The sequence below is a fragment of the Arthrobacter sp. A5 genome (assembly GCF_051131705.1).
In the GTDB taxonomy this organism is placed as follows: domain Bacteria; phylum Actinomycetota; class Actinomycetes; order Actinomycetales; family Micrococcaceae; genus Arthrobacter_M.
The window spans coordinates 3928743-3986413 of the sequence record NZ_CP180316.1 but is presented as its reverse complement, the minus strand read 5'-3'; the positions used below and the strand labels follow the sequence as shown (position 1 = coordinate 3986413).

Here is a 57671-nt window from a genome sequence, read left to right as displayed (position 1 = left end):
TGATTCACTCACGCCGACGCCAGTGAAATCGTCCGTGGCGCAGCTGCGTTCCATCGTGCTGAACGAGGGCATCCCGCAGCTGTTCGATCAGCTCGGCCCGGTGACGCCGATGAATCCGCCGAACACCAGTACCGACACCCCAGCGCTGAATTCGGCCGCGCAGTCCATCTTGAAGATCACCGGGACGGCGTTCCAGTGCGGTCAGAATCAGACGGGCTCGGGCTTTGTGGTCTCGCCCGGCCGGGTGGTGACGAACGCGCACGTGGTGGCCGGGGTGAGCCGCCCCGTGGTGGAGCTTCCCGGCGGTGGCTCGCTTCCAGGCCGTGTGGTGTCCTTTGATCCACAGCAGGATCTGGCGGTGATCGCCGTCGACGGGCTGCAGACGGCCACGCTGCCGCTGGGCAGCCAGCTGCAGGCAGGGGACGGGGCCGCTTTTGCCGGCTACCCGCACGGCGGTCCGTTCACCTCGGAACCGGCAACGGTCCAGACCGTCTCCAACGTGCTGGTGCCGGATATCTATGGGCAGAATCCCGCCGCCGAAGAGGTGTACCAGTTGGCCGCCGATGTGCAGCCCGGTAACTCCGGCGGTCCATTGCTGAACAACTCCGGCCAAGTGGTGGGCGTCGTTTTTGCACGGGCGACGGCGGCGGCGCAGGTCGGTTACGCGTTCACGCTCACGGAGCTGGCTCCGGTGGTGCATGCGGCGCCGGGGCTGGACCAGCAGGTTTCCGCCGGGCAGTGTACGAAGAAGTAGCCGTATGCACCGGTGGCGCCGGGGCCGGTGGTGTGGGACCGCCGTCCCTTACCGTGCGAGGGCTTTAGCCAGATAGCTGATGGCGAGTTCGTAGCCGTGCATGCCCGCGCCCACGATCACCGCGTCCACCACTGCGGAGAGGTAGGAGAAGTGCCGGAATTCTTCGCGCCGGTGCACATTTGAAATATGCACCTCCACGGCCGGCAGCCCGACGCCGGCCAGCGCGTCACGGATGGCGATCGAGGTGTGCGTATACGCGCCGGCGTTGATCACGATGCCCACCGCCGAATCCCTGGCCGCATGGATCGCGTCCACCAGGGCGCCCTCGTGATTGGACTGGATGAAGTCCGAGTCGAACCCATGCCCGCGGGCAGCGACCGCCACGAGATCCTGCAGATTGACTAGGGTTGCATGGCCGTAGATGCCTGGCTCGCGGGTTCCCAGCAGGTTGAGGTTGGGCCCGTTCACGATCAGGATGGTGCCACGGCCGGTCGAAGACGCTTCAGAGGTCATATCCCACTATCCCATTTTGTCCCGTGTGAGGTGCCCGTAGTGAGGGCAATCGGGTGACGCTGCCGCAACACGGGCAGCTCAAATCGGATCAAGGGGCGGAGAAGTGCAGGAGTATGGCGTGCTCCGGGTTCAGAATCGGCATCGGAAGGCCGACCTCCGCCAGGAACTGTCCGGACGCCCTCACCCCGTCGGCCACCCAGGCGGGCGGAGCTGCCTGGGTGAAGGTCCCGCCCCGCATGGGGTATATCAGGTCAACCCGGTAGTTCCGTTCCGCCGCCAGGCCGGGGACGCAGACGCGGCCCGTCTGCTCTGCGTACGACGTCGAGACGGCCACGAGCGCGAACAGCGCCTCTGTCGCGTCCCCGGCAACGACGCCGTGCAGCAGCAGCGATGGATCGGGCAGATCTGCGCGGACCATTCGTCCGCCGTGGATCAGTGGGCGGAACCGCTTATAAAGGGCGATGAAGCCTCGCAGCTCGTCTCGTTCGGCACCGGCGACGGTACGGATGTCCCATTCCAAGCCGAAGTGGCCAAACAGCGCGGTGATGGCGCGGAACGACAGTTCGTGGGTGCGGGCCGTGGTGTGCGAGGTGGTGGGGCCGATGTGGGATCCGACAAGTTCCGGCGGGACTACGATGCCGGTCCAGCGCTGAATGGTCTGCCGTTCCAGCGCATCGTTGCAGTCCGAGGCCCAAATCCGGTCCGTCCGTTCCAGGATCCCCAGGTCAACCCGGGCTCCACCGGAGGAGCAGCTTTCAATTTCCACCGTCGGATGCGCAGCCCGGAGTGCGTCGAAGAGCCGGTAAGCGGCCAGCGTCTGTTCGTGCACGGAGGGCCGGTCCGCGTGGCCCATCTCGAGCAGATCCCGGTTCTGGTCCCACTTGAGGTAGGCGATGGGATGCGCGGTCAGCAGCGCGTCCATTCGGTCGTAGATGTACTGCCATGCCTCCGGGTTGACGAGATCCAGCACCTGCTGATGTCGCCACTCCAGCGGCAGCCGGTGGGTCTGTTCCGGACGCGACCAAGCAGCGGTTTCGACTCCATCGGCCGGTTCGGCTTGACCGGCGGGTTCGGCCCGGGCGGCGGCGGGGCCGGCTATCCAATCAGGATGGGCACGTGCGGTGTCGGAGTCGGAGTTGATCATTTCCGGCTCCACCCACAGGCCGAACTCCATGCCCCTGCTGGTGACCGCCTCGATCAGCGGACCCAAACCGTCGGGCCAGATGTCAGCGTCGACGTACCAGTCACCTAAACCCGCGTGATCGTCGCGGCGGTGCCGGAACCAGCCGTCGTCGAGCACGAAGCGCTCCGCACCCAGTTCCGCTGCAGACGCGGCCAGTTCCGTCAGGACGTCCAGATCGTGATTGAAGTAGACCGCTTCCCAGGTATTCACGACAACCGGCCGCGGTGAGGAGGGGTGGTGTCCGCGGGCGCGGAACCAAGCATAAAAGGCCTCGGAGATTCCGTCCAGACCGCGGTCGGAGTACGCCGCAAAGAGCGGCGGCGTGGCGTAGCTCTGTCCCGGTGTCAGGAGCACCTCGCCGGATCCCAGGAGCTCCGCGGCACCGATCACGGTGCGACCGTCCGCCAACCCCTCCACATAGGCCTGATGGTTCCCGCTCCAGGCAAAATGCGCCGCCCAGACCTTTCCTTGGCGGTTGCCGAAACCGGCGGATCCGACGGCCAGCAGCAGCGCGGAATCATGGCCGGTGCGGCCGTGCCGGCCGCTGCGCAGCCAGGTTCCCTGCTGGACCGGTCGTCGCTGCGGATGGCGTTCCCGGCACCAGCGGCCCGTCAGATCCAGGATCTCGGTCCCGTCCGGGCCTATCGGGAGCACAGCGGCGAGTTCCTCCAGCGCGTAATCCGTCGTGCCATCGTTGGTCAGCGTGTGCCGTATCTCCAGCAGACCGCCGTCGTGCAGGTTAAGTTCACTGACAACCGTCAGGCCCAGTTCCGCATCCTCCTGCGTGAGGATGGCCGAGGTGCCGGTGGCCCGCATCCCGGTCAAGCTCAGCCGGGCGGAGAAGCCCGTTCCCGCCGCGCCCTGTGTCCCGGCGCTCCCGCGCAGCCCAGGGCGGCCGCGCCATCCTGAGGACGCCTGCGGCAACAGGCCCAGCACCACCGGAGTGTCCAGCGCGGAATGCGGTACCGGCATGCCACCTGACCCCAGGGCGGACAGATCCGGCAGTGTTGCACCCAAATCCGCACCCCAGTGCAGCACGGAGGGCTCACCGGAGCTGACGTCGATCAGTACGCTCGCGCTGTCGACGCGCAGGTATATCGGGTCCATCAGGCACCTCTTCGGGAAGTCTGGAACAGTCGGTCAGGCGGATTGCTGCTGCGGGACAGGGACCAGCCGCAGCCGGCCCACGCGCTGGCGCAGTACCCGCTGCGCGTCCTGGCCGAGGCCCGCGTCGCTGATCACTTCGTCCACATCCTCCAGGGCCGCGATGGTGCTGATGCCCTGCATGCCCCATTTGCTGTGATCTGCCAGGACCACCACCTTGCGTGACGCCGCAATCAGGGCCCGGTCCATTTCTGCTTCGAGCAGGTTGGGCGTGGTGAAGCCCGCGTCCGCGTCCACCCCGTGGACCCCGAGGAAGAGCAGATCCAGGTGCAGCTGACGCACCGACGAGGTGGCAATCGGGCCCACCAGTGCATCTGAGGGTGTCCGTTCGCCGCCCGTGAGAATGACGGTCAGCTTGGCGGCGGAGGCATGGAAAACATCCGCGATCCGCACCGAATTGGTCACCACGGTGAGACCCCTCTTCTGGCAGAGCAGTTTCGCCAGCGCAAAGGTGGTGGTGCCGGCGCTGAGCCCGATCGCCATTCCTTCCTGTGCCAGTGAGGCGGCTTCGGCGGCAATCGCTTCCTTTTCGTCTTGGGCTTGGGTGGATTTGAGCTCAAAGCCGGGCTCGTGCGTGCTGGCACCGCCCCGGATCTTGGCACCGCCGTGGATTTTCTCCAGCAGGCCCGCTTCATCAAGCACATCGATGTCACGGCGCACCGTCATCAGGGAAACCCCGAACATTTCGGCCAGATCCGAGACACGGACCACCCCCTCGCGCGCAACGGCGGCAGCGGTGGCGGAGCGGCGGGCATCGGCTAGCATCTGGGTTCCTCACGTAGGGTTGGGAGCTCACACTTGAGTGGGCGGATCGGCCAGCTAGTCGGGCTGATCGGCTGGTTGGGCTAGTCGGGCTGCTCGTCTAAACGGACGACGGCGGTCCGGCCGGCCTGCACAGTGAGCAGTGGCCCGACGCTCTCGCCGCTGAGCAGCTCCGTGCCGGAGACCTGCAGGCCGGCGGCCCGATCGCTGTGGTTCATGACAAAGAGCCAGCTGCGGCCATCCCGCGAACGCTTCACCACCTCGACATCCTCCGGAACATCCGCCACTACGGGACGGACGCCGGCCACCGTGGCGATGTCCGCGAGCAGTGCGGACATCCCTGCGGACGTGAGCGACGTCGCGAGATAATAGGCCAACCCGCTGCCGTGCGTGTTGCGGGTAACCGCCGGCGAGCCGGCCACTGCGCCACCGGTGAATGTCGCCATGGTTTCCGCCGTCGTCGTCCGCCCCAGTTCGCTCCACACGCTTCCTTCACCGAAGCCGCTCAGCGGGACCGTCGCGCCGGCCCGCAGCGGGAAGAATTCTTCGATCCGCACGCCCAGCAGGTCGTGGAAGGCGCCGGGATATCCGTGTCCATGGATCGGGTCCATTCGGATGTGGTCATTTTCGTCCACGATGCCCGAGAAGTAACCGACCATCAGGTGCCCGCCGTCCTCCACGAACCGTGCGATGTTGGCCGTGCCCTCGTCGGTGAGCAGGTAGAGCATTGGCGCCACCACCAGCCGGTAGCCGGACAGGTCATCGGTGCTGCGCCGGATATCGGTGGTGATGCCGGCGCGGAAGAAGGCATCGTGCCAGCGACGGGTCTCGGCGATGCAGTCCGCGTCCACGCTGGGCTGCGAATCCAGTTCCGCGGCCCAGCGCGCATCCGTATCGTGCAGGATGGCGACCTGCACATCGGCCACGGTGGAACCCGCCACTTCGGAAATGGACCGCAGCGCCTGCCCCAGGTCCACCACCTCACGCCAGACTTTGCTGTCCGTCCCGGCGTGCGGCAACATGGCCGAGTGGAATTTCTCCGCACCCGCCCGGGAAGCGCGCCACTGGAAGAACAGCGCACCGTCGGACCCGCGCGCCACATGCGACAGCGAGTTGCGGAGCATCTCACCGGGCATCTTGGCGACATTGCGTGGCTGCCAATTCACCGCCGACGTGGAGTGTTCCATCAGCAGCCACGGTAGGCCGCCGGACCAGCCGCGTGACAGATCCGCCGTCATGGCCAGTTCCTGGAAGTTCCGCTCGTCGGCCGCTATCAGGTAATGATCATTGGAAACGATGTCCATGTGCCCGGCCCACCGCCAGTAGTCCACGGGCCGCTCCAGGGTCATGCTGAAGCCCATGAAATTGGTGGTGACCGGGTGCTGTGATCCCGCGCGGATGATCTCCGCCTCCGCGCGGAAGCACTCCAGCAGGGCATCTGAGGAGAAACGCGCGAAGTCCAGCTGCTGGGACGGATTGAGCCAGGTGCCGGACGCGCGCGGTGGCAGGATCTCTTCCCAGCTGTAGTAATGCTGGGACCAAAAGGCCGTTCCCCAGGCGGCGTTGAGGCCATCCAGGCTCCCGTACCGATGCTGCAGCCACGTCCGGAAGGCCGCGGCCGCGTTGTCGCCGTAATCTGGCTGGTTGTGACAGCCGTACTCGTTGTGGACATGCCACATAACGACGGCGGGATGGCGTGCGTAGCGCTCGACGATCGCCTTGGTGAGCGCGGCGGCGGCGCGGCGGTAGTCCGGGCTGCTGGCGCTGAAGGCTTGCCGGGAACCGTAACTGTGCCGGACGCCGTCGGCCGTCACCGGCAGGGACTGCGGGTACTTGTGGCTGAACCACGGTGGGGGAGATGCGGTCGCATTCGCCAGATCGACGCTGATGCCCTTGGCATGCAGCAGGTCGAGGACGCGATCCAGCCAATCGAATTCGTAGACCCCCTCCGCCGGTTCCAGCAGGGCCCAGCTGAAGATTCCCACACTGACGAGGTTGACGCCGGCTTCGCGCATCAGCGCCATGTCTTCGGCCCAGACGTCCTCCGGCCACTGCTCCGGATTGTAGTCGCCGCCGAAGGCCAGCCGCGGTCCGGAATCCGCATCTCCGGCGCCGATCCGTGAGGTCACGTAGTCCATGCTCATATCTTTTTCTATCCCTTACTTGAACCGAGAGTCAGGCCGGCAACAAAGTGCCGCTGCAGCAGCACGTACACAACGAGTGTGGGGACCACTGTGATCATGGCGCCGGCGGCCAGCAGATTGTAGTTGGACAGGAACTCGCCCTGCAGATTGTTGATCGCTGTGGTCACCGGGAGGCGGTCACCGGATTGAATGAACAACAGCGGCCAGAAGAAGTCGTTGTAGATAAAGATCAGCTCCAGGGTGGCCAGCGCGGCAATCGCGGGGCGGCACAGGGGGATGATTATTTCCCAATACTGGCGCCAGATGCCCGCGCCGTCCACCAGGGCTGCCTCGGTCAGATCCGAGGAGAGCGCCTTCATGTAATTCGACAGCACGAAGGTGCAGAAACCGATCTGGAACGCCGTGTTGACGGCAATGACGCTGATGTAGGTATTGAGCAGGTTTCCCGAATCGCTGAACCAATACGGCAGGCCAAAGTGTTTAAACATGGAGAACAGCGGGGCCGCCAGGACCTGCGGGGGCAGCAGATTGCCGGCTGTGAACATGATCAGCAAGGTGATGTTGAATTTCCAGCTCACTCGGCTGACGGCGAACGCCATCATCGAGGAAAAAAGCAGCACCAGGATAATCGTGGGGACCGTGATGATTATGGAGTTGAGGAAATATTTAGGAAATCCGCCCTGATTCCAGGCGGTGACAAAGTTATCGAAATTGAAGACCCCGCCAAGACTGAAATACCCGAACTTGTCCGTATCAGCCTTGGGCCGGAGGGCGGTGTACAGGGACCAGCCCAGCGGGATGAGCCACATGACGGCCATCACGGTCAGGAAGATGTGGGTCCCGTAATGGCGCTTGTGGGCACGGCGGCCGGCCTGGACGCCGGCGCTGCCGGATTTTGCCTGGAGGGAGCTGACTGAGGTGCTCATTCGGATTTTTCCTTCCCGAAGGCGCGGGACAAGTAGAAGACGATGGGAACCAGGGAAATGACCAGCAGAATCACGGCGAGCGCCGAACCGACGCCGATGACCTGGCCCTCGCCCACGAGGTTTTGGATCACCAGGGCACTGATGAGTTCCAGACCGTTGGTGCCGCGGTTGATGACATACACAATGTCGAAGGCGCGCAGTGATTCGATGATGGTGATGACGACAATTACGATGTTGATCGGACGCATGGCAGGCAGGACCACGCGGAAGAACGTCTGGTAGGCGTTGGCCCCGTCCAGCGCTGCGGCTTCCTTCAGCGAAGCATCCACGCCCTTGAGGCCGGCCAGGTACAGGATCATGACGTAGCCGGCATGCCGCCAGGTTGCGGCGATCAGCGCGGCCCAGATATTGACGTCCGAATTGCCGAACCAGTCCACCGCCTGCGGCGTCCCGGCGGTGCCCAGCAGGAAGTTCAACAGGCCGTTGTCCTTTTGGTAGAACAGTTGCCAGATTATGCCGATCAGGGCCAGCGAGAGCATCACCGGCATGAAGAAAATACTCTGGTAGATCTTGCTGCCGCGGATATTCTGATCCAGCAGCACAGCAAGCAACAGTCCCAGCGGAGTGGCGATGATCGCCAAAAACACCAGCCAGAGAATGTTGTGCTGCACCGCCGGCCAGAACGGCGGGTAATCATTGAAAACGTAGTTGTAGTTGTCCGCTCCGGCGGCCTTGATATCGGACAGGTCCAGTCCGTTCCAGCGCACAAACGACAGTCCGATGGACAGCACCGTCGGTATCCAGATCAGCACCAGCTGGATCAGGGTCGGGATGCCGACCATGATGCTGAGGACGATCTTGTCCGTGCGGGACATCCGCCGGACCTTGCGGTTCCGACGGCGTCCGCCCGGGGCTTCGGCAGAAACCAGGGCCACCGGTGATTGGGTTGACGAACTCATAGCAACTCGTTTTCTCGGGAGCGGATGAAACCGGTGAAGGCGCCGCGGTCAGGATCGGGCCCAGGATCGGGCCGTGCCGCTACTGGGCGGCGTATAGCTGCTTTGCCTGGGCTTCAAGGTTTTTGACGTCCACGGAGCCATCCTTAATGAATGCCTGCAGCGCAGGAATCATCACGTTGTTCGCCATCGCGGGAAGAGCATCCCGGTCAAAGAACTGGCTGATGCTCTTGGCGTTGGCAATAACGTCCGCACACTTCTTGTTCAGCGGACTGAATTTGGACAGGTCCGCACCCTTCACGGTGGCGATGTTGGACGGGTCCACCGAGGCATACGCCTCCTGGCCCTCAGCGGTGCCCATGAACGCCATGAAATCGTGTGCGGCCTGATTCTGGCCGCCCTTCTTGGACAGCAGCAGCCCGTCGATGGGGGCCTCCACCGCATCCATCCCTTCCATCGCAATCTCCGGGAACGGGAAGAAGTCGACGTCCGCCAGAAGAGCCGGGTCCGTGAACTGCTGGGTGACAAAGGAGCCCAGCAGGTACATGCCGGATTTTTTGTCGCCCAGGGATTTGGCGGAGTCCTGCCACGTCATGCCCAAGGCACCGGGGTTCTGGTACGGCAGCAGCGCCTTCCAGGTGTCGAAGACGTCGCTGACCTTCTTCTGGTCCCAGGACTCCTTGTGAGCGGTGAGGTCCATGTGGAACTGGTAGCCGTTGAGGCGCATGTTGATGTAATCGAAGGTGCCGAACGCGGGCCAGCCGTCTTTGTCGGCGAATTCGATGGGGATGAGGCCATCAGTCTGCATCTTGGCGCACAGGGTCTTGAGCGCGTCGAAGGTCGCGGGCACCTCGTAGCCCTTCTCCGCCCAGAAGCTTTTCAGGTAGAAGAACCCCCAGGGGTAGTTGTAGTTCGGCACGAAATATTTTTTACCATCCGGACCCGTGGAGGCCTTCTTCATGGCGTCGGAGAAGTTGGTGCCGATCTTGTCCCAGACGTCATCGACGGGCGTGAGCAGTCCCTTACCGGCGTAGTACTGCATCCGGTAGCCGGCAAACCAGGTGAAAGTATCGTCCGGGCTGCCCTGCAGGTAGGTGTTGATTTTGTTCTGGAAGTCGTTGTGCGGCACCACATTCGTTGCCACGGTGATGCCCGACTTCTTGGTGAAGGCGTCCGTCACGGCCTTGTAGGCGGCCTTGGGAACATCATCGGATGAGCCGGAACCAAAGGTCAGCGACTTCGAGGCGGTGGCGGCGGCGCCGGGTCCGCTGCCACCGGTGCAGGCGGAGATGAGGGGAATGCCGGCCAGGCCGACAGCGCCGACGCCGAAGGTCTTGAGCAAGGTGCGGCGGCCCATGCCCGTGCGGTTGATATCGGCGGCGGAGCGCTCTTCATTTGGTGACATGATTTCTCCTTGAAAGACATGCAGCTGTGAAGCAGATCACATACCAGCAAGCATAAAAGGATCAAAATCGAACGTCAAGACCCAAAAGATATAATTTTCGATCATTTCGTCACGTTTGCGTTACGGTGTTAAACAGCTGAGGCACGCGCGATGGGGCGAAGATGCCCGGACGGCCCATCGTGCGCACCTCAGATTGGGAGGGTGCTGCGGTTACTGCTGCTGCGGCTACTTTTTGAGTGAATCGGCGATCTGCTGCATCACCGAGTTGTCCGCCAAAGTGGACGCATCGCCCACGTCGCGGCCCTCCGCGACGTCCTTGAGCAGCCGCCGCATGATCTTCCCGGAGCGGGTCTTGGGCAGCTCGGGCACCACCAGGATGGTCTTGGGCTTGGCGATCGGGCCGATCTCCTTGCCCACATGGTTGCGCAGCGTCGTAACAATATCGGGATCATCAACGGCGCTGCCGCGCAGAATCACAAACGCCACAACCGTCTGGCCGGTGGTCTCGTCCGCTGCCCCCACGACGGCTGCCTCCGCCACCGAGGGGTGGCTGACCAACGCTGATTCGATCTCGGTGGTGGAGAGCCGGTGCCCGGAGACGTTCATGACGTCGTCGACCCGCCCGAGCAACCAGACGTCGCCGTCGTCGTCGAACTTGGCACCATCACCGGCAAAGTACATCGAGTCGAAACGGGACCAGTAGGTGTCCTTGTAGCGCTGCTCGTCGCCCCAGATGCCGCGCAGCATGGCCGGCCAGGGCTCGCGGATCACCAGATACCCGCCGCTGCCGTTCGGTACCGATTCACCCATCTCATCCACCACATCCACCGCAATGCCCGGCAGCGGTGTCTGCGCCGAACCCGGCTTGGTGGCGGTGACGCCGGGGAGCGGGGCGATCATCTGCGCGCCGGTCTCGGTCTGCCACCAGGTGTCCACGATGGGCGCCGGGTTCTCCTTCTTTTCGCCGTTCCTGCCCGCGTTGGCGCCGATCACGTCCCGGTACCACATCCAGGCCTCGGGGTTGATCGGCTCGCCCACGGAACCGAGCACCCGGATGGAGGACAGGTCGTACTTGGTCGGGATCTCGCGTCCCCACTTCATGCAGGTCCGGATCGCGGTGGGCGCAGTGTAGAGGATGGAAACCTTGTACTTTTCGATCAGTTCCCACCAGCGGCCCTGATGCGGCGAATCCGGGGTGCCCTCGTAGATGAGCTGGGTGGCGCCGTTGATCAGCGGCGCATAGGCCACGTAGGTGTGTCCGGTGACCCAGCCGACGTCGGCCGTGCACCAGTAGACGTCCGTTTCCGGGTGCAGGTCAAAGACGGCCTTGTGTGTGTAGGCCGCCTGCGTCAGGTAACCGCCGGTGGTGTGCAGAATGCCCTTGGGCCTGCCGGTGGTGCCCGAGGTGTAGAGGATGAACAGCGGATGTTCGGCATCATGGCCGACGGCGGTGTGCTCGGCGGACGCAGCGCCGACCGAATCGTCCCACCACAGATCGCGGCCCTCGGTCCAGTCAACGTTCTCACCGTTGCGCTTGACGACGACGACGTGCCCGACGGTGTGCCCGGGTGCGGTGAGGGCCGCGTCAACGGCCGGTTTGAGGGCGCTGGGTTTGCCGCGGCGGTAGGTGCCGTCCGCGGTGACGACGAGTTTCGCCTCGGCATCGTCGATGCGTGATCGCAGGGCGTCCGCGGAGAAGCCGCCGAACACGACGGAGTGCACTGCACCGATCCGGGCGCACGCCAGCAACGTGATGACGGCCTCCGGAATCATCGGAAGGTACACCGCGACGCGGTCGCCCTTGACCACGCCAAGGGATTCAAAGGCGTTGGCGGCCTTCTTGACCTCCTCGGTCAGCTGGGCGTAGGTGTAGGTGCGGGTGTCGCCGGGCTCACCTTCGAAGTAGATGGCGACCCGCTCGCCCAGGCCGTTTTCAACGTGCCGGTCGAGGGCGTTGTAGGCCGCATTGAGCTGGCCGTCGCCGAACCACTTGGCGAACGGCGGGTTTGACCAGTCGAGAGTCTCGGTGAAGTCCTTGTGCCAGGACAGCAGCCCACGGGCCTGTTTGGCCCAGAAAGCCGGTCGGTCCGCTGCAGCCTCCTCATATTCGCCGGCCTGGATGACCGCATGGGCGGCGAAGTCGGCGCTCGGCGGGAACCTGCGGTTTTCGTGCAGCAGGTTTTCCAGCGCATCGCCGGTATTGCTGGTGGCAGCCGAAGCCGCGGTCGTGTCCTGGGACATCTCTAACCCTCTATTCCCTACGGGTGCCGGCGAACGGTGGCATGGTTGCCTTCCGTCTGTATCTGCTGCTGGATCTGCACCTGCCGGCACGAAGATTGGTTCCGTCTTAAACCTTAGCGCGGAAGAAGTCACGCGTGTCCGCGGTCACATGGTCCGGCCGCGAATGGGCCGGATCTGCGCCCAAGTGCGCCCGGAATCGCCTCGGACAGCCGCGGCGACGGGCCGCGGTGGGGGATCCTGCTGGAGATGTCAGGTTTGTGTCATTAGGCTGTAATGGAACCGTGATTTGGCGACGACACCCGCGGGCCGTCGTCGACAAGTTCCCAACTGATGAACGTTCCCAACAGACACACCGGCCGGCTGCTGGACCGCCGTTCGGCTAGGAGCAGCTAATGACAGAGCAGCATTTCGGCGCAGGACACAGGGCCGCAGAGAGCTCCGGAAGCACCGGGCCCGGCAACGAGGAGGCGCACGCTGAGGCGCAGACCGCATCCGGCATTGCAGCGGGCGCCCACGCGGTGCCCGCCCGTGCGGATGCAGCCGGTACGAGTGCGAATACCGGGCCGGGCACTGGCGCGGCATCCGCGGACCAGCAGGCCGCGGGACACGGATCACCTCCGGCGGCCAGGGCTGCTGCGGCCCGGAGCCAGGCACTGCTGGGTCCGCTGACCCTGCGCGATCTGGTGGCGCTGGGATCTGTCGTGGTGATCTTCATCGCCTCCCTGCTTCCGCTTTTCCAGACCGATTATTACGTCAATGTGTGGAACGGCTTCTCGCTGTACTTCCTTGTCATCGGCATTCTGCTGCCGCTGCTGGTCGGCGCGTTGTTCCTGGCCCGCCGGCTGGTGCCCACCGCCAAAATCCGGGTCGGTTCGCTTTCCGCGGACCAGTTCGGCTCCGTGGTGGCCTCTTTCGCTGCCGGCTTCTTCTTCCTCTACACGGTGACCGATTTCCGGCTGGCCTTCCTGATCGGTCTGATCGGTTCCCTCGGCCTGCTCGCGTCTACAGTCGCAGCGCCTTGGCTGCCCTTCTTTGTCGGTGATTTTGCGGACCGTTCCGAGACGCCCGCGCATCTCGTGGCCCGGGACATCGTTCCTGCCGTCGTTAAGCCCGCGTCCCCTAAGCCGGCTGCGGCCAAACCGAAGCAGCGCCCCGTCGCGCAAGGTGCGGGCAGCGCTCCCTCCGCGGGCACTCCACACACCCACGCCGGCCAGCACGGCAGCCACGATGCGGGCCAGCACGGCAGTCACGTTGGAGCAAAGCTCGGGGGGACGGCGACCGCGTTCGCAGCCCGGCTGCGAGGCCGCGGCGTTGCCGACGCGCCCTCCGCTGCCGACGCGCCCTCCCCTGCCGCGGGGAATAACCCTGCCGCGGGGAATAACGCTGCCGCGGGGAATAACGCTGCCGCGGGGAATAACGCTGCCGCGGGGAATAACGCTGCCGCGGGGAATAACGCTGCCGCGGGGAATAACGCTGCCGCGGGGAACAACGCTGCCGCGGGGAACAACGCTGCCGCGGGGAACAACGCTGCCGCGGGGAACAACGCTGCCGCGGGGAACAACGCTGCCGCGGGGAATAACGCTGCCGACGCGCCCTCCGCTGTCGCGGGAAATAACCCTGCCGCGGGGAACAAAGCAGCGGCTGGCCAGTCCCGAACACCTGACACGGCCGCCCCGGCAGGCGCCGCCGTCGAACCTGACCCGCGCCCGCACGCCGCGGCCCAAGCAGCTCCGCGGACGACCGTGAACCCGGCCGTCCACACCGAGGCGCAGCCGGCTCGCGACAACGCGGAGAGCCGTCCCGCTCCGGCGAGCATCGGCGCCACCGTCGACCCGTCGTCACGCGCGAAGACTAATCAGGACCACGATGAAAATCCCGTCTACGACGCCTTCTGGTTCGCCGTGGATCGGCCGCGCCCCGTCGTCGACGAGACGAGCGGCGCGTTTGTGTACAACGTCGAGCCCGGCGTCTGGATCCTGGCGCTGCAGGACCGCGGGCATGACTTCCTGGTGCAGAACACCGAGGGTCGCGTGGGCGTACTGCGTGATCTGAGCAACATCGAGCGGGCGCCCGAGGGCGAGTAGTCCGTGTCCAACCGAATGCCTGCCACAGACGTCCCGAGCGGCGGCGAATCACCGCTGGCGCTCAAGCGGCGCGCCCGCAAAATTAACCGGCTGCTCGCGGACGCCTACCCTTACGCACACGCGGAGCTTGATTTCAGCAACGCGTTCGAACTTGTGGTGGCCACGGTGCTCTCCGCGCAGACCACGGATGTGCGGGTCAACCAGACGACGCCGGCGCTTTTCGCGAAATACCCCGATGCGCGGGCGCTGGCGGAGGCCAACACCGCGGAGCTGGAAACCATGATCCAGCCCACCGGGTTCTTCCGCGCGAAGACACGCAGCCTGATCTCGTTGGCCACGAGGATAGTCGATGAGTACGACGGCGTGGTGCCGGGGCGGTTGGAAGATCTGGTGACGCTGGCCGGCGTCGGACGCAAAACCGCCAATGTGGTGCTGGGCAACGCTTTTGGCATCCCCGGAATCACCGTGGACACCCACTTCATCCGGTTGTCCCAGCGCTTTGGCTGGACGGCATCCGCGGACCCGGTCCAGATCGAATCCAATGTGGGTGCACTCTTCGATCCGGCCGACTGGACCATGCTCTCGCACCGCGTGGTCTTCCACGGGCGCCGCGTTTGCCACGCGCGGAAACCCGCCTGCGGAGCCTGCCCTGTCGCTACGCTGTGCCCTTCCTACGGCGAGGGCGAAACGGACCCGGAGAAGGCGAAAAAACTGCTCAAATACGAACTGGCGCCAGGCAACGAGGAATTGCTCGCGCGCATGCTGGCGGACGTCTCCCGGGCGGCCGAATACCGGCAGGAATCCCAGCGCCTGGCGCAACCCCTGCCACGATCCGGGAGCACGCCGGCCCCGCCGGAGCCGGTGCAGGGCCCGGGCAGCGACGATGCGGAGCCGGCAGGCGGTGCACAGACCCGCGGGCAGGGGACCGCGAGGGCGGCGACGGGACAGTGAGCGTGTACGCGGACCTTGTCTCACTGGCAGGGGCGGCCGCCGCACTTGCCCCTGCCGGGGAGGATCGCCGTCTGCCCCCGGTGGACCCGGCGACCGCCCGCAAGGCCGCGGTGCTGCTGCTGTTCGGTGCGCTGGATTCCGTCCCCGCCGCTTCTGACAAACCGCTGGCCCCGGCTTCGCTTGACGTGCTGCTGATCGAGCGGGCCGCCACCCTGACGGATCATCCGGGCCAGGTCGCGTTTCCGGGAGGCGGGGTCGATCCAGGTGATGCCTCCGTGGACGCGGCAGCCCTGCGCGAAGCGGTGGAGGAAACCGGGCTGGATCCGGACGGCGTGGAGATCCTGGGCCGGCTGCCCGAACTTGCCTTGTCGGTCAGCAACTTCATGGTCACGCCGGTGTTGGCGTGGTGGCACTCGCCGTCGCCCGTCGCTGTGGTTGATTACGGTGAATCCGCCCAGGTTTTCCGGATACCGGTGCGGGACCTGCTGGACCCGGACAACCGGTATACGGCCACACTCACCCGTGGCCCGCAGACGTTCAGCAGCCCTGCCTTCCTGGTCAACGGCGTCGTCGTCTGGGGTTTTACCGCCGGCATCCTGAGCCGGGCGTTCGAACAGCTCGGCTGGTCCGTCCCGTGGGACACGGCCCGGGTCATTTCCCCGCCCCTCTGACACACCCCATTCGCCTCGCCCGCCCTTCACAACTAGGTCGCAGCAGATGCACTCAAATTGCGAAATGAGTGCATCTGCTGCTACCTAGTTGGGGCGGGGGACTGACGGGAGGGGTCATTTGGCGTCGGCGTAGGAGTCGACGACGGTGATGTTGACCGGAAACGCGATCGGTATCTCGCCGAAGAGCAACCGCGTTGCCGTCTGAGAAGACTCCTCCACCAGCCGCCTGACCGTCTGTACCTGGTCCTCCGGCGCATGAACCATCACCTCGTCGTGCAGGAAGAAAACGAGTTCCGCTTCCTTGGCAGCCCCGGTACCGTGCACCGCCGCGCGGTCGGACGCCAAGGTGCGCAGCCGCCGTCGTAATTCAGCCAGCCAGCAGGCGGCCCAATCCGCAGCGGACCCCTGCACAACGAAATTCCGGGTAAAGCGCCCGCGCGATCGGGCCGTGTTTTCCGCCCGGCGCTGTTCCTCCGCGGTGCTGCTGCGCTGACCGGCGAGCCAGTCCGACGACGGCGGCGGACAGCTGCGTCCCAGCCGGGACGTCACCACCTCGCCGCGTTCCCCGGCGCGGGCGGCTGCTTCGACAAAACCAACGGCTTCCGGGTAGGTGCGGGTCAGCTGCGCCATCAGCCGGCCGGATTCGCCGGTGGTCGCCCCGTAAATGGCACCCAACAGCGCCCCCTTGGCCTTCGCCCGGTCCCCACCGAAGCCCTGCGCGGCAATCCCGGCATAGAGATCCTTATCCCGGGCGGCCTCAGCCATTCTGGTGTCCCGGGCCAACGCAGCCAGCACGCGGGGCTCCAGCTGGGCGGCGTCCGCCACGATCAGTTTGCAGCCCGGATCCGCGTGGGCTGCGCCGCGTATCTGTTGGGGAATCTGCAGGGCGCCGCCGCCGCGCGAGGCCCAACGGCCCGAGACCACGCCGCCAACGACGTATTCGGGACGGAACCGGCCGCCGGCCACCCATTGATCCAGCCACGCCCACCCGTTCGCGGCATGGAGCCGGCTGATTTTCTTGTACGCCAGCAGTGGTGCAATGGCCGGGTGGGTGATCTGCTGAAGCTCCCAGGATCTGGTGGTCTTCGTCTCGATGCCGGCCCGGTGCAGGGCCCGCATCAGTTCCTGGGCGGAATCCGGATTCAGAGCAGGGGCGTTGAGCTCCTCGCGGAGCCGACCGGCCAGGAATTCAAGCTTCTCCGGCCGCTGCAGACCGGCCGGTCGAGGGCCCAGCTGATGGGTGAGGATCTGTTCGTGCAGGTCTTCGCGCCACGGCAGCCCGGTGTGGCGCATTTCCGCGGCAATTAACGCGCCGGCGGACTCGGCCGCCAGGAGCAAGGCCAGACGGCCCGGCTGAACGGAGCGGCGGACGGCTTCCAGCTGGGCGGCGAATTCCTGCCGCAGGGCGTCGATAAAGGGTCCGCCCCGGTTGACGGGCGTATCAAAGAGGCTGTCCTGATTCGCGGCTTCGGGGCTCGGGTCAAGAATGTCATCAAAGCGGAGCGGGGCCGTGGTATTGGCGTAGTCAGTGTCTGCGGTGAGGGCCGAAAAGACCAGGATGTTGCGGCATAGTGCCACGTCATGGCAGCGCTCGACACTGACGCCGGCGTCCAGCAGCGGTGGATACCAGCTCTGCGTCCGATTCCACACCCAGCGCGGCCGCTGCTCGTTTTCCAACTGTGTTACGGCGGCCGGTAGGTCGGCAACTGCCAGGGTGCGTCTGGCAGCCGTGGCTTCTCCAAGGGAGTTGAGGGGGATAATGTCCGCACAAGGGCCAATGGGCGCGCTCTGTCTGTCGGTGCCCTCGGGGGCGGCGCGCGCGTCGGATGCGGCCAGCAGCAGGTACATGCCTCCATTGTCTCCTGTGCCCCAGCGTCCGGCGATTTTGGGCGCTGCTGGTGGGGGCTGGGACTTGTTGGCTGTGCGCCTGTGATTTCCGCCGCTGCATTGGATTCCTTGACAACTTACTCGACTCTGGCTAAACAGTTAGGTGTAAGCACGGTGCACACGAAACACACAGTCGTGGAAAGCGAGCGCACCCCGTTACCCGAGCCCGGGCGGCGTGCCTGGACCCAGTTGAACGTTCAACAGGGAAAGTGAGACAGTAATGTCCAAACTCGAGCCGGCTGCAGTGAGTGGCCTCGAACAGCGAAGTCAGGCGCGCAAAGCGGCGATCGCCAGCACCATCGGGACGACAATCGAGTGGTACGACTACTTCCTCTACGGCACAGCGGCGGCACTGGTGTTCCCACATGTGTTCTTCCCCCACATGTCCCCCTATCTGGGGCTGATCTCCGCGTTCGCCACCTACTTCGTCGGCTTCCTGGCCCGTCCGGTCGGAGCGGCGATCTTCGGGCACTGGGGCGACCGGATTGGCCGCAAGGCGATGCTGATCATCACGCTGCTGATGATGGGGATCTCGACCGCGCTGATCGGTGTGCTTCCCGGTGCGACGACCTGGGGCGACGCTGCACCAGCCGTCCTGATCATCCTTCGCATCTTTCAAGGCATCGCCGTCGGTGGCGAGTGGGGCGGTTCCATTCTTCTTTCGATGGAATGGGGTGACCAGAAGCGCAGAGGGCTGATGGCCAGCTGGCCGCAGCTTGGTGTCGCCATCGGCATCATTCTCTCCACCGGTCTGCTTGCCGTGTTCAACGGCATCATGGGCACGGACGCCTTCATTGCCTGGGGCTGGCGGATCCCGTTCCTGCTCAGCCTGGTCCTGGTCGGCATCGGGCTTTACATCCGGCTCAAAATCCTGGAAACCCCGATGTTCGCCGAGGTGGTCAAGACCCAGAAGACCCAAAAGGCTCCGGTTCTCGAGGTGATCAAAAGGTACCCGAAAGCGATCATCCTGTCGGCGCTCTTGCGGATGTCGGAGCAGATGCCGTTCTACATCGTGACCGCGTTCGTGTTGTCCTACCTGACCGACAAGAACCACAATTACTCGTACAACTTCGTTCTGATCGGCACCATGATCGCGGCGGCCATCGAGCTCTTTTGTGTGCCATACTTCGGGCACCTGTCCGACACGGTCGGTCGCAAAAAGATCTACCTGATCGGGGCGGCCATCACCGGCGTCTGGGGCTTTGTCTACTTCGCACTTCTCGACAGCGGCATCGGTTGGCTGGTCTTCGTTGCCTTGTGTGTGGCGCTCATCCCGCACGCGATGCAATACGGCCCGCAGGCGTCGATCATTGCGGAGAACTTCCCGACCAACCTCCGGTACACCGGCGCTGGGCTGGGCTACCAGCTAGCCTCGATCATCGCCGGTGGGCCGGCCGCACTGGTTGCCACTTTCCTGCTCCATCAGTTCGGAACCGGGTATGCGGTATCCGTATACATACTGGTCTCGGCCCTGATCACGATTGCTGCGGCTTTCGGGCTAAGGGACTACTCCAAGTCCGATATCTCAGACCCCGAAACCTATACACGAGAGGTTAAAGGCTCGCGGCGCGTTTCGTAGCCGCTGACCGGGGAGCCGGCACCTTCGGGACCTCCGGGAGGGGCCGGCCGCTCCTACAGCAGCTACTGCTGCTGCTCCAGCGTGCCGTCCACCAACTTGACGATTATGGAGCAGTCTTTGCCGGCGTCGCCGGCGTCGATCAGACGCTGGTACAGCTGCTCGACGTGCTCGCCGATGTGCAGCGGAGTCCCGGTGCCCTTGGCCGCAGCGATGGCGAGACCGATGTCCTTCTTGGCCAACTCGACGGTGAAGGTGGGCGCAAAGTCGTTGTTCGATGCCGCGGTGGACACGACCCCGGGGACCGGGTACCAGGTACGCAGCGCCCAGCTGTCCCCTGACGAAACTGAGGCGATATTCCAGAACACCTGCTTATCGAGCCCAAGCCGGTCCGCCAGCACGGCACCTTCGGCCGTGCCGGCGAGGTTGATGAAGAGCATGAGGTTATTGCAGATCTTGGCGGCCTGACCCGTGGTGGCACCACCGGTAGGGATGATGTTCCCGGCCATGGGCTTGATGAAGACGCCGGCATCCTCGACCGCGTGGCTCTCCCCGCCGACCATGAAGGTCAGCGTTCCGGCCCGCGCCCCGCTCATTCCTCCGGAGACGGGGGCGTCCACGAAGCGGAACCCGGCGGCGGCGGCGGCACCGTGCAACGTCCGCGCGGATTCGATGTCGATGGTGGACGAGTCGACCAGCAGGGTCCTCGGGTCGGCGTGGGCCAATACGCCGTCGTCGTTCAGGTAGACTGCTCGGGCGTGATCGCCCTTGGGCAGCATGGTGAAGACGACGTCGGCGCCCCCGACCGCTTCTGCGATGCTGCCGACAAGCTTCACGCCGGCTGTCCCGGCCGCCGCCATGGCGGCCTCGCTTAGGTCGAAGCCGCGCACCTCATGCCCGGCGTTGACCAGGTTCGCGGACATGCCGCCGCCCATGTTGCCAAGTCCGATCCATCCAACTACAGCCATCGTCAAGCTCCTTCACTCGGTTACGTCAACCAGTTCAGTTATCACGAACTCTTCCAGGCGTCACGCCTGGAACAGCCTGCGCACCACGCGGCCTGCCGCCAAATCATCCAGGCCTTCGTTGATTTCTGCCAGCGGCCTGGTGTCGGAGTGCAGCAGCTCCACCGGTAGTTTCCCTTCCCGCCAGTACCCCAAGTAGAGGGGAATGTCCCGGCCCGGCACGGCGTCGCCCATGTAGGAACCGAGCAGCCTTTTGCCGGCGCCGGCGAATTGCAGGGCCGGCACGACCAGTTTTGCGGAAGGATGCGGCAGACCGACGGAGACGACGGCACCGCCGCGGGTGATCAGATCCAGGCAGGAGGCGAGGACCGCAGCCGAACCCACCGCTTCGATGGCCACGTCCACACCATCTCCGGCAGCCTCGGCGACCAGCCGGGCGGCGTCGTCGGGCGTCCCCACCGTGCTCGCCCCGCAGTCCAGGGCGAGCTGGTGCTTTGCCGCATTCGGGTCGATCGCGATGACCGCGGATGCTTCGGCGAGCGTGGCTGCCATGACGGCGGAGAGGCCGACGGCGCCGAGCCCGAAGATTACGACAGACTGGCCCGGCTGCACGGCGGCGGTATTGCGGACCGCCCCCGCGCCGGTCAGCACCGCGCAGCCGAACATCGCGGCAACGGCATCGGGCACGTCGTCGTCTATGACCACCGCGGATTCCCGAGCCACGACAGCGTAGTCGGCGAACGCGGAGACTCCCAGGTGATGGTTGATCCTCTCTCCTCCGGCGGTTTTCAGCAGGGCTTCCCCGTGCAGCAGGTCGCCGGAGCCGTTGACAACGGCGGCCCGGTGGCACAGCGCCGGCCGCCCGGCGGCGCAGGCCCGGCAGCTGCCGCAGCTGGGTACGAACACCAGCACGACGTGGTCGCCGACACGCACATCACTTACGCCTTCGCCCAAGGTGAGCACGCGGCCGACTGCTTCGTGGCCCAACGCCATGCGTAACGGGCGGATGCGTGACCCGTCCACCACGGACAGGTCGGAGTGGCAGAGGCTTGAGTAGACGATGCGCACGCCGAGCTCGCCGGCGCGCGGCTCCGGCGCCACCAGCTCCTCGAGGACCAACGGTTTCGCCGTTGAATAGCTGGTTCCGGCAGGAACGGGGGAACGGAGGACGGCGGCGCGCATCTTATTGACCCTTCAATGGTTTACCTCACAGAACGAAAGTTACTTCCCAGCCTAGGTGCCCGTCCCGGACGGACCGATCCGTCCGGTTGGCGAGGATCGCCGACACGAGAATTCGAGCTGGGAGGTAGGCATGCCAATGCGGGCCGAACTCCCCATCAACTGCAGGTCGCAGGCGAGTGCGAGCTGGCATACTGCCACTGCCGCCACTCCTTCGATTGCGGCGACTGTCGGCACAGGAATGTCTCCGACGGCCAGCAGTGCTGCGGCTATCGCGACGAAAGCGGTTCGGACGTCGTCAGCGGATGCATGCACGAACTCCCTCGAATCCGAGCCGGAACAAAAGCACCTCCCCGGCCCGCGGATGACCGCCGCTGTGGTCGATATCGTGGCCTTCAGCGACATGGCCGCCTCTCCCAGCGCCCGCCCATGAGCTTTGCCCAGTGCGTTGAGTATCTCACCGTCTCCGATGGTGATGGTCGTCACTCGACTGCACCGCTCGCGTGGAGGCCTGCAATATCAACGGCATCGTAACCGAGGCCGGCCAGGATCTCGTCGGTCTGCTGGCCCAACAGGGGCGGCGGCATCCGGACGCTCGCCGGGGTCCGAGTGAGCCGAATCGGGCAGCCAACCGTGTTCACCCTCCCCGCCGTCGGGTGTTGCATTTCGACCACCATTCCCCGCGCAACGACCTGCGGATCCTGCACTGCCTGGCCAACGGTCTGGATGGGGCCCACCGGCACCCCGGCAGTGTTCAAAGTGTGCACCCATTCTTCTGTGGTGTGCGTCAGCATGATGTCCTCGATCACCGGGATCAGAACGTTTCGGTTCTCGACCCGTGCCGAATTTGTGGCAAACCGTTCGTCGCGGAGGAGATCTTCGCGTTCGATGGCGGACGTGAAGCGTTTCCACAGTCCGTCATTGCCCACCGCCACCATTACATACGCGTCCGAAGACGCGAACGCCTGATATGGTGCGATGGTGGGGTGTGCTGAGCCGTAGCGCCGGGGCGTATTCCCGGAGGCGAAATACCCGCTCGCCACATAGGTCAACCACGCGACAGAGCCATCCAGCAGGCTGATGTCCACCCCCTGACCTAGGCCCGTCCGCTGCTTCTCATGCAGGGCGGCCAGTATCCCGATCGTGGCCCACATCCCGGCGACCAGGTCTGCACTGCTGACGCCGACCCTCACCGGGGGACCGTCCGCCTCCCCGGTGACGCTCATGATGCCGCTTCGCGCCTGAGCGATCGCGTCGTAGCCTGCCCGCCTGGCTTCAGGACCGGTCTGCCCGTAGCCGCTGATCGACGCATAGACCAATCCGGGATTCGCCTTCGAAAGTTCATCGAATCCGAAGCCGAGACCCGCCGCCGTGCCCGGTCGAAAATTCTCGACCAGCACGTCTGCCCTCGCGGCCAGCTTCCACACTGCCTCACGCCCCTCGGCAGACTTCAGATCCACGGCCATGCTGCGTTTGTTGCGGTTGACGGAGAGGAAGTACGCTGCTTCTTCTCCCTGGAACGGTGGGCCCCACGCCCTCGTGTCGTCACCGGTGCTGGGTTGTTCGATCTTGATCACGTCGGCACCGAGATCGGCCAGGGTCATCGTGGCAAATGGGCCGGAAAGTATCCGAGTCAGGTCCAACACCAACAGATCCTGTAGGGCGCCCCGCGGTCCGTCCGCTGCCGGGTCTGCAGATGCCGTCATGCGAGTGACGCCGACGCATCGACGGTGGAGCGGTCGGCAAGCAACCGACCTGCACCGGCCATGGCGGGCTCGTGGCCAAGCGCCCGGAGAATCTCGTACGCGGTGGCTGTCGCGGCGGTGACGACCGGGAGACCGAGTTCGTCTTCGACTTGCTGGACTGCGTCCAAGGACGGCATCTGCACGCAGGCCGAAAGGACAATCGCGTCGACACCGTCGCGGTCAAGTCTCCGGGCGATTTCCGGCAGCTTCCGGGTGTCCAAGCGGCCGACTTTCAGGTTGTCTGCGACCGCCAGCCCGATCACGTCCTGGACGGCGATTCCCGCGCCTTCGATGTAGTCACTGACGAGCCTTGTGAGGTCCGGCATATACGGTGCGACCATCGCAACCCGGTGTGCGCCCAACTCCTGTAGCGTGCGGACCAGAGCCCCTGCGCTGCTCGTCACCGGGGCCGGATGCCCGTTATCGGCTGCCGCATGGGTCATAAGGGTTTCCGAGCGCTTGTGTGCCCAAGGGCCCTGGGCCATCACTGCCACCAGACACGCGTAGGCAATCACATCCACGTCGGCATCCGAGACCGCGTCGGCGCACTCGGCCGCCTTGTCGACCATCGCGGCCAGTTCCTCAACCGTGACGTTGCGCAGCTTTGCTCGAGCCGAATGAAATGTATAGCGATGACCCGTAGCAGCAGACTGTCGCCGGAACAGTTCCGGTAGTTCCGTCTCCATGGTCGTATTGGAACTGGGGACGATCAACCCGATTTTCGACGAGCTGGCTGCGACGCACGTCGACAGCCCCCCGTCATCATCCTCGAAGTTGTCCATGTTTGGTCTCCAGGTGACATCGGAATCCTCGAACCCACGGTGGGGCCCATACCTATATTCTGGATCCGGATTTCTTGCTGTCAAGGGGAGCTCTCGTGCCGCACTCGATGGCGACAGCTCAGAATCTGATCCCCAGAGGTTGTGGGAAGGGCGCGTCGTGGTGCGAAGCGCTTGGATCCTGCCATGCGGAGGACCGGCCGTTTCGACATCAAGATCGGGGATGTCTACCCGATGGAAATAGGCCGCCGACGCTGATTGGCACAGCGAATCAGGCCACCTGCACGGAAAAATCGTGCTGGTGTGCCCGGTTGACCCGATCCCGGAGATCACAGCGTTGCGACGGCCGATTCGATGGTGGGGCCGAGCTCGCCGATTGAGCCGGCAGCAAAGGGTGGCCGCGGCCCAAGTTGTCGACGTGCGTGGCCGGGACGAGCCAGCCGAACGCAGGGGAGCCCGGATTGAAGTGTGCCTCGAACGTCCCGCGCCGATGAGGCCATGCGGCAAGGTGTCCGATCGAAGCGCCAGCGCGGTGGTAAAAATCGGCGGATTGCTTGTAGGCCTGCACGGTTTCGGAGGTCATGACGCAGGGCGGGTCGAAGATGCTCAGCAGCATCACGGCCGTCATCTCCAGCACTGCAGTGTCGATGTTCGTGAGAAGACCGAGGCGCTCGGGGGGCAGTCCGAGGAGGGAATCGGCGGACACATCCGGCCACAACGGCCACGTCGCCATACTGGCCAGTAAGCCTGCCGAGTCGGCGACGGTGTCTTCGGGGTCTGCGTCGATCCGGAGTTCCCGATAGGTGGTTGCGAGCGCCTGCTCACTGAGCTCGCGGAATGGGATCCACGGTGTGCACTCGCGGTGGAGGGCCTTGTTGCAGGCATCCCATCGGTCGTCGATCTGCGGGGTCCGCGGCACGCGCGCACGCCTGCCGATAAGGAGGTACGTGGATACATTCTCCCCTGTGCCCCTGGTGCCCTTTGTGCCTGCGATTTCCACCCCTGCGGGATGCGCGCCCGGGCGGGCGGCGTGTGCACGGCCAATATATGTCATTCGCGGCCTTGGAAGTGACTGTCAGTGACAGCTCGCGGTGGCGCCGCCGTGGTGGCCGTACCCCGCCCTCACCACTCCTCCACGAGCACTCCTGCACCGCCTCGGGTCCACATATTCGAAGCTGCACCAAGATTCCCGCTCATCGGGGCGAAGACTGAGACGATGCCGGAACAATCGATAGCCAGGACGCGCAGAGCGGTGCGTCTGCCGAAGGGGACCGGCGCAGCTTCGGACCCCCAAGCGGCTGCTACCGACCACACCGGTAACCGGGCCGCGTGGCTGCCGCCGAACGGCAGCCGGGTCTTGCTGGTGACGGAATCCGGTCCGCTGCACGATGAGATTGGGCGGGTTGCCGCTGCTGCCTCTGTTGGACTGATGGTCTTTCCTACGGTTGAGGAGGCGCGCGGAGAGTGGGACGCCGCTGCCGCCGTAATGGTCGGGATCGATGTGGCATCGGACTTCCGGCGCCGGCGTGGCCCGACCCTGCTGGTTGGATTCTCCGCCGAAAGGGAGCAGCTGTGGCGGCAGGCATCGCTTTCCAGCGCGGATCGGGTCGCCGTCCTGCCCGAGGCGTCCGAATGGCTGGCGGAATTCCTCAGCCAGCTGCGCGATCCGGCCGCGGAAGGTTTCATTCTCGGCGTTGTTGGCGGCTGTGGTGGGGCGGGTGCGTCCACATTGGCCGTCCTGCTGGCCGCCTGCGCGGCGACGGCTGGTGTTCGGACGTTGCTGGTTGACGGTGACGAATGGGGAGGGGGTCTGGACATCGCCGTGACCGCCGAGGAGCCTGCCGGCCTGCGGTGGCCGGATCTACTGGCAGCGTCCGGCACCATCAACCCCGACCAGTTGGCAGCCTCGCTGCCTGTCGTCGCCGGATTCTCATTGCTTTCATGGGGCGGGTACGGGGCGTCCAGCGGGACTGATTTTGGCCCCGGAGCAACCGGCGCCCAAGTCCTGCGGGCCGCCCGGCGCGGCTATGAGCTCGCAGTGGTGGATCTTGGCCGCAACCGGAATGCACTGTCGTCGCTCGGGAAGCATTGTGATCAGCTGCTAACGGTGGTTCCAGCCCAATTGCGGCCGTCAGCAGCGAGTGCCAGGCTGCTGAACGACCTTCCCTCGCTGCCGACGGCGCTGGTGGTCCGCGCGCCGCTGCGTGAAGGGCTGGATGTGCAACTGATCGCGGACTCCGTGGGTTGCGCAGTCCTCGGGATCATGCCGGTTCTGCGCGCCGCCGCGGCAGCGACCGAACGTGGACAGCTGGCCGATCTGGCCAAGTCCCGAAAGGTCAGGCGGCTTGCCGACCGCGTTCTGGTAAGCCTGCGAAGTGTGCCGGGATGAGACGTCATTCCCAGCTCCCGCGCTTGCGCGCCGTGGATGAAACGCTCCTGGACACCGTGCGCCGCGCGGTGCTCTCGGAGGCCGGGCCTGTCACGTCGCTTCGTGTCGCGGCAGCGGTGCGGGATAGCGGCAGGCTTTTAGGGACGGCCGGATCGCTGGCCGCGGTGGAGAGCATCAATGCCGAGCTCAGCGGACTGGGACCACTCCAACCATTGCTGAAGGACCCGGAAATCACCGACATCTTCGTCAATGGCCCGCGGTCGGTGTGGGTGGACCGCGGACAAGGGGCGGAAGTCGTGGATATTTCCTTTACGGGCGAAGAGCAGCTCAGGGCGCTGGCTGTGCGGCTGATTGCTTCCGGCGGACGACGGTTGGACGACGGCTCACCTTGTGTTGATGTAAGGCTCGACGGCGGCTTCCGGATTCACGCGGTTCTGCCGCCGATCTCGGCGCAGGGGGTGATCCTGTCGGTCCGGATCAGACGGGCAGAGGTCTTTACCATGGACGAGCTGGTGCTCTCCGGGTTTGCCGAGCCAGGCATCGCTGCATTGCTGCGTGCCGTCATCGGCAGGCGGCTCAGTTTCCTGATCAGCGGCGCCACCGGAACGGGCAAAACCACCCTGCTCTCGACCCTGCTTGGAATGTGTCAGCTTCGCGAGCGGCTTGTGCTGATCGAGGACGCCGCGGAACTCGAACCGGATCATCCCCACGTGCTGACGCTGGAGGCGCGGCACGCCAACGCCGAGGGCGGAGGCGCGGTGGAGCTTACCGAGCTGGTACGGCAGGCCCTGCGGATGAGCCCAAGCCGGCTGATTGTGGGGGAGTGCCGGGGCGCGGAGGTGCGGGAGTTGCTCTCAGCCCTGAACACCGGCCATCGGGGCGGTGGGGGCACGATCCATGCGAACAGTGCGTCGGATGTCCCCGCGAGGCTGGCAGCTCTGGGCGCGCTCGCCGGGCTGAGCACCGAGGCCGTGGCAATCCAGGCTGCCAGCGCGCTGGACGTAGTGGTGCATCTCGAACGGCATCCCTCCGGGCGCAGGGTGGCGGAAATCGGGGTGGCGACATTGAAAGCGGGCAGGCTCGAGGTCGCACCGGCGGTGAGCATCAAGGATGGATCGTCCGCCGGTGTGGCCACCGGCCGGCGGTCCGCGTCGCCGGCGGAGCCTCCGGGGCCGGCCGCCGGCCGCCGCACCCGCAGGCTGGTTTACGGGGCTGGTTGGGAGCAGCTTCGGGAGCTCTTGGGTGGCCCGGACCCCGGCCTGCCGGCCCCCTCCGACGATCGCGGTGACGCCGATCAGGTCTTCGCCGATCGGGTCCAGCAGGAGCAGGCCGCCCACGATCGGGATTCCGCCGACCGGGATTCCCCCGACGGGGATTCCCCCGATCGGGATTCCCCCGATCGGGATTCCCCCGATCGGGACTCCGCCTGCCGTGGCCGTGAAGTGCAGACCGCTGGAGATCGGGGTACCGCCCGGAGAAGGAGGCGAGGGTGAACCTGATCCTGATGTTCGTTTTTCCGGCGCTCGGCTGCGTGGTTCTTTCGTTCTCCGGCATCCGGTGGATGACCGCAGTGCGAGAACAGGGGAGGAGTGGCCGCACTTCCGGGGTATACGCGGACCCGTCGCCTGGTCTTGGCGTGGCAACCCGCGACGGGATCCAAGATGAGCGCGGCCGGCCGCGTTCGTCCCGCGTGCGTCAGCTGTTCGGAGGGCGGCCGCATCCGGCGGATACTGCCGAAATGGCGAGGCTGGTCCGGGAACTGTCCGCTCTGCTCGCGGCTGGCCGCTCGGGTCAAAATTTGTGGGCGGATCTGCTGGCAACCAGGGTTGCGGCGCCGGTTGCGGCTGGCAGAAGAGCCACTGCATCCGGAGCACAGCTGCTGTTGGCAAGCGGCGGCCAAGGGCTGAACGCGCAGCTCCTCCAGGCGGCGTACCAGGCCACCGTTTTAGGGCTCAGCGCCAGTTCGGCGATCCGGTCCGGCTGCGCAGCTGTCAGTGTCTCCGCTAGTCAATACCCGCAGTGCAAGCACTGGCAGGAGCTGGCTGCCTGCCTGGATGTCGCTGAGATCAGCGGGTCGCCGCTGGCCGCCGTGCTGCAACGGTACGCTGTGCGCCTGGAGTCGGAAATGGACGCCGCCGCCAGCCGGGAAACATCGCTTGCCGGGCCAAAGGCAACCGTCCGGCTGCTGAGCTGGCTGCCCCTGCTGGGTCTCCTCTTGGGAATGCTTATGGGGGTTGACCCGCTGGCGGTTCTTTTCGGTGGTCCGGTTGGCTGGGCCGCGCTCTCCATCGGCGTCGCCCTGATGGCTGCTGGCCGTTTCTGGTCCGGAGCCCTGATCAGAGCAGCGGCACGTGATTCGCCGTGACAGCGTGGCTATGGCTGGCATTTGCCCTCCTTGGCGCGTCGAATGCATTGTTGCTGCCGTCCACCGGGAGTAGCCGTTGGCGGCAGCTGGGTGCAGTTCGGAAACGGATCGGCGATCCGGACACTGATGGGCCGGGCGGGGGCATCGCCGACGTTCCGCTCATGCTGGAACTGCTCGCCACCTGTCTCGATGCCGGACTCCCGCTGTCCCGGTCTCTGGAACTCCTCGCCGCTGTGACAACGACACGGACACGGGAGGGCCTGGCAACAGTGATTGCAGGCCTGAGCATCGGGGCTTCTTGGCAGACGTCCTGGCGCCCGGTCAGGGGACATCCGCAAATGGGCGGATTGTACGAGGCGCTGACCTTCGCCGCCGTAACGGGTGCGCCCTCGGCTGCGTTGCTTTACGCTGAGGCGGCCCAGCTGCGCAGGTCCGCCCAGCGTGAGTCCGAACACCGTGCGGCGTCCCTCGGCGTGAAGTTAGTGATCCCCTTGGGGCTTTGTTCGTTGCCTGCTTTTCTGTGTCTGGGAGTAGTCCCCGTGATCGTGGCCATGGTGCCGTCATTCCGCTGACGGCGACAGGCAGACAAGCCCTCCACAACGTTCGTCGGTGGCAGCGGGATGCACCTCTTTACATCGGCCACTGTCGCTGACGGAACTGGAAAGGGATCGTTTAAATGGAACCCGCCGCAGGGGCGGCCCGGAACGATCCAGGAGGATCAGATGGCAAAGCCAACAGGAATACGAACCGACGAGGCAGGGAAGGAAGGCCCAGCCGAGGTGCGAGGCTTCCTGCTCGGCATCATCCGCACCGCTCTGAGTCTGCCGTGACGTTGGGTCCAGCGAGTGGTTTCGGGTGCGCTTGGAACAGCACAGGCGAGGGGCCCTATAGCCGGCCTGCTTGTCAGCGGAATTTTGTGTCATGCCACGTTCGGGGCGGTCGGCAGCGCGGGTCCGTTACGGCCGAGTTGGCAGTTGCACTACCGTCGCTGACCGTTCTCTTGGCACTGCTGTTGCTGGCGGCGCTGATCGGGGTGACACAGCTGAGACTGGAAGAATCTGCGCGTTCCGCAGCACGTGCCCTGGCACGGGGAGATCCAGCAGCCACCGCCGTGGCAGCCGCCAGGCAGATCGCTGGACATGACGCAGAGGTAACTGTCAGTAGAGCGGGCGGCTATGTCCGAGCGGAAGTCAGTATTCGGGTCTCCGGCCCGCTATCGGGTCTGGTGAGTTGGCCTCTGACCGCGGATGCGGTGGCAAGGCAGGAATCTGTGCCGGTCGCGGTAGCGGTAGAGCTGGTTCCGCAGAAGAGCTGGCATAACGGCGGCAGCGACCCATCGCCTGGACCAGGACCATGACTGCGGCAGGTGTCGGCACTATGTCCAGCGCGATGACGCGACTCAGGTCCAGCTCGATGACGCGACCCAAGTCCTGCCCTGTGACGGGTCCGGGAATAGTGACTGGATCGACGACTCCGGCCCAGGCCAGGCGTCCCGGTGCCCCGGACTGCGGTTCGGGCACCGTCCTGACCGTTGGATTAGCGTTGGTCCTGCTCATGCTGCTGGCAGCGCTACTTCTCCTGGCTCAGGCCGCCATCGGGGCGGCCCGGGCCGCAACCGCAGCCGATCTTGGAGCCTTGGCAGGCGCCGATGCGGCCCGGAACATCATTACCGGTGAACCATGCGGCGTAGCGGAAGACATCGTGGTCCAGCATCACGCCGTAATGGTCAGCTGCATCGTGGGAGGTCCTGACGGGGAGATCGTGGAGGTCAGGACGAGGGTCATTCTGGCGGGTCCGTGGGGAGCGGCAACCGGGCACTCTCGTGCAGGACCACCGCCTAATACGACTACTGCGCCGTGGCGCCACGCCGGTGCTCGCTGAATGGTGGTGTCCCGTCGGCTACGGCCGCTCCGGCCAGCAGAATGTCGATCAGCTGCACGGCGCCTCCCTTGTCCAGAGGATTGTTCTTATTGCCACATTTTGGGGATTGCACGCAGGACGGGCAGCCGGCGTCGCATTCACAGGCGGCAATGGCATCACGAGTGGCCCTAAGCCAGATCCGTGCGGCTTCAAAGGCACGCTCGGCAAATCCGGCCCCGCCCGGATGCCCGTCGTAGACGAAGATGGTCGGCTGACCGGTATCCGCGTGGATTGCCGTGGATACTCCGCCCACGTCCCAGCGGTCGCTCGATGCAACGAGCGGGAGCAATCCGATGGCGGCATGTTCAGCAGCGTGCAGGGCCCCCGGAAACTGCGGTTCCGTCAGGCCACCCGCGAGCATCGTCTCGTTGTCCAAGGTGAACCAGACCGCCTTGGTGAACAGGTCATGGGCGCCCAGATCGAGGGGTTCTTCACCGAGCACCTCGTTGGAGACAAACGCTTTGCGCTGAAAGGAGACGACCTGCGTGGTGACCTGTACCTCGCCGAAATGGATTTCGACCGGGCCCCAGAGTTCGTGCCGTAGAGAACGGAGGACCTCGATCTGGGTGACGTCCCGGGCCGTGGTGTAGTAGTCCGGGTTGCCTCGCCTGACCACGGCACAGTGGTCCTGCTCGTTGAGTTCCTCGACCACAAAAGTTTCACCTTGATGGACATAGACGGCGCCCTGGTGAGCCTGGTAATGGGACTGGGGCGAATCCATCGTGCCCAGCAGCGAGCCGGTGTCCACGTCGACAATGCTGATCGGGCCGCCGCCGTCGGCCCTGAGATTGACCATCCCCGCAGCGCTCTGCGGATGGGTCCAAAACCAGCCTGCAGGCCGACGGCGCAGGTAGCCATCCTTGACCAGTTGGTCCAAAAGCTTCAGCGTTGCCGGCCCGAACAGCTCCAGGTCCCCTGGTCCCAGCGGAAGCTCTGCAGCGGCAGCGCACAGGTGCGGACCCAGGACATAGGGGTTGGAAGGGTCAAATACGGTGGCTTCCACCTGAACATCGAAAATGGCTTCGGGGTGGTGAACGAGATAGGTGTCCAAGGGATCATCGCTGGCGACGAACGCGGCTACGGCGTCCTGCCCGGCGCGGCCAGCGCGGCCGATCTGTTGGAATAGGGATGCTCTGGTGCCAGGCCACCCGGCGATCAGTACGGCGTCCAGGCCGGAGATATCGATGCCCAGTTCCAGCGCGGACGTGCTGGACACGCCCAGCAACTCACCGGAACGGAGGGCCTTCTCTAAGGCACGTCGTTCTTCCGGTAGATAGCCGGACCGGTAGGCCGCGATGCGCTGGGGAAGGCTGTGGTCCACCTCGTCCAGCAGCCGCTTGGCAATGCCTGCGATGGTCTCGGCGCCCCGTCGGGACTTGATGAAGGCGATGGTGCGGATCCTGGCCGAGACCAAATTGGCCATCAGATCGGCGGTTTCGGCGATGGCCGTGCGCCGCGCTGGGGCGCCGTTTTCGCCTTTGAACTCCATTAGGGCAGGCTCCCAAAAAGCCACCGTGGTGGAGCCGTGCGGAGAGTAGTCCTGCGTTAATCCGGTCACAGAAGCCCCGATCAGCCGGCCGAAAGACACCTCAGGGTCGGATGATGTGGCCGAGGCCGCAATGAAGACCGGATCGGCTCCGTAGTATGCGCAGATACGGCGCAGCCTGCGCATCAGATTGGCCACATGGGAACCGAAGACGCCGCGGTAGCTGTGGGCCTCATCGATGATGACGAATTTCAGCCGCCGGAAGAATCCGGCCCACCAGATGTGGTTGGGCAGCACGCCAAAGTGCAGCATGTCAGGGTTGCACAGGACAAAGTTGGCATGGTCCCGGATCCAGCGACGCTCGGCGGTATCGGTGTCGCCGTCGTATGTCGCCGCCCGGATGGTGGGCAGGTGCAGGGAGTGGATGGCAGCGTACTGATCTGCCGCGAGCGCCTTGGTCGGGGAGAGGTACAGCGCCACAGCACCGTCCGGATTGATTTTTCCCGGTTCCGCCAGCACCCTGAGCTCCGCGCGGTGAACGGCGTCCAGTGCCGGCAGCTGGTAGGCCAACGACTTGCCGGAGGCCGTTCCGGTGGCAATGACGACGTGCCCGCCGTCGTGGGCCAGCTGGGCGCCTTGGACTTGGTGCCGCCACGGCTCGTGCACGCCCAAAGCGGCGTAGGCGTCGATGATGTCGGGATGCACCCAGCCGGGCCACGGCTCCGTGACGGCCGTCCGGGCCGGGATTTTCCGCACATGCTGGAGCTGCTCCGGAGCCGGCCCGCGGCCCAGCAGCGGGATCAGTGAATCATCCAATGCCACCCATGTATTCTGTCACCCGCCGTCCGGCACGCCATGCCGCCGGCCGCCCGCATCCACGCCGCCCGAACCCCACGCCGCCCGAACCCCACGCCGCCCGAACCCCACGCCGCCCGCATCCCACGCCGCCGGCCGTCCGGCACGGACGCTGCTGGGCAGCCCGTGGCGGTGCATCCGGCGAGGGTTTGGTTCAATAGGGAGATGAAATCCTCAGAGGCCGACCTGAATCGTGAGCCGTTTGCCGTGCCGGGGTCCTATCTGCTGCTCCTCACCGGCGCCATCGCGGCGCTGCAGTTGAGTGCACAGTACCTGCGCGGCAACATGGTGCTGCTGATCGTCGTGTTCGCCTCCGCGGCCGCGGCCGCGCTCCTGACGGCGAAGCTGCTGGCGCGCTCCGGGCCGTTCCCCCGGATGTGGCCGACGGCGAACTCGGTGCCGGGGATCAAACGCGGCGGCCTGGGCCTGTTGCTGGCCATGGTGTTGTTCTTCCTCCTTCCGCCGGTGGTGATAGCGATCCTGGGGCGGCTGCTTTCGGCTTTGCCCATGCTGCTGCAGGCGGTGCTGCTGTGGTTGGTGCTGGTCGGCGCTTTGGCCCTCGCCTACCGCGGCGTAGAGGCTTTCTTCAACCGCAGAATACGCCGTTTCGCCGCGGCGACGCCCGGCTGAATTTGCCGCCGGCCCGTAGGCTTGAACCGTGGCTTTGAACCGAATTGTGCTTTTTTACTGCTTCACCCCCGTCGCGGACCCGGTCGCGGTCCGGCTTTGGCAGCGTGCGTTGTGCGAAAAGCTGGGCCTGCGCGGGCGCCTCCTGATTTCCCGCGATGGTATCAACGCCACCGTCGGTGGGGAGCTGCGGAACGTCAAACAGTATCTCAAGACAACCCGCGAATACCCCGGATTCAAAACCATCGACGTCAAATGGTCGGACGGGTCAGCGGAGGACTTTCCCCGGTTGAGCGTGAAGGTCCGGGATGAAATCGTCAGTTTCGGCGCGCCAGGAGAGCTGAAGGTGGACGGGGCTGGCGTCGTCGGCGGAGGAACGCACCTCAAACCCGAGGAGCTGCACACACTGGTCGCGGATAAGGGCAACGACGTCGTTTTTTTTGACGGGCGCAATGCCTTCGAAGCCCAGATCGGCAAGTTCAAAAACGCGGTGGTGCCGGATGTGGCCACCACCCATGACTTCATCAAAGAGCTTGATTCCGGCAAATACGACGGGCTCAAGGACAAGCCGGTGGTGACGTACTGCACCGGCGGTATCCGTTGCGAGGTGCTCAGCTGGCTGATGGTCAACCGCGGTTTCAAAGAGGTCTATCAGCTCGATGGCGGGATCGTGCGGTACGGCGAAACGTTCAAGGACGCCGGGCTCTGGGAAGGCTCGCTCTACGTCTTCGACAAGCGGATGCACCTTGAATTCAGCGAAGATTCCAAGACCATCGGCGTTTGCGTGCGCTGCGATGGCCCGACCAGCAAGTTCGAAAACTGTTCCAACCCCGACTGCCGCAACCTGGCGCTCTACTGTGCCGGGTGCGCGGCTGGCCCGGAAACACTGCTCTGTCCGCAGGGCTGCGCGGTTTAAGCGGTAGGCTGCCGAGGCACCTCTGCCCGGTAAATGAGTCGGGCCAGCGCCGTCGGTCCAAGGCAGCCGGCGGCGGAGCCGGTCCGCCGTCCGCAGCTGGGCTGCCCATAAACTGATGACTGTGACTGATTTTGCTAACGTCCCCGACGCCCCTGTCAGCGAGGATCCGGCGTTGCTCGCGGCGCTGGCACGGGACCTGACCGCGCTGGGCTACACGGTCGACGGCGTCGAGGCACTGTTGGGCGTCGAGGCGTACCAGGCGTTTACCCGGGACCAGCCCGTCCCGGCGCTGCTGAAAACCCGGGACGACGACGGCGGCTTGGCCGCCGTCGTCAGGCTCTGGCTGCTGGCGGAGCCGGTGGCGCGCGGAACGCTCGCTGCCGCTCTGCCGGAATCCGGCGTGGATGCTCTGCTGGCACTGCGGCTGGTGGACGCCGATGGGCCGGACGCGCTGCGCGCCGCCGTCGACCTTCGGCCCTATGGCTGGCCGGCGAACGACGACGGCAGCGGCGGGGCGGAGCTGTGGGTGGCGAGTGACCTTGCCGCCCATCAGCGGCCCGGCGTGCTGCGCCGGGATCACGTGCTCGGCATCGGGCAGGCCTCGCTGACCCTGGCGCAAAGCATCGTCCGCACCCCGGTCGCGCGTGCGCTGGATGTGGGCACCGGCTGTGGTATCCAGACCTTCCACCTGCTGCACCATGCGGACCAGGTGGCGGCGACCGATATTTCAGAGCGGGCGCTCGCCTTCACCCGATTCAACCTGCTGCTGAACGCCGTCGAACTCCTGCTGGAAAAATCCGCCGGACCCCGGATCCGACGCTTCGAGGAGATTCTGTACCCGATAGAACAGCCGGTCGGCCCGCACCTGGGCGCCGCCGTCGGGCATGCCGACTGGCTGGCCGGGCTTGCACCGGGCCGTCTGCAGGACACCCGACTGACCGTGGCCGAGGACGTCACCGAAGAACGCCACCAGCGTCCCGGGGCCGAACATCCCGGGGTGATTCTGCTCCGCCAGGGTGCCGGGCTGCGCCGTACCAATCTGCTCAGCACGGAACTGGCCGGTTTTGTCTCGGTCTGCGATGGCGAACTAACGGTCGGGCAGATCATTGGGGCGCTGGCGGCGCTGCTGGGCCGGGAGGAGGACGGCAGCGCATCCGACAGCTTCACCCACGGGCTGCTCGAGGAGATCCGTCAGCTGATCCTGGACGGCTTCCTCCTCCCCATCACCCCCAGTTGAGCCCCCGCCCCAACCGAACCGCCCTTCCCAACTGAGTCGCATTTGTTGCACTCAAAACGCGATTTGAGTGCAACAAATGCGACTCAGTTGGGAAGGGGAGACGGCCAGATGGCCGTGGGCCCGGACGTGCAGTTAGACGGGCGAATGCACGTTGGGTGAGAAAATATGGTGAACTAGGCTCTCGGGGGCTGAGTCTGCCCACCTAACCTGTCCCACGTAGGAGTACCGTGCCCACCAAGGCAACAGCTGCCAAGCCGAAGTCCGGCAAGAAGCTAGTCATCGTCGAGTCACCCGCCAAAAGCAAGACCATTGGCAAGTATCTTGGCGAGGGCTTTGTGGTCGAGGCATCCATCGGCCACATCCGTGACCTGCCGCAGCCTTCAGACCTCCCGGCGGAGCTGAAAAAGACCTCCATCGGCAAGTTCGCCGTCGATCTGGATAACGACTTTAAGCCCTACTATGTCGTCTCGCCGGACAAAAAGAAGAAGGTCGCCGAGCTTAAGGCAGCGCTCAAGGACGCCGACGAACTCTATCTCGCAACTGACGGTGACCGCGAAGGCGAGGCCATTGCCTGGCACCTGCTCGAGGTGCTCAAACCCAAAGTCCCTGTATATCGGATGACGTTTGCGGAGATCACCAAGGAATCCCTGCAGCGCGCCCTCGGCAATCTGCGCGACCTGGACACGGATCTGGTGGATGCGCAGGAGACCAGGCGCGTCCTGGACCGTCTCTATGGCTATGAAATTTCGCCCGTTCTCTGGCGTAAAGTTTCCCGCGGGCTCTCCGCGGGACGGGTGCAGTCCGTCGTCACGCGGATGGTGGTGGTGCGTGAGCGTGAGCGGATGGCTTTCCGGTCCGCCTCCTACTGGGATCTGGCGGGCACCTTCACCCCGCTGACCTCGGACGAGGCTTTCCGGGCCAAGCTGGCGTCCCTGGACGGCCAGCGCGTCGCCTCGGGCCGCGATTTCAACGACGCCGGCGAGCTGACCGGCAAAAACGTGGCACATCTGCGCGAAGAATCTGCCAAAGCCATAGCGTCGGCCCTGGAAACGGCAGATTTCACCGTCCGGTCGATGGAGCATAAGCCCTACACTCGTCGTCCGGCCGCACCGTTTACGACGTCGACACTGCAGCAGGAGGCGGGACGTAAGCTGCGTTTCTCGTCCAAGAGCACGATGCAGGTGGCGCAGCGGCTGTACGAAAACGGGTACATCACGTATATGCGTACGGATTCCTCGGCGCTCAGCGACGAGGCCGTCAATGCCGCGCGCCGGCAGGCAGCGGAGCTGTACGGAACGGAGTTTGTGCCGCAGGCCAAGCGCGTTTACGCGAACAAGAGCGCGAACGCGCAGGAGGCGCACGAGGCCGTCCGGCCCGCTGGAGACTCCTTCCGCACGCCCGCTCAGGTAGCCAGTGCGCTTAAGGGCGACGAATTCAAACTGTACGAATTGATCTGGAAGCGTACGGTCGCCTCGCAGATGGCGGATGCCAAAGGCTCGACGGCGACAATCCGGCTGGGCGCTGCGTTTACCGGGCCTTCCGGGAACCAGGACGCGGAGTTCTCCGCCTCCGGAACGGTGATCACCTTCCGGGGCTTCCTGGCCGCCTATGAAGAGGGCAAAGACGAGGTCCGCGGTTCGGAGGATTCGGACGCGGACCGCCGGCTGCCGAATGTCAAGGAAAACGACGCCCTGCGTGCTGCCGACGTGGCCGCCCTGGGCCACGAAACCTCGCCTCCCCCGCGCTTCACCGAGGCTTCGCTGACGAAGGAAATGGAAGAGCGCGACATCGGCCGGCCGTCCACCTACGCGTCCACGCTCTCCACCATCATGGACCGCGGCTATGTCCGCAAGCAGGGTTCGGCGCTGGTGCCCAGCTGGGTGGCGTTCTCCGTGGTCCGGCTGCTGGAGCAGCACTTCACCGATTATGTGGACTACAAATTCACCGCCGGCATGGAAACCGGCCTGGACCGCATCGCCAAGGGTGAGGAAGTGGGCGCCAACTGGCTCAAGCACTTCTACTTCGGCGACGATCACGACGCCGGCTTGCTGAACATTGTGAACAATCTGGGTGAGATCGATGCCCGGGAGATCAATTCCATCCCGATCACGGACGGCATCACCCTGCGGGTCGGCAAGTTCGGGCCTTATCTGGAAAGCTCCGTCCCCACTCTGGACGAAAAGACGGGGGAGATCATCGAGTCCGCCCGGGCGAACGTCCCCGAGGATCTTGCTCCGGATGAGCTCACCGCCGAAAAGGCCGTAGAGCTGATGAACACCGCCGCGCCGGAGGAACGCGTGCTGGGGACTGACCCGGCGACCGGGCGTTCCGTGGTGGCCAAGAACGGTCGCTACGGTGCCTACGTGACCGAGATCATCCCCGAGCCGACGGCTGAGGAACTGGCGAATGCTCCGGTGGAATATTACAAGAACGGCAAACCGAAGCCACCGAAAAAGCCCGTCAAAGCCAAGCCGCAGACCGGCTCCCTGTTCAAATCGATGACGGTTGAAGAGGTCACCTTGGATCAGGCTCTGCAGCTGATGAGTCTGCCACGGGTGCTCGGGGCCGATGCCGAGGGCCATGAGATCACGGTGCAGAACGGCCGGTTTGGTCCCTACCTGAAAAAGGGGACAGACTCGCGCTCTATCGGCACCGAAGAGGAGATCTTCACGATCACCCTCGAGGACGCGCTCGCGATTTATTCGCAGCCCAAACAGCGCGGTGCCCGGGCCGCGGTGCCGCCGCTTGCTGAATTCGGTGAGGACCCCGTCTCCGGCAAGGCAATTGTGGTGAAGGAAGGCCGATTCGGCCCGTACATTACCGACGGCGTCACGAACATTACAGTTCCCCGGGACACGTCCATGGAGGAACTGACGCGTGAACGAGCGGTGGAGTTGCTGGCGGACAAGCGCGAGCGGGGCCCGGTCAAACGGACCACCAAGGCGCCGGCCAAGCGCAAGGTCGCGGCCAAGAAGTAGGGACCGCGCCTTGGACGGACGACGGCGGCTGGCTGAGTCGTACGTAACAGCTAGACTCCGGAGTTGTGCCTTGGATTTGGACGGATGCCGCGGGAATTTCGCCGGCATCTTTCCATTTCCACGGCACCATGCACCGCCCCGGCGGGGTCCCTTCACCGAGCAGGCGTTGGTTAACGCGGCAACGCCGGGACGCGCAATAATTGGCACATGCGACTTGGCGTCCTCGACATTGGTTCAAACACGGTCCACCTGCTGCTTGTCGACGCGCACCCGGGTGCCCAGCCGGTGCCCTTTGCCTCGCACAAGCGCTCGCTCTCCCTGGTGCAGTACCTTGATCCGGAGGGCAACATCAGCGATGCCGGGCAGCATGAATTGATCGAATTCATGCTGGAAGCCTGGGAATTCGCCGCCAAGCACAAGGCGAAGGACCTGCTGGCATTCTGCACCTCGGCCATCCGGGAGGCCACCAACGGGGCCGAGGTACTGGCCCGCGTCCAGCGCGAGACCACCATCGCCTTGGAGGAGCTCACCGGGGAAGAGGAAGCGGAGATGACGTTCTTCGCCGTCCGGCGCTGGTACGGCTGGGGAGCCGGCACCATCCTGAACCTGGATATCGGCGGCGGTTCGTTTGAAATCGCGATGGGCCAGAACGAGCTTCCCGCTATCGCCAACTCGGTTGCGCTGGGGGCCGGCCGCCTGACGCTGGACTGGCTGCCGGAGGATCCACCCAGCGCCAAGAGCGTGAAGGATCTGCGCAAACACATCCGGGCCACGCTTAAGGAACCCGTGGCGCAGACCCTGAAACTCGGGACTCCCAACCTCGTCACCGGCTCGTCGAAGACGTTCCGTGCGCTGGCGCGCATCACGGGCGCCGCGCCCAGTTCCATGGGTCCGTATATCCGGAGGGATTTGCTGCTCTCCGATCTGGGACTGTGGACGCAAAGACTGGCGGCGATGACCGCCGCGGACAGGCTTCATCTGCCCGGCGTCTCCACCGCCCGCGCCCACCAGGTGCTGGCGGGTGCCTTGGTGGCGGAGGCTGCGCTGCAGCTGTTCAATGTGCAGAGCGTGCAGATCTGCCCCTGGGCGCTGCGGGAGGGACTGATCCTTCGCCGGCTCGATCAGTTGGTTTTTGACGGCCCGCTGGCGCCGCCTGCCCATATTCCGTTACGTCGAAATCGCTTGGCTGAGGCAGGTTAGGAAGTGATGGCCGAGGCGGAACGCGCCCTGGGCCGGCCCGAGCCGAGCGCTGACAGGCATATCCCGGTGGCCCTTTCGAGCGCCTCGGTCTAGCCGCTCACGGTCCATGACGCGTTCGCCGTAGCCGCCGATCCGGGGTACGACGGCGTTGAGGTGATGGTGACGCACAACGCCGTCAGCCAGAATACGGACGCCTTGATCAGCCTCAGCCAGCGTTACGGGCAGCCCGTGCTTGCCATCTATGCCCCACACTCCTGCTCACACAGCAGGTCTGGGGCAGCGCCTGGAACAAGATCGAGCGCTCGGCGCAGATCGCCGTCAAGGTGGGCGCCGCCGCCGTCGTGGTTCACCCGCCGTTCCGCTGGCAGAACGACTATGCCGAAACGTTCGGCCACGGGGTGCGCGATCTCGCCGAGTCCTACGGGATCCGGATCGCGGTGGAGGATATGTACCCCTGGCGGGTGCGCGGACGGTAGGCGCCGGCGTACCTGCCGCACTGGGACCCGATCGGGCAGGATTACGACGACGTCACTTGGGACCTGTCGCACGCCCCCTCCGCGGACGCGAGCAGCCTCGACGCAATCAAGGGGCGGGGACCCGGCAGCGGCATCTGCCTCTCACGGACGGAACGGACTCCGGCAAGGATGAGCACCTGGTGCCGGGCTACGGTCGGCAGGAATGCGTTGAGGTGCTGACGTATCTGTGCGAACACGGGTTCGACGGCGCCGATGTCGCCTAGATATCGACGCGTAAGGCCAAGGGGGCCGGGGAGCGCGAGGAATGGCTGGCGGAAACCCTGCAGTCTGCCCGCCTTCATCTGGTCCAACTGCGGGCGAGTGACCCTGGTCCCCGGCCCGGTCTCCCCCTCGGACCGTTAGCCCGGGCTCCTCAAGGAACCTTAAAAGCGAAAGCGCCGGAAAGCCGTGAGCCGATGATTGGGGGGAAACATCGGCGGACTCTCCGGCGCAATGATCGGAGCCGGCAATCCGGAGCCGATCGGTTATCACTCGCACCTTTATGGGGTAGTTACTACAGTAATGAAGGATTCTGAGCGCGACCTGTCGACAGGCTGGGAATTGACTGCCAATAGAAGGCCCGCAGGGGCGCATTGCCGTCCCGCAGGACCCGCATTGAGGTAGCGATTGAGGTAGCGCGGGGCCCACGCTGAATCGGTGGTTGTGAAAAGATGGCTGCATGATCAATAGAATCGCTTTTCTTGGCTGCGGGTCCATGGGCGAGGCAATCCTCGCCGGCCTGCTCGGCTCCGGGCTCAAGCCGTCATCCGTGGTGGCAACCGTTCGACGTGTCGAGCGGGCGGAGGAGCTGGCCTCCCGGTACGGCATCACCGCTCTGGCCGGTGCGGAGGAACCGGAGGCCAACCCGCTGGCCGTGCAGGGCGCCGATGTGGTGATTCTGGCCGTCAAACCCGCCGGTATCGCTCAGCTGTGCCGTGAGGTTGCGCCAGCGCTGGCGGCAGGAACCGTGCTGGTCAGCGTGGCGGCCGGCGTTTCCCTGGCCCAGCTGGCTGCGGCTTTACCGCAGGATCAGCCGGTGATCCGATCGATCCCGAACACGCCGCTGAAGGTGCGCCGCGGCGTCGTCGCCCTGTCCACCGGATCAGGGACCACGCCGGAACAGTTGTCCCTGGCCCACGAGGTGTTCGTTTCCTCGGGCCTGGTGCTCGATGTGCCCGAGGAGCAACAGGACGCCGTATCCGCCATCAGCGGCTCGGGGCCGGCCTACGTTTTCTATCTGGCGGAAGCCCTGGCGGCCGCCGCGCAGGAATTCGGCCTGGATGAGGACACCGCGCGGATGCTGGCCCGCGAAACGGTGGCCGGTGCCGGTCTGATGCTCACGGAGCCCGGGGCGGATCCCGCGGTGCTGCGCCGCGCCGTCAGCAGCCCCGGCGGCACCACCGAACAGGCGATTGCCACCTTCGAGGCGCAGGGCCTTCCGGCCATCGTCGCCGCCGGGACGAAGGCAGCGGCCGCGCGGGCGGCGGCGATCACCGAGGATCTGGCGGGCCGCTAGTCAGCTGTGAATTTCCCCTGTTGCCGGTGACTATGGGATCTGTCCGGGTCGGTAAGTATGCTGAGGTTCTGGCACCTCATACCCCCGTACCTCACTAGGAGGAGCACCGTGCAGGCATTAACTATCGTTCCCGGTACGAAAGACTCGCTGGAATTACGGAACATTCCCGCCCCTGACCCCCACGAAGGCTCAGTTCTAGTGGCGGGGCTGGCCGTGGGGCTGTGCGGGACCGATGTGGAAATCATCGATGCCCAATACGGCCAAGCTCCCGAAGGCTCCTCCTTCCTGGTCCTGGGCCATGAAAATATCGGCAGGGTGCTTGAGGCTCCGCAAGGATCGGATCTGAGCCCCGGCGACCTTGTGGTCGGTATCGTCCGCAGACCGGATCCGGTGCCCTGCAAGGCCTGCGCCGCGGGCGAATGGGATATGTGCCGCAATGGCCGGTACACCGAGCATGGGATCAAGGGGTTGCACGGCTTTGCCAGGGAGCAGTGGCGGGCGGATCCCGATGCGCTGGTCAGGCTGGACAGGTCCATGGCGGACATCGGCGTGCTTCTCGAACCCACCACGATTGTGGCCAAGGCATGGGAACAGCTTGACCGGATCGGCAGCCGGGCGTTCTTTGACCCGAAAACAGCGGTGGTGACGGGTGCAGGACCCGTGGGGCTGCTGGCGGCACTGCTCGGCAGCCAGCGCGGGCTGGAAGTCCATGTTTTCGACCGGGTGACAGACGGACCGAAGCCCGGCTTGGTCAGGGATCTGGGCGCGGTCTATCATACGGACTCACTCGCGGAGTCCGGCGTCAAAGCCGACGTCCTGCTCGAATGTACCGGCGTCCCGTCCGTGGTGATCGAGGTGATGACGTGCGGCGCGACAGACGCAATCGCATGCCTGACCGGCGTTTCCAGCACCGGGAAGACCACTGCTGTGGACGTCGGCGCGATGAACCGCCAGGCGGTCCTGGGTAACCAAGTGGTCTTCGGCAGCGTCAACGCAAACCGGCGTCATTACGAGGCGGCGGTGGAGGCGCTCGGCAGAGCGGATGCAGCATGGCTGGGCAGGCTGATCACTCGGCGGGTTCCACTGGCGGATTTCCGCGAGGCCTTCACGCACGGCGCCGGGGATGTCAAGGTGGTGCTGCAGATCCAGGCACCCAAGACTGCGTAGTCCCTGCTGGTGCGGCGGAAGCGGGCCGACGTCCGGGCGGCGCCGCCCCAAAGGGGCAGCCCGTCCGGATGTCAGGGACGGGCCGCGAAACGCTCCAACAGATCCACATGTCCGGAGACGATCAGCATGTCGCGTCCGGAAACCTTGGTGTCCGGCTGCGCGTAGGTGAAATCCTCGCCGGGTGATTTCACACCCACCACGGTGATACCATATTTGCTGCGGACCTTGGATTCGGCCAGGGTGAAGCCTTGCGTTTCCGTCGGCGGGTACATCTTCACGATGGCAAAATCGTCGTCGAATTCAATGAAATCCAGCATCCGCCCGGAGACCAGGTGCGCGGCGCGGACGCCGGCATCCGCCTCCGGATAGATCACATGGTTGGCGCCGATCCGGGTCAGAATCTTGCCATGTGACTGGGTGATGGCCTTGACCCACAGGTGCTCAATGCCCAGATCCACCAGGTTCACGGTGATCAGCACACTCGACTCAATGGAAGTGCCGACGCCGACGACGGCGGAGGAGAAGTCCTGCGCGCCCAGCTGGCGCAGCGCATCGATGTTGGTGGCGTCGGCCTCCACCACGTGCGTGAGCGTCCCGGCCCACTTCTGCACCAGGACCGGGTCCCGCTCGATGGCCAGAACCTCCCGGCCCTGTTTCACCAGTTGTTCCGCGGTGGCGGCGCCGAAACGGCCGAGCCCGATCACCAGGACGGGGGCGTTATGCGACGGGCGATTGGAGTTGGATCTGTTGGAGCTGGATTTTTCAGCCAATGATCGGCCTTTCTTCCGGATAGTGGAACAGCTGACGGCGCTGGCGCAGAGCAAGCGCCGCGGCAAGCGTGATGCTGCCGATGCGGCCGGCGAACATGAGAACCGACAGGACATAAACCCCCGCCGGGGGAAGCTGAGAGCTCAGCCCGGTGCTCAGTCCTACCGTGGCAAAGGCGGAGATGGCCTCAAAGAGCACCCGGTCCAGGCTCTGACCGCTGATGGCCAGCAGTGCTCCGGTGGCCACCATGACCAGCGTGGCACCCATCATGATCACCGAGATCGCCACCCGCAGGATACCCTGTGGGATGGTGCGACCGTAGATCTTGACATCATTGTCGCCGCGCGCCTCGGCCATGATGGCCAGGAACATCACCGCCAGCGTGGTGACCTTGATGCCGCCTGCCGTTGAGGCAGAGCCACCGCCGGCGAACATCAGCGCATCGGTGAGCAGCATGGTGGAGGAGTTCATTTGGTTCATGTCCACCAGATTGAATCCCAGCGACCTGCTCATCACGGAGGCGAAGAGCGCGTGCGTGACCTTGTCACCCACACCCATGGAGCCGATGGTGGCCGGGTTGGACCATTCCATGAACCCCCAGAGAAAGGCACCTGAGACCAGCAGAATCAGGGAAACCTGGATGGTGAGTTTGGTATGCAGGTTCCAGCGCCTGATCCGGAACCCCGAGCTCAGCAGAACCATCAGCACCGGGAAGCCGAGACTGCCGATAAAGCCGCCCAGCATCAGTGGTGTCAGCACCCAGAGGTCGTTTTCATAGGGGACCACGCCGTCCGATTGCGGGGTGAATCCAGCGTTGTTGAAGGAGGAAATGGAGTAGAACACGGCATGCCAGATTGCCTGTGGGAAACTCTCGCCCAGGATCATGAACCGCGGCACGAGCATCAGGGCCAGCGCGATTTCGATGCACACGGACGTGGTGATGACGATCCGCAGCAGCGTACCGACCTCGCCGAGCCGGCCGGCGTTCATGGCCTCTTGGGCGATCAACTTGCCGCGCACACCGAGTCGCTTGCTGACCATGAGCGCCATCAGTGAGGCCAAGGTCAAAATCCCCAGGCCTCCGACGAAAATGCCGATCAGGATCACCAGCTGGCCGAAGAAGGTCCAGTGCAGTGCCGTGGACACGGTGGTGAGACCTGTGACGCAGACGGCTGAAACCGCCGTGAAGAGTGCATCGTGGAAGGGTGTGACCTTGCCGTCCGCCGCGGAGACGGGCAAGGACAGCAGGCCGGTGAACAGCAGAATGACCAAGGCGAAGACAATCAGTGCCAGCCGCGCCGGTGAGCTGTTGGCCACCCTGTCCACGAAGTCGCGGACAGCGGTGAAGCCGAAGCGGGCGGAGGTCTTAGGTCGGTGCCTGACATTTTGACTCTTGGTCATGCGTGTCCTGTCCCTCCTGCCATCCTGTTCGGTGCCGCGGCACGCGCGGCGAACCGGCGTAATTGCTCTGTTGAGTAGTCAACCACCTTTCCGGCGCGGATTCCGCGGGATGCACGGGAGCTGCGGGAAGCGCGCGGCGTCCCAATTGGGTAGCCTGTGAGAGATGTCATCGATCGCGAGCACCGGGCCAACGGCCGTCCCGACCAGCATAGTCTGGAGCGAGGCCATGATGGCCTACAACTTTGGCGCCGATCACCCGATGGCGCCGGCCCGGCTGGAGCTGACCGCCCGCCTTGCCGATGCGCTGGGCCTCTTTCACCGGCCCGGGCTGGAGCTGCTGGAACCAGCGGTGGCCACGGACGCGCAGCTGGGCACCGTGCACAGCCGCGACTACATTGCCGCCGTGCGCCGCGTCAGCCTCAATCCGGACCACCCCGACGAAGCCCGCGGTCTGGGCACCGAGGACGATCCGGCCTTCGCGGGCATCCATGAGGCCAGCGCGCGGCTGGCAGGCGGTTCTTGGGCTGCTGCTGAAGCCGTGCTGTCCGGGAATACCGTGCACGCGGTCAATTTTAGCGGCGGTATGCACCACGCCAGCCGGGACAAGGCCAGCGGCTTCTGCATCTACAACGACGCGGCGCTCGCCGTCCAACGCCTGCTCGACGGCGGCGTCCGGCGGGTGGCCTATTTGGACATCGACGCCCATCACGGTGACGGAACCCAGAGTATTTTCTGGAACGATCCGCGGGTTCTGACCATCTCGCTGCATGAAAGCGGTCTGACCTTGTTTCCGGGCACTGGATTCGCCAATGACATTGGTGGTCCGGACGCTCCGGGAACCGCCGTGAATGTGGCCCTTCCCCCGCAGACCGGTGACGCAGGCTGGCTGCGCGCCTTCCACGCCGTCGTGCCTCAGCTCGTGGAGGCCTTCAAACCGGAGATCATCGTCAGCCAGCACGGCTGCGATTCGCACAAGGACGATCCGCTGACGCATCTGAACACCAGCGTGGACGCCCAGCGTGAGGCTGCGCTCGGCATTGCGCGGCTCGCGGCCAGACTCTGCGGGGATCGTTGGATTGCCACCGGCGGCGGCGGTTACAACGTCACCAGCGTGGTGCCGCGGGTCTGGAGCCACCTGATCGCCATTTCAAGCGGGGTCCCGCTGCCGCTGAGGACCGTGGTCCCGCAGCCCTGGCGGGATTATGTGCTGGAGAGATACGGCCGGGCAGCCCCGGAACTAATGGGCGACGGCGTCGATCTCTGGTGGCGCTCGTGGGAGGTGGGGTACAACCCCAACGACGCGGTGGACCGCACCGTGATGGCAACCCGCAAGGAAATCTTCCCGCTGTACGGTCTGGACCCGTGGTTCGACTGAACGGCTGGTTCGACTGAACGGCTGCGTGCCAATAGCCTGCCAACGCCAGGGAAGGACGGATGCCCTCGGGCGCATATATCGCTAGGGTGGTGGCATGGTGAATGACGATGTTTTTGCGGTTATCGCGGAGGCGACCCGGCGTGACATTCTGGCTTCGTTGAAAGCGGGGGATAAGGCTGTCGGGCAGCTGGTTGAGGAGCTCGGCGCGAGCCAGCCTACCGTTTCCAAGCACCTGCGCGTGCTGCGCGAAGCCTCCCTGGTCACCATGCGGGCTGAAGGGCAGAAGCGTTTTTACGCGCTCACACCTGACCCGCTGCGTCTGGTGCGCAGCTGGTTGGCGGAGTTCGACGGCTGCGCGGCCGGCCCGGGTGCGAACGAATCGGCCGTCCCGGTGACCGTCGACGGTACCCGGTCGGCCTCCGACGGACTGCGGACGGAAGCCCTTACGCCGGCAGGCCAGCAGACTTCAGCACAGTACCGCGTCCCGGTGCGGGAGCCGCGTTTGCGCGGAGAGCCTGAGCTGGCGCCTGACCGGGAGCCCGAGAGGGCACCGGACCGCGGCCGGGAAAGGACCCCGGACCAGGCGCCGGCGCTGCCGGCGGCAGTGACGCTGCCGGTCGTCCTCGGACCCGACACCGTGCTGGGTACGGACGGAACAAGGCCCCAGCAGCTCGGACGGACGGTGGGGCGGGCGGCCTACAAGGCCGCCGATCTGTTGGCGAATCTGCCGAAATTCGGCCGGCGCAAAGACTGAGTCCGGCCGGGCAAGGGATTATGTGACGTGATTTCCACCGCGGCCGCTACCGGAATCCGTCTCACACAGTGACCGCGATTCGCATGTAGGACCTCCTGGCTGGAACCATGGAAATGAATTAATCCGCCGTTCGCGCAGACGCACGGCTAGTAGCAGCCACATGATTTGTATAGGGGAGACCTATGGACGGAAGACTCGGAACCATCCGGGACCAGGTATTGGCCCGCAACCCGGGGGAACACGAGTTTCACCAGGCAGTCGTTGAGGTCTTTGAAAGCCTCGGCCCGGTGCTCGACAAGCACCCCGAGTTCCTGGATGCTGCGGTGCTGGAACGCCTCTGCGAGCCCGAACGCCAGATCATTTTCCGCGTACCGTGGACGGACGACGCCGGTCAGGTCCAGATCAACCGGGGCTTCCGGGTGGAGTTCAATTCCGCGCTGGGACCGTTCAAGGGCGGTCTGCGCTTTCATCCGTCCGTGTACCTGGGGATCGTGAAATTCCTTGGCTTTGAGCAGATCTTCAAGAACGCGCTCACCGGGATGCCGATCGGTGGCGGCAAGGGCGGCTCCGACTTTGACCCCCGGGGCAAATCCGATGCGGAGGTCATGCGCTTCTGCCAGTCCTTCATGACGGAGCTGTACCGCCACATCGGCGAGTACACTGACGTTCCCGCCGGGGATATCGGCGTGGGCGGTCGCGAGATCGGTTATCTCTTCGGACAGTACAAGCGGATCACCAACAGGTTCGAGTCGGGTGTGCTCACGGGCAAGGGCATGTCCTGGGGTGGCTCATTGGTCCGCCCGGAGGCCACTGGCTATGGAACGGTGCTCTTCACCCAGGAAATGCTGAAGACGCGCGGCCAGTCCTTTGACGGTCAACGCGTGGTGGTATCGGGCTCCGGAAATGTCGCCATCTACGCCATCGCCAAGTCACAGCAGCTCGGCGCGAATGTGGTGTCCTGCTCCGATTCCGCCGGCTACGTGGTGGACGAGAAGGGCATCGATGTTGGGCTGCTGCGGCAGATCAAGGAAGTCGAGCGCGGGCGTCTGAAGGACTACGCGGCCCGCCGGGGATCCGCCGTCAGCTATGTTGAAGGCGGATCCGTCTGGGACGTTCCGGCGACCGTGGCGCTGCCCTGCGCCACCCAGAACGAACTGGATGCTGCCGCCGCGGCGGTCCTGGTCAAGAACGGTTTGCTGGCGGTGGCCGAAGGCGCGAACATGCCCTGCACCCGCGACGCGGTGGCCCTTTTCCAGGAAGCGGGGATCCTCTTCGCACCGGGGAAGGCGGCGAACGCCGGGGGTGTGGCCACCTCTGCCCTGGAAATGCAGCAGAATGCCAGCAGGGACTCCTGGAGCTTCGAGCACACCGAGGCCCGGCTGACCGATATCATGGTTGGCATCCACGACCGCTGCGCGCAGACCGCGGACACGTACGGCTCGCCGGGCAATTACGTGGTGGGCGCGAACATCGGTGGCTTCGTCAAGGTCGCGGATGCGATGCTGGCCCAAGGCCTGATCTAGCCGCTCGGCCCCTCCCGGCTCCAACCGCCTCGGACCCTCCCGGACCCCGCATCCAGGTCCCACCTCGCGCCCATGTTTCGCCCGGACATGGGCGCGAAGTGCACCATCGATCAACCTGCCGGCCGCCAACAGGAAAGCCACCCATGCCGCTCTCTGACTATCCGCTGGAACAGCTGCGGGACTACACCTCGGCGGCCAGCAGGCCGGCGGACATCGACGGATTCTGGGATGCGACAATCGCCGCGGTCCGCGCCTTCCCGTTGAATGCACGGTTCACCCCCGTGGATAACCACCTGACGGTCATCGATACCCTTGACGTGTCGTTTTCCGGCGCCGACGGCGCACCCATCAAGGGCTGGCTCCACCTGCCCGCGCACCGTGCCCCGGAAGCCCGGCTTCCCGTCGTCGTGCACTATGCCGGCTACTCAGGCGGACGAGGCCTGGTCAACCAGGACACCAGATGGGCACAGGCCGGCTACGCGCACTTCATCATGGACACCCGGGGACAGGGCTATGGCGGGATCTCCGGTGAGACGGCCGATCCGCACCCGTCCGCCGGAGAAGTGGCCTACGCCGGGCTGATGACGCGGGGGATCCGCAGCAAGGAAAGCTACTACTACCGGCGGCTGTACGTCGACGCGTTCCGAGCCGTGCAGGCGGCGCAGGCGCACCCGGAGGTGGATGCGTCCCGCGTGGTGCTCGCCGGCGTCAGCCAGGGCGGCGGCATCACCCTCGCCGTCGCCGGGCTGGCAGCCGGCCGGCTCGACGGCGTCATCGGAGCCCTGCCCGATGTGCCGTTCCTGCAGGACTTCCCGCGGGCCATTGATATTGCTCCGCGCGGACCATACCAGGAGATTGCCGGCTTCCTCAACCGGCACCGGGACCGCTATGAGCAGGTTCTGCAGGTGTTGAATTATTTCGACGGCGTACACCTGGGCCGCGCGGCGACCGCGAGAGCGTTGTTTTCGGTGGCGCTGATGGACGATATCTGCCCCCCATCGACGGTGTTTGCCGCCTACAACGCCTACGGATCCGAGGCGGCAACGCGCAAGGAACTGGAGATCTACCGCTTCAATAACCACGAGGGTGGACAGGAGTACCACTGGATCAAGCAGCTGGAATTCGTCGCGGAGTTGCTGACCGGTTAGAAACCTGGCTATGGTGGGGCCATGACAAACCGTTGGTATGCGTATTTTCCGTTGGCTCTGGAGGGGCCCGCGTCTGACTGACACGCATCCGACCTTCTTCAGAGCCAACAGGACAGGGATTATTCTCTGTCCTTCGCCATTTCCGGCGGGTTCTGTTCAGGGCCCGCTTCCAGCCAAGGAACAGGACCTCCCATGACCATCGACGCGACATCCACCGGCGTATGTGCCGGCCCCGCCAGCCACGCGGCAGCCGCCTACAGGGCCACTGGCGCGGCATGCGGTGCGGCCACCGGCGCGGCAGGCGCCGGTGGGGGCTCCAGCGCCTACACTGCGGCTGCACGGCCCACCTCGAACCTGCGGGTCAGCCAATTCACCCCGTTGCCGTCCGCTGCCCAACTGACCACCGAGCTCCCGGTGAACGCGCAGCTAAGCGCCGTCGTCGAGCGCGGGCGGGATCAGGTGCGCGCCATCATGGACGGCGTTGATGATCGGCTGCTGGTGATCGTGGGTCCGTGTTCCATCCACGACACCCGTGCCGGACTGGAGTACGCTCGCCGACTGGTCAGCGCGGCCGAGCGGCACAAGGAGAATCTGCTGATCGTCATGCGGGCCTACTTCGAGAAGCCGCGCACCACCGTCGGCTGGAAGGGCCTGATCAACGATCCCGGGCTGGACGGGCGCCACGACGTCCCGACCGGACTGCGGCAGGCGCGTAATTTCCTGCTCCAGGTGGGACGGCTGGGTATGCCGGTGGGGACCGAATTCCTGGAACCGATTAGTCCGCAGTACACCGCCGATCTCATCTCCTGGGGTGCCGTCGGCGCCCGCACCACGGAAAGCCAGATCCACCGGCAGCTGGTCTCCGGCCTCTCCATGCCGGTCGGCTTCAAGAACGGGACCGACGGCGGCCTGCAGGTGGCGCTCGACGCGTGCGCCGCTTCCTGCGTGCCGCAGTCTTTCCTGGGAATCGACGCGGCGGGCCACGCAGCGCTTGTCTCCACCGCGGGCAATCCCGATACCCACATGATCCTTCGCGGCGGCCACCAGGGGCCGAACTACGGGGTGCAGGAGGTCACCGCGGCGTCCACACGACTTGCGGCTGCCGGCCTGAACCCCCGGCTGATTGTCGATGCCAGCCATGCGAACAGCGGCAAGAACCATCACCGCCAGGCCGAGGTCGCACTGGAAATCGGCGCACAGCTGGAAGCCGGCGGGAAATCGGCCGACGCCGTTGCCGGCGTCATGCTGGAAAGTTTCCTGGCCGGCGGGGCACAAACTTTGGATGTCGCCGCGGTCGCCGCCGGGACCGCGTCAACCGCGTCGTTGACCTACGGACAGAGCGTGACCGACGCCTGCATGGAATGGGATGTTACGGCCGCCGTGCTGGACCGTCTGGCGGGCAGCGCACGCACGCGCCGGGCCAAAAACGCGACGCAGGGCGGGCACTGAGTATTAATGCCTGGAGTAGTATTAATGCCTTAGGAACTTTCCCAATGGCCGATTCTACCCCTAGAGTAGCTGGATACGGTTGAACGATGCACCCAGCATCCTGCCACGCCGTCGGAAACAGACGTGAGCGAAGGAATGCGGGGCATCGTGGCGCAGGGGCAGAACTTCTCCGACGTAAAGTTTCTGACCGTGTCGGAAGTGGCCGACGTGATGCGGGTTTCCAAGATGACCGTATACCGTCTGGTGCATTCGGGGGAGCTCCCGGCCGTGCGTTTCGGACACTCGTACCGGGTTCCGGAGTCTGCGGTGGCCGGTTATGTCCAGTCGTCCATTGTGGAGGGCCGCGGCGATGCCGGTGGCTCCGGTTCGGCGGACACCGCTTAGAGGCGGTACCCTGTTAAAGATCCATTTCCGGCTTTGACCGATACCTTGTGATCGGTCGGCCTATTCGTTGACAACTGCCCGCAAGGAAGTTGTCGTTCAACAGTTTGTGAGGACTTTCGTGGGTTCAGTTATTAAGAAGCGTCGCAAGCGTATGGCGAAGAAGAAGCATCGCAAGCTGCTTCGCAAGACCCGTCACCAGCGCCGCAACAAGAAGTAGAGAAACTTCCCGAAGCTTGGAATGCCCGTCACCGTTGTGGTGGCGGGCATTTGTTTTGGGCCGCTACTACGGCGTCCAAGGCGGTACCGCTGGGCGGTGGAGGGGAGGTCAGCGGCGGCGGATGCGGCCAAACCCTTTCCAGCCGCCATAAATGATGCCTGCCCCGGTGGCGGCCCGCAGCCCCCACGTTGCTGCACGGCGGCCGGACCGAAAATCATAAACCGGCCAGTTATTGTCCCGGGCATGGCGGCGCAGCCGGGCATCCGGGTTGATGGCCACCGGATTGCCCACGGCGCTCAGCAGCGGGATGTCGTTGTAGGAGTCGCTGTAGGCCCAGCAGCGTGCTAACGCCAGGTGCTCACGAGCGGCCAGTTCACGCGCCGCCGCGGCTTTGGCCGGGCCGTGCAGGATATCCCCGACAAGCCGTCCGGTGTAATGGCCGTCCTCGATCTCGCACACGGTGCCCAGCGCCCCGCTGAGGCCCAACCTGGAGGCGATCACGCCGGCAACCTCGATCGGCGTGGCGGTCAGCAGCCAGACCTGGCGGCCGCTGCGGAGGTGCTGCTGGGTCAGTGCCAGTGTCCCGGGCCAGATCTTCGACTCGATCATCTCGTCGAAGACCTCCTCACCCATGGTTTGGATAGTCTCGACGGGAATTCCGGCGGCGAGGACCAGGGCGGTGTCACGGACGGAATGGACATCTTCCATCGTCTCCCCGCGCAACACAAACTTTGCCTGCTTCCAGGCGAATCCTGCGGCGTCGCGAAGAGTGAAGGCCTTCTTTTGGTACATCTTGCGGGCAACGTGGAAGAGGCTGGCGCCCTTCATCAAGGTGTTATCGACGTCAAAAAAAGCGGCTTCGCCCTCGTGGTCCGAACTGGCCGGGAGGTCCTCGGCTGTCACTAAGTTCACTTCGGGCATGGCTTGAGTCTAGTCAATCGGAATGGTCTATGCCCGATAGCGCCTCTTGGCGGCGGCCGCGCCGGGCCAGGCGGACTAGATTTGTCGTATGCGTAGTTCCGACGGCCGGCAGCAGGAACCGGCGCCCGCACATCCCGAACTCACTCTGGTGACCAGATCCGGCTGCCATCTATGCGGCGGGGCCAGGATCGTGGTGGACACTGTAGCGGCGGACTTGGGCCTGCGCTGGGAGGAACAATCGATAGACGATGACGAAAGCCTCACCGCGCGCTTCGCGGAGGAAGTTCCCGTGGTTCTGGTCAACGGTGTGCAGCGCGATTTTTGGAAGATCGATCCGGACCGGCTGCGGCGGATTCTCCTCGAGGCAATGGAACCGCCGCCCAAGTGAACGCACGGCCGTCGACTTTGCCGCCCCCGTCCGGAGCCCTACAGTGGAGATAGCCCGACGGCGGCTTTACGCATAGGTTCCGCGCTACGGCAGCATGGTGCAGTCGAAGAAATCTGGAGCAACGTTCGTGCCCTCATCTCACATTTCCCCGGAACAGCCGGCAGAACTGCCGGCTGTCGCGCGCCAGCTGCCGCCCGCAACCGTGGCACGGCTGACGATTTATCTACGTGCCCTCACCGCGATGCTGGCCGGTGGGGCCGAGCGTGTTTCCTCCGAGGCGCTGGCGGACGCGGCCGGCGTGAGTTCTTCCAATGTCCGCAAGGACCTGTCGTATCTCGGTTCATACGGAACCCGCGGAGTCGGTTACGAAGCCCAGCATCTGAGCGGCGAAATCGCAGCCGCACTCGGACTGACACACGACTGGCGCGTGGCGATAGTCGGCGCCGGCAACCTGGGCCGGGCCCTCGCACGCTATGCGGGCTTTGAATCCCGGGGCTTCGACGTCGTGGCGCTCTTCGATGCGGATCAGCTGATGGTTGGCAATGAGGTGGGCTGGCTCCGGGTCAGTGATGTTAAGGACCTGGAGGTTGTCCTGGCGCGTACCAGGGCGAATATGGTGGTGCTCGCACTGCCGGGTACGGTGGCCCAGCAGATGTGTGACCGGGTGATCGCGGCCGGTGTCCACAGCATCCTGAGTTTTGCGCCGGTGGTCCTCCAAGTGCCGGCCTTCGTCAACCTCCGCAAGGTGGATATGGCCACCGAGCTGCAGATCCTCGCCTACCATGCCCAACGCGCCCAGGAGCCGGGCCTGCGCGAGGGCCGTCCTAGCGCCTGAAGTAGTCCGTGGCTGGGCCCCGGAACAGCAGAACCATGGCGACAATGCCGAGGAGCATCTGGGCCGCTGTGATCAGGTCCGGCTGGAGCAGCGACAAAAGGGACAATGCCGCCAAAACGGCTCCGGTGATGCGGGCCCAGTTGCGGCCCTTGCGGATCTGGAACGCGATCAGGACATAGATTCCCACCGCCGCCGTGCTGAGCACCACAGCGGTAATGAGCAGTGGCTGCAGCAGGCTGGCGTCCTTCAGCCCGGCGTCCAGGAGCATCTGCCCTGCGGTGGATTGTCCACCCGGAGTGACCATGGCGATGGCCCCCAGGACCACCAGCATGGCTTCGATCACGCCGGCGCCCAGAATCAGCCGGAAGGCGATCTCCACCTGACGCGGCGGCGTCTGCCGCGCGGCTCGCTTTTCCCCGGTGCGCTTAACCGTGGTTCCTTCGTCTGGCCCGCTGGAACGGCCGGACCGCGGCGACTTAGCGGGCGCCGGGTCGGTTGCGGGCCGCTGGTATCCCGGCGGAGCATACTGCCCGTAGCGTGGAACACCTGGGGATATCTCACCATAGTGGCCGAGTCCGGGCGTTGCCTTCGGCCCGGTCCGGGGCTCTTCGTCCGGGGCGCTCATGAGGGTCCAATCGGTCGGTTGCGGATGAGGCTTTTGCCGCGGACCGGGTGTTAAAGAGGTGAACCGCGGCGGGTTCTTCAACCCTACCGCGGTCCCCTCAAGGCGCTAACCCCGCCCTTGCTGAATACCAGGAACTACTGCAGATACCCCTGCGGCCGGCGCGCCTTGAAGTATGCCTGGGCCGGGGGCAGCAGCAGGAGGATGCCGCCGATGACGATGGCGACGGAGCTCAGCAGATTAATCAGGCTCACGGCACTGGCGAACATCCCGATGAGCGAGAAGAGTCCCCCGATGATGTTCAGAGCAGCCAGTATGATCAGTACGACGCGGGCCCAGCCAACACCTTCCTTCATGAGGAGGGCTAACCAGATGAAAACTGCGGTAAAGATAATCGCAAAGACGAAACCGATCACGGCGAAGCCCACGACAAATGCGCCGGATCGGCTCCCGACAAGGATCAGACTGACCAGACTTGCCAGCAGGTTGAGAAGGGCACCGGCGACGAAGAGAAGGTACGCGTTCTTTACTTCCCGGGGAACGGCGGTAAGGTCGCGGAGTCTTTCCGGAAAGTGGCTGAAATTTGCCGCCGGTGACTTGGGCCGCTGAAGGTATCCGCCCTGCTGCCCGGCCGCGCGTTGCTGATATGCCGGAGGTGGCTGCTGGTAGCCGGGTTGCTGGTAGCCGGGTTGCTGGTAGCCGGGTTGCTGGTAGCCGGGTTGCTGGTAGCCGGGGGGAGCCTGCTGCTCGTAACCCGAACCCGATTCGGGTGCGGCGTCGGAAGCCGGTCGGGAGTCCCGTCCAGCCGCCGGTGGCTGCCCGCCGGAATGCTCCGGGTCAGGGCTCTCGTATGGTGTGCTCATGCTCACACCATAGCCCCGGCCCCATACTTTGCATAGGGACGCTGAAGCGGCCGCGTCGTGCTAACCGCACCGTGTCAATCGGCTTAACCGGCGACAATAAGCGCAATTCAGCCGGCCCTATAAGCGCAATATATACCGCGACCTAGGGTCGACGGGCGGCGCGCCCCGGGAACCGGAGCCCGGGGCGCGTCGGCCGTTGCCCTGCACAGGAGGCTGCGGATGGCGGCCCCGCTGCTGAATTACGCCTTGACGAAGGCTACTTCGAGGGTGATCGTGACCTTGTCGCCCACGAGTACGCCGCCGGCTTCCAGCGCGGCATTCCATGTCAGGCCGAAGTCCTTGCGGCTGATGACAGTTTTGCCGGAGAAACCAGCGCGCGTGGCGCCGAACGGATCAACGGCCACACCGTTGAACTCCGTTTCGAAGGTCACCGGCTTGGTGATGCCGCGGATGGTGAGGTCCCCGGCCAGCTCGTAGTCCTCGCCGGTGCCGGTGATCGAACCGGAGACGAAGGTCAGCTCGGGGAAATTCTCCACATCGAAGAAATCGGCGCCGCGGACATGCCCGTCGCGGTTGGGGTCTCCAGAGTCGAAGCTGGCGGCCTGGACGGTCGCGGTAACCGAGGATGACTCCGCGGTCTGGCCTACCGTCGCGGTCGCGGCGATGTCAGTGAACCTTCCGCGGACCTTGCTGATGCCCGCGTGCCGGACGGTGAAACCGACCTCGCTGTGCGCGCCGTCGAGGTTCCAGATGCCCTGGTCGAGTCCGGTTGAGGTGAGATGCGTTGAAGTGGACATGCGTTCTCCTTGATCAGCTGTCACGTTCAAGATGCGACAAAGTTGTGTTCAGGAAGGCTGTCTGCCCTCCATCGAAAGGTATAAGGATGCAAACGCATCTATTATTCCGAGTCCGGGAAACCTTTTTCCAGCGTGCCGGCGGTTCCTGGGAATCTCCTGATTTAGTGATTGCCCGCCTCCTTTGAGAAACTTAGTAACATGCCCCGAGTCACTGTCCATTTATTGCGCCATGGTGAGGTATTTAACCCCGAAGGCGTCCTCTATGGCAGGCTGCCGGAATTTCATCTTTCCGAACGCGGCCGTGCCATGGCCGCGTTGGTCGCCGATCACCTGCGGCAGAAGGCGGACGACGGCGCCAAGCTGGTTCATCTGGTTGCCTCGCCTTTGACGCGGGCGCAGGAAACCGCTCAACCCTCTGCCGCCGCACTGGGGCTCGATATCCGCACGGATGTGCGGATCATTGAGGCGGAGAACCATTTCGAAGGCCGCAAGGTGTCCCGGCATGAGATCCTTAGACCCAGGAACTGGCCATATTTCTGGAATCCGCTGCGGCCTTCCTGGGGCGAGCCATATAAGCAGCAGGCCGCCCGAGTGATGGAAGCGGTGCACGATGTCCGCCGTCGGGCCCTCGAACTGGGCGGCGACGAAGCGGAGGCGGTGATGGTCAGCCACCAACTGCCCATCTGGGTCACACGGCTTACGGCGGAAAACAAGCCGCTGTGGCACGACCCCCGGCGGCGTGAATGCACGCTGGCCTCGTTGACCAGTTTGGTTTTTGACGGGGAAGTCATCGCGAACGTCAGGTACAGCGAACCGGCTGCGTCGCTGCTGCCCGGCGCGGCAACGACCCCGGGAGCTTGAGAAAGTGTCCCGGAGTGAGAGAGAATTGTCTTTTCGACGTCCTGTAGAAAACTCGAATCGCGGCGAAGAGACTTGAATCGCCCTGTAGATAACTCAACTATGGAAATTTCACTCCAGTTCAGATGTGGATAAACCCGTGAGCCCTCCCATGAGCCGCCGATCCCTGCTGGCCGCCTCCGGCGCGGCTCTGGCTCTTGTCCTATCCGCCTGTACGGCCCAGGACCCGCTGGCGCAGCAGGCCAACGCTGGGGACAACAAAAACTACATTGCCGGGGACGGTTCCGTCACGGAGTTTGCCGCGGCGGAGCG

50 protein-coding genes and 2 pseudogenes (2 of these 52 cut by a window edge) are annotated in these 57671 nt (G+C 64.9%); 30 read left to right on the top strand and 22 right to left on the bottom strand.

From position 1 onward, the window contains the following. Positions 1-754, top strand: the 3' portion of a protein-coding gene (locus ACLLJI_RS18890; RefSeq protein WP_434615586.1) for a MarP family serine protease. Its footprint begins 431 nt before the window's first position; only the last 754 of its 1185 coding nucleotides appear in the window; its start codon lies off the left edge, out of view; it ends in the stop codon at positions 752-754. A 48-nt stretch (positions 755-802) separates the two neighbouring features. Here ACLLJI_RS18890 and aroQ read toward each other — a convergent pair whose 3' ends face one another. From aroQ to acs, 8 genes are all read right to left on the bottom strand, one after another. Then, positions 803-1267, bottom strand: coding sequence for a type II 3-dehydroquinate dehydratase (aroQ, locus tag ACLLJI_RS18885; protein ID WP_434615583.1), 465 nt, complete (start codon positions 1265-1267; stop codon positions 803-805). A gap of 88 nt (positions 1268-1355) precedes the next feature. Then, positions 1356-3557, bottom strand: coding sequence for an alpha-galactosidase (locus ACLLJI_RS18880; protein WP_434615580.1), 2202 nt, complete (start codon positions 3555-3557; stop codon positions 1356-1358). A 33-nt stretch (positions 3558-3590) separates the two neighbouring features. Then, positions 3591-4379 carry a DeoR/GlpR family DNA-binding transcription regulator gene (locus ACLLJI_RS18875; protein WP_434615577.1) on the bottom strand — a complete coding sequence of 263 codons (789 nt, stop codon included), beginning with the start codon at positions 4377-4379 and terminating at the stop codon, positions 3591-3593. 80 nt (positions 4380-4459) lie between these two features. Further along, positions 4460-6520, bottom strand: a complete 2061-nt coding sequence (locus ACLLJI_RS18870; RefSeq protein WP_434615574.1) for a beta-galactosidase — start codon at positions 6518-6520, stop codon at positions 4460-4462. Positions 6521-6528: 8 nt separating this feature from the next. Then, on the bottom strand, positions 6529-7446 hold the full coding sequence (locus ACLLJI_RS18865) for a carbohydrate ABC transporter permease (protein WP_434615571.1): 918 nt from the start codon (positions 7444-7446) through the stop codon (positions 6529-6531). Then, a complete protein-coding gene (locus ACLLJI_RS18860) occupies positions 7443-8405 on the bottom strand; it encodes a carbohydrate ABC transporter permease (protein ID WP_434615568.1) in 963 nt (320 codons plus the stop codon). Before ACLLJI_RS18860 ends, ACLLJI_RS18865 begins: the two co-directional genes overlap by 4 nt. Before the next feature lie 79 nt (positions 8406-8484). After that, positions 8485-9807: an ABC transporter substrate-binding protein gene (locus tag ACLLJI_RS18855; RefSeq protein ID WP_434615565.1), complete on the bottom strand. Its 1323-nt coding sequence runs from the start codon at positions 9805-9807 to the stop codon at positions 8485-8487. 225 nt (positions 9808-10032) lie between these two features. Further along, complete coding sequence (gene acs, locus ACLLJI_RS18850) at positions 10033-12048, bottom strand: acetate--CoA ligase (RefSeq protein ID WP_434615562.1); 2016 nt, start codon at positions 12046-12048, stop codon at positions 10033-10035. Positions 12049-12440: 392 nt separating this feature from the next. Here acs and ACLLJI_RS18845 point away from each other — a divergent pair, with 392 nt between their 5' ends. The 3 genes from ACLLJI_RS18845 to ACLLJI_RS18835 are packed head-to-tail and all read left to right on the top strand — an operon-like array spanning position 12441 to position 15754. After that, positions 12441-14132, top strand: a complete 1692-nt coding sequence (locus ACLLJI_RS18845; RefSeq protein ID WP_434615560.1) for a hypothetical protein — start codon at positions 12441-12443, stop codon at positions 14130-14132. 15 nt (positions 14133-14147) lie between these two features. Further along, positions 14148-15083 carry an endonuclease III gene (gene nth, locus ACLLJI_RS18840; RefSeq protein ID WP_283559020.1) on the top strand — a complete coding sequence of 312 codons (936 nt, stop codon included), beginning with the start codon at positions 14148-14150 and terminating at the stop codon, positions 15081-15083. Further along, positions 15080-15754 (top strand): NUDIX hydrolase, encoded by a 675-nt coding sequence (locus ACLLJI_RS18835; protein WP_434615556.1) that lies wholly within the window; start codon positions 15080-15082, stop codon positions 15752-15754. The genes nth and ACLLJI_RS18835 overlap by 4 nt, the downstream gene beginning before the upstream one ends. Positions 15755-15868: 114 nt before the next feature. Here the strand turns inward: ACLLJI_RS18835 and ACLLJI_RS18830 are convergent, their stop codons facing one another. Beyond that, on the bottom strand, positions 15869-17602 hold the full coding sequence (locus ACLLJI_RS18830; protein WP_434615553.1) for a bifunctional 3'-5' exonuclease/DNA polymerase: 1734 nt from the start codon (positions 17600-17602) through the stop codon (positions 15869-15871). 259 nt (positions 17603-17861) lie between these two features. Between ACLLJI_RS18830 and ACLLJI_RS18825 the strand changes: the two genes are divergently transcribed. After that, positions 17862-19220, top strand: a complete 1359-nt coding sequence (locus tag ACLLJI_RS18825; RefSeq protein ID WP_434615550.1) for an MFS transporter — start codon at positions 17862-17864, stop codon at positions 19218-19220. A gap of 62 nt (positions 19221-19282) precedes the next feature. Here ACLLJI_RS18825 and mmsB read toward each other — a convergent pair whose 3' ends face one another. The 6 genes from mmsB to ACLLJI_RS18795 form a co-directional block, all read right to left on the bottom strand. Then, positions 19283-20185: a 3-hydroxyisobutyrate dehydrogenase gene (gene mmsB / locus ACLLJI_RS18820; RefSeq protein WP_434615547.1), complete on the bottom strand. Its 903-nt coding sequence runs from the start codon at positions 20183-20185 to the stop codon at positions 19283-19285. A 60-nt stretch (positions 20186-20245) separates the two neighbouring features. After that, a complete protein-coding gene (locus ACLLJI_RS18815; protein WP_434615544.1) occupies positions 20246-21364 on the bottom strand; it encodes a zinc-binding dehydrogenase in 1119 nt (372 codons plus the stop codon). Between the two features lie 51 nt (positions 21365-21415). Then, positions 21416-21847, bottom strand: coding sequence for an enoyl-CoA hydratase/isomerase family protein (locus ACLLJI_RS18810; protein ID WP_434615541.1), 432 nt, complete (start codon positions 21845-21847; stop codon positions 21416-21418). Beyond that, on the bottom strand, positions 21844-23067 hold the full coding sequence (locus ACLLJI_RS18805; protein WP_434615538.1) for a CaiB/BaiF CoA transferase family protein: 1224 nt from the start codon (positions 23065-23067) through the stop codon (positions 21844-21846). The genes ACLLJI_RS18810 and ACLLJI_RS18805 overlap by 4 nt, the downstream gene beginning before the upstream one ends. Next, positions 23064-23888 (bottom strand): maleate cis-trans isomerase family protein, encoded by an 825-nt coding sequence (locus ACLLJI_RS18800; protein WP_434615535.1) that lies wholly within the window; start codon positions 23886-23888, stop codon positions 23064-23066. Before ACLLJI_RS18800 ends, ACLLJI_RS18805 begins: the two co-directional genes overlap by 4 nt. Before the next feature lie 268 nt (positions 23889-24156). Then, entirely contained in the window at positions 24157-24939 is a 783-nt protein-coding gene (locus tag ACLLJI_RS18795; RefSeq protein WP_434615532.1) for a hypothetical protein, read from the bottom strand. 198 nt (positions 24940-25137) lie between these two features. Here ACLLJI_RS18795 and ssd point away from each other — a divergent pair, with 198 nt between their 5' ends. The 6 genes and pseudogenes from ssd (at position 25138) to ACLLJI_RS18765 (ending at position 30520) form a co-directional block, all read left to right on the top strand. Continuing rightward, positions 25138-26274, top strand: coding sequence for a septum site-determining protein Ssd (ssd, locus tag ACLLJI_RS18790; RefSeq protein ID WP_434615529.1), 1137 nt, complete (start codon positions 25138-25140; stop codon positions 26272-26274). After that, positions 26271-27377: pseudogene (locus ACLLJI_RS18785) on the top strand (TadA family conjugal transfer-associated ATPase); the annotation flags it as partial. The gene ssd and the pseudogene ACLLJI_RS18785, both read left to right, overlap by 4 nt. 386 nt (positions 27378-27763) lie before the next feature. Continuing rightward, positions 27764-28639 carry a hypothetical protein gene (locus ACLLJI_RS18780; RefSeq protein ID WP_434615526.1) on the top strand — a complete coding sequence of 292 codons (876 nt, stop codon included), beginning with the start codon at positions 27764-27766 and terminating at the stop codon, positions 28637-28639. Further along, positions 28636-29211 carry a type II secretion system F family protein gene (locus tag ACLLJI_RS18775; protein WP_434615523.1) on the top strand — a complete coding sequence of 192 codons (576 nt, stop codon included), beginning with the start codon at positions 28636-28638 and terminating at the stop codon, positions 29209-29211. The genes ACLLJI_RS18780 and ACLLJI_RS18775 overlap by 4 nt, the downstream gene beginning before the upstream one ends. Positions 29212-29465: 254 nt before the next feature. Beyond that, positions 29466-29996, top strand: a complete 531-nt coding sequence (locus ACLLJI_RS18770) for a TadE family type IV pilus minor pilin (protein WP_434615520.1) — start codon at positions 29466-29468, stop codon at positions 29994-29996. Beyond that, the gene (locus ACLLJI_RS18765) at positions 29993-30520 is read left to right on the top strand and encodes an Rv3654c family TadE-like protein (RefSeq protein ID WP_434615517.1); all 528 of its coding nucleotides are present in this window, start codon (positions 29993-29995) and stop codon (positions 30518-30520) included. Before ACLLJI_RS18770 ends, ACLLJI_RS18765 begins: the two co-directional genes overlap by 4 nt. On the opposite strand, the gene ACLLJI_RS18760 is transcribed toward ACLLJI_RS18765, so the two are convergent. Beyond that, positions 30486-32867, bottom strand: coding sequence for a DEAD/DEAH box helicase (locus ACLLJI_RS18760; RefSeq protein WP_434615514.1), 2382 nt, complete (start codon positions 32865-32867; stop codon positions 30486-30488). The two genes, ACLLJI_RS18765 and ACLLJI_RS18760, sit on opposite strands and share 35 nt — an antisense overlap. Positions 32868-33065: 198 nt before the next feature. On the opposite strand from ACLLJI_RS18760, the gene ACLLJI_RS18755 reads away from it, so the two are divergent. The 8 genes and pseudogenes from ACLLJI_RS18755 (at position 33066) to ACLLJI_RS18720 (ending at position 43056) form a co-directional block, all read left to right on the top strand. Beyond that, positions 33066-33530 (top strand): hypothetical protein, encoded by a 465-nt coding sequence (locus ACLLJI_RS18755; protein ID WP_434615512.1) that lies wholly within the window; start codon positions 33066-33068, stop codon positions 33528-33530. 28 nt (positions 33531-33558) lie between these two features. Beyond that, entirely contained in the window at positions 33559-34443 is an 885-nt protein-coding gene (locus tag ACLLJI_RS18750) for a rhodanese-related sulfurtransferase (protein ID WP_434615509.1), read from the top strand. A gap of 115 nt (positions 34444-34558) precedes the next feature. Then, entirely contained in the window at positions 34559-35680 is a 1122-nt protein-coding gene (locus ACLLJI_RS18745) for a DUF7059 domain-containing protein (RefSeq protein WP_434615506.1), read from the top strand. Positions 35681-35907: 227 nt separating this feature from the next. Next, positions 35908-38658, top strand: coding sequence for a type I DNA topoisomerase (topA, locus tag ACLLJI_RS18740; protein ID WP_434615503.1), 2751 nt, complete (start codon positions 35908-35910; stop codon positions 38656-38658). 207 nt (positions 38659-38865) lie between these two features. Next, positions 38866-39858 carry a Ppx/GppA phosphatase family protein gene (locus tag ACLLJI_RS18735; protein ID WP_434615500.1) on the top strand — a complete coding sequence of 331 codons (993 nt, stop codon included), beginning with the start codon at positions 38866-38868 and terminating at the stop codon, positions 39856-39858. A 6-nt stretch (positions 39859-39864) separates the two neighbouring features. Next, positions 39865-40678: pseudogene (locus ACLLJI_RS18730) on the top strand (sugar phosphate isomerase/epimerase family protein); the annotation flags it as partial. A 374-nt stretch (positions 40679-41052) separates the two neighbouring features. Further along, positions 41053-41889: a pyrroline-5-carboxylate reductase gene (proC, locus tag ACLLJI_RS18725; protein ID WP_434615498.1), complete on the top strand. Its 837-nt coding sequence runs from the start codon at positions 41053-41055 to the stop codon at positions 41887-41889. A gap of 108 nt (positions 41890-41997) precedes the next feature. Continuing rightward, a complete protein-coding gene (locus ACLLJI_RS18720) occupies positions 41998-43056 on the top strand; it encodes a glucose 1-dehydrogenase (protein WP_434615495.1) in 1059 nt (352 codons plus the stop codon). Positions 43057-43127: 71 nt separating this feature from the next. Here the strand turns inward: ACLLJI_RS18720 and ACLLJI_RS18715 are convergent, their stop codons facing one another. Both ACLLJI_RS18715 and ACLLJI_RS18710 read right to left on the bottom strand, forming a co-directional pair. Next, positions 43128-43826 carry a potassium channel family protein gene (locus ACLLJI_RS18715; protein WP_283558998.1) on the bottom strand — a complete coding sequence of 233 codons (699 nt, stop codon included), beginning with the start codon at positions 43824-43826 and terminating at the stop codon, positions 43128-43130. Next, complete coding sequence (locus ACLLJI_RS18710; RefSeq protein WP_283558997.1) at positions 43819-45225, bottom strand: TrkH family potassium uptake protein; 1407 nt, start codon at positions 45223-45225, stop codon at positions 43819-43821. The genes ACLLJI_RS18715 and ACLLJI_RS18710 overlap by 8 nt, the downstream gene beginning before the upstream one ends. 163 nt (positions 45226-45388) lie before the next feature. On the opposite strand from ACLLJI_RS18710, the gene ACLLJI_RS18705 reads away from it, so the two are divergent. The 7 genes from ACLLJI_RS18705 (at position 45389) to ACLLJI_RS18675 (ending at position 52075) form a co-directional block, all read left to right on the top strand. Beyond that, entirely contained in the window at positions 45389-46600 is a 1212-nt protein-coding gene (locus ACLLJI_RS18705) for an acetoin utilization protein AcuC (protein ID WP_434615490.1), read from the top strand. 94 nt (positions 46601-46694) lie between these two features. Further along, the gene (locus ACLLJI_RS18700; protein WP_434615487.1) at positions 46695-47354 is read left to right on the top strand and encodes an ArsR/SmtB family transcription factor; all 660 of its coding nucleotides are present in this window, start codon (positions 46695-46697) and stop codon (positions 47352-47354) included. Positions 47355-47536: 182 nt separating this feature from the next. Continuing rightward, complete coding sequence (gdhA, locus tag ACLLJI_RS18695; RefSeq protein WP_434615484.1) at positions 47537-48877, top strand: NADP-specific glutamate dehydrogenase; 1341 nt, start codon at positions 47537-47539, stop codon at positions 48875-48877. A gap of 143 nt (positions 48878-49020) precedes the next feature. Then, positions 49021-50025 (top strand): acetylxylan esterase, encoded by a 1005-nt coding sequence (locus ACLLJI_RS18690; protein WP_434615481.1) that lies wholly within the window; start codon positions 49021-49023, stop codon positions 50023-50025. 192 nt (positions 50026-50217) lie between these two features. Then, positions 50218-51474 (top strand): 3-deoxy-7-phosphoheptulonate synthase, encoded by a 1257-nt coding sequence (locus ACLLJI_RS18685; RefSeq protein ID WP_434615479.1) that lies wholly within the window; start codon positions 50218-50220, stop codon positions 51472-51474. Between the two features lie 147 nt (positions 51475-51621). Continuing rightward, positions 51622-51858 (top strand): helix-turn-helix domain-containing protein, encoded by a 237-nt coding sequence (locus ACLLJI_RS18680; protein WP_434621664.1) that lies wholly within the window; start codon positions 51622-51624, stop codon positions 51856-51858. Positions 51859-51976: 118 nt separating this feature from the next. Then, positions 51977-52075 carry a 30S ribosomal protein bS22 gene (locus ACLLJI_RS18675; protein ID WP_003792170.1) on the top strand — a complete coding sequence of 33 codons (99 nt, stop codon included), beginning with the start codon at positions 51977-51979 and terminating at the stop codon, positions 52073-52075. Positions 52076-52183: 108 nt separating this feature from the next. Here the strand turns inward: ACLLJI_RS18675 and ACLLJI_RS18670 are convergent, their stop codons facing one another. Continuing rightward, a complete protein-coding gene (locus ACLLJI_RS18670) occupies positions 52184-52996 on the bottom strand; it encodes an HAD family hydrolase (protein ID WP_434615474.1) in 813 nt (270 codons plus the stop codon). An 88-nt stretch (positions 52997-53084) separates the two neighbouring features. On the opposite strand from ACLLJI_RS18670, the gene ACLLJI_RS18665 reads away from it, so the two are divergent. Beyond that, on the top strand, positions 53085-53384 hold the full coding sequence (locus ACLLJI_RS18665; protein WP_283558991.1) for a glutaredoxin family protein: 300 nt from the start codon (positions 53085-53087) through the stop codon (positions 53382-53384). A gap of 127 nt (positions 53385-53511) precedes the next feature. Continuing rightward, on the top strand, positions 53512-54219 hold the full coding sequence (locus ACLLJI_RS18660) for a redox-sensing transcriptional repressor Rex (RefSeq protein WP_283558990.1): 708 nt from the start codon (positions 53512-53514) through the stop codon (positions 54217-54219). Here ACLLJI_RS18660 and ACLLJI_RS18655 read toward each other — a convergent pair. From ACLLJI_RS18655 to ACLLJI_RS18645, 3 genes are all read right to left on the bottom strand, one after another. Further along, positions 54209-54844: a hypothetical protein gene (locus ACLLJI_RS18655; RefSeq protein ID WP_434615470.1), complete on the bottom strand. Its 636-nt coding sequence runs from the start codon at positions 54842-54844 to the stop codon at positions 54209-54211. The genes ACLLJI_RS18660 and ACLLJI_RS18655 overlap by 11 nt on opposite strands. Before the next feature lie 134 nt (positions 54845-54978). Further along, complete coding sequence (locus ACLLJI_RS18650) at positions 54979-55704, bottom strand: hypothetical protein (protein WP_434615467.1); 726 nt, start codon at positions 55702-55704, stop codon at positions 54979-54981. 239 nt (positions 55705-55943) lie between these two features. Beyond that, entirely contained in the window at positions 55944-56501 is a 558-nt protein-coding gene (locus ACLLJI_RS18645; RefSeq protein ID WP_434615464.1) for a YceI family protein, read from the bottom strand. Between the two features lie 198 nt (positions 56502-56699). Here ACLLJI_RS18645 and ACLLJI_RS18640 point away from each other — a divergent pair, with 198 nt between their 5' ends. Together ACLLJI_RS18640 and ACLLJI_RS18635 are read left to right on the top strand one after the other, a co-directional pair. Next, positions 56700-57362 carry a histidine phosphatase family protein gene (locus ACLLJI_RS18640; protein WP_434615461.1) on the top strand — a complete coding sequence of 221 codons (663 nt, stop codon included), beginning with the start codon at positions 56700-56702 and terminating at the stop codon, positions 57360-57362. A 148-nt stretch (positions 57363-57510) separates the two neighbouring features. Then, on the top strand, positions 57511-57671 hold the 5' portion of the coding sequence (locus ACLLJI_RS18635; protein WP_434621661.1) for a TlpA family protein disulfide reductase. It continues 430 nt past the right edge of the window; 161 of the gene's 591 nt are visible here — the first part of the coding sequence; the start codon lies at positions 57511-57513; its stop codon lies beyond the right edge, outside the window.

Excerpts from the sequence above, each read along its gene's own strand:
- aroQ (WP_434615583.1), bottom strand. The coding sequence starts at position 1,267 with ATGACCTCTGAAGCGTCTTCGACCGGCCGTGGCACCATCCTGATCGTG.
- ACLLJI_RS18880 (WP_434615580.1), bottom strand. The coding sequence starts at position 3,557 with ATGGACCCGATATACCTGCGCGTCGACAGCGCGAGCGTACTGATCGAC.
- ACLLJI_RS18875 (WP_434615577.1), bottom strand. The coding sequence starts at position 4,379 with ATGCTAGCCGATGCCCGCCGCTCCGCCACCGCTGCCGCCGTTGCGCGC.
- ACLLJI_RS18870 (WP_434615574.1), bottom strand. The coding sequence starts at position 6,520 with ATGAGCATGGACTACGTGACCTCACGGATCGGCGCCGGAGATGCGGAT.
- ACLLJI_RS18865 (WP_434615571.1), bottom strand. The coding sequence starts at position 7,446 with ATGAGCACCTCAGTCAGCTCCCTCCAGGCAAAATCCGGCAGCGCCGGC.
- ACLLJI_RS18860 (WP_434615568.1), bottom strand. The coding sequence starts at position 8,405 with ATGAGTTCGTCAACCCAATCACCGGTGGCCCTGGTTTCTGCCGAAGCC.
- ACLLJI_RS18855 (WP_434615565.1), bottom strand. The coding sequence starts at position 9,807 with ATGTCACCAAATGAAGAGCGCTCCGCCGCCGATATCAACCGCACGGGC.
- acs (WP_434615562.1), bottom strand. The coding sequence starts at position 12,048 with ATGTCCCAGGACACGACCGCGGCTTCGGCTGCCACCAGCAATACCGGC.
- ACLLJI_RS18845 (WP_434615560.1), top strand. The coding sequence starts at position 12,441 with ATGACAGAGCAGCATTTCGGCGCAGGACACAGGGCCGCAGAGAGCTCC.
- nth (WP_283559020.1), top strand. The coding sequence starts at position 14,148 with ATGCCTGCCACAGACGTCCCGAGCGGCGGCGAATCACCGCTGGCGCTC.
- ACLLJI_RS18830 (WP_434615553.1), bottom strand. The coding sequence starts at position 17,602 with ATGTACCTGCTGCTGGCCGCATCCGACGCGCGCGCCGCCCCCGAGGGC.
- ACLLJI_RS18825 (WP_434615550.1), top strand. The coding sequence starts at position 17,862 with ATGTCCAAACTCGAGCCGGCTGCAGTGAGTGGCCTCGAACAGCGAAGT.
- mmsB (WP_434615547.1), bottom strand. The coding sequence starts at position 20,185 with ATGGCTGTAGTTGGATGGATCGGACTTGGCAACATGGGCGGCGGCATG.
- ACLLJI_RS18815 (WP_434615544.1), bottom strand. The coding sequence starts at position 21,364 with ATGCGCGCCGCCGTCCTCCGTTCCCCCGTTCCTGCCGGAACCAGCTAT.
- ACLLJI_RS18805 (WP_434615538.1), bottom strand. The coding sequence starts at position 23,067 with ATGACGGCATCTGCAGACCCGGCAGCGGACGGACCGCGGGGCGCCCTA.
- ACLLJI_RS18800 (WP_434615535.1), bottom strand. The coding sequence starts at position 23,888 with ATGGACAACTTCGAGGATGATGACGGGGGGCTGTCGACGTGCGTCGCA.
- ACLLJI_RS18795 (WP_434615532.1), bottom strand. The coding sequence starts at position 24,939 with ATGACATATATTGGCCGTGCACACGCCGCCCGCCCGGGCGCGCATCCC.
- ACLLJI_RS18765 (WP_434615517.1), top strand. The coding sequence starts at position 29,993 with ATGACTGCGGCAGGTGTCGGCACTATGTCCAGCGCGATGACGCGACTC.
- ACLLJI_RS18755 (WP_434615512.1), top strand. The coding sequence starts at position 33,066 with ATGAAATCCTCAGAGGCCGACCTGAATCGTGAGCCGTTTGCCGTGCCG.
- ACLLJI_RS18745 (WP_434615506.1), top strand. The coding sequence starts at position 34,559 with ATGACTGTGACTGATTTTGCTAACGTCCCCGACGCCCCTGTCAGCGAG.
- ACLLJI_RS18735 (WP_434615500.1), top strand. The coding sequence starts at position 38,866 with ATGCGACTTGGCGTCCTCGACATTGGTTCAAACACGGTCCACCTGCTG.
- proC (WP_434615498.1), top strand. The coding sequence starts at position 41,053 with ATGATCAATAGAATCGCTTTTCTTGGCTGCGGGTCCATGGGCGAGGCA.
- ACLLJI_RS18710 (WP_283558997.1), bottom strand. The coding sequence starts at position 45,225 with ATGACCAAGAGTCAAAATGTCAGGCACCGACCTAAGACCTCCGCCCGC.
- ACLLJI_RS18705 (WP_434615490.1), top strand. The coding sequence starts at position 45,389 with ATGTCATCGATCGCGAGCACCGGGCCAACGGCCGTCCCGACCAGCATA.
- ACLLJI_RS18700 (WP_434615487.1), top strand. The coding sequence starts at position 46,695 with ATGGTGAATGACGATGTTTTTGCGGTTATCGCGGAGGCGACCCGGCGT.
- gdhA (WP_434615484.1), top strand. The coding sequence starts at position 47,537 with ATGGACGGAAGACTCGGAACCATCCGGGACCAGGTATTGGCCCGCAAC.
- ACLLJI_RS18690 (WP_434615481.1), top strand. The coding sequence starts at position 49,021 with ATGCCGCTCTCTGACTATCCGCTGGAACAGCTGCGGGACTACACCTCG.
- ACLLJI_RS18685 (WP_434615479.1), top strand. The coding sequence starts at position 50,218 with ATGACCATCGACGCGACATCCACCGGCGTATGTGCCGGCCCCGCCAGC.
- ACLLJI_RS18670 (WP_434615474.1), bottom strand. The coding sequence starts at position 52,996 with ATGCCCGAAGTGAACTTAGTGACAGCCGAGGACCTCCCGGCCAGTTCG.
- ACLLJI_RS18665 (WP_283558991.1), top strand. The coding sequence starts at position 53,085 with ATGCGTAGTTCCGACGGCCGGCAGCAGGAACCGGCGCCCGCACATCCC.
- ACLLJI_RS18655 (WP_434615470.1), bottom strand. The coding sequence starts at position 54,844 with ATGAGCGCCCCGGACGAAGAGCCCCGGACCGGGCCGAAGGCAACGCCC.
- ACLLJI_RS18650 (WP_434615467.1), bottom strand. The coding sequence starts at position 55,704 with ATGAGCACACCATACGAGAGCCCTGACCCGGAGCATTCCGGCGGGCAG.
- ACLLJI_RS18645 (WP_434615464.1), bottom strand. The coding sequence starts at position 56,501 with ATGTCCACTTCAACGCATCTCACCTCAACCGGACTCGACCAGGGCATC.
- ACLLJI_RS18640 (WP_434615461.1), top strand. The coding sequence starts at position 56,700 with ATGCCCCGAGTCACTGTCCATTTATTGCGCCATGGTGAGGTATTTAAC.